The sequence below is a fragment of the Streptomyces sp. NPDC021096 genome (assembly GCF_040641275.1).
Taxonomy (GTDB): Bacteria; Actinomycetota; Actinomycetes; order Streptomycetales; family Streptomycetaceae; genus Streptomyces.
The window spans coordinates 725,250-780,774 of sequence record NZ_JBFADG010000001.1; the positions used below are offsets into that span (position 1 = coordinate 725,250).

The window sequence follows — 55,525 nt, forward strand, 5'->3', positions numbered from 1 at the left end:
ACCGGCCGGCACTCCTCGCCCGGCACGGTCTTCCTGCAGCTCGACGGGGTCGGCCACGACGTCCTGTGCGACGCGCTGCGCGAGCGGTGGGGCGCCCGCGGCCGCCGCAGGCCCCCGCTGATGCCGACCGTGGCCGCCTGGGCCGCCGACAGCCACCGCCTCACTCCCTGGCGCACCGACTGGTCCAGCCAGACCGGCGCCAGCCAGCTGGGCATCCTGCACGGCTCCAACGAGGACGTGCCCGCCTTCCGCTGGTACGAGAAGGAGACCGGCGAGGTGATGATCAGCAACCGCCCCGCCGGCGCCGCCGAGCTGCAGCGCCGCGCGGCCGCCCGCACCGGCCACGACGGGCTGCTCACCGCCGACGGCGCCAGCCGCGGCAACCTCTTCACCGGCGGCGCCGACCAGCTCGCGCTCGTCCTGTCGGTCGCCGCCCGGCGCGGCCGGCACAACCGCTCCCGGTCCGGGTACTTCGCCTACTTCTCCGACCCCGCCAACGCCACCCGCACCGCCGTCTCCTACGTGGCCGAGGTCCTGCGCGAGATGGGCCAGTCCACCCGCGCGAAGTTCCACCGCGAGACCCCGCGCCTGGGCCGGGGCGGGCTCTACCCCTTCATACGGGCCTTCGTGACCGTCGTCGAGCGCGACGTGATCGTCGCCGCCGTCATCGGCGACATCCTCTCCGGGCGCACCTCCGTCTACGCCGACCTCGTCGGCTACGACGAGGTCGCCCACCACTCCGGGCCGCGCGGCCGCGACACCCACCAGGTGCTGCGCGGGCTCGACCGTGCCGTCGCGCTGATCGCCAAGGTCACCGAGCACGCCCCGCGGCCGTACCGCATCGTGCTGCTCTCCGACCACGGCCAGAGCCCCGGGGAGACCTTCGCCGCCCGCTACGGGCTGACCCTCCAGGAAGTGGTGCGCACCGCGGCGGGCCGCCCGGCTCGGGGCAGGGATCCGGTCGTGCTGGCCTCGGGCAACCTCGGCCTGGTCTCCTTCCCGGACCTGCCGGGCCGGGCGAGCCGCGAGCACATCGAGCGCGACCACCCGGGGCTGCTGCGCACCCTCGCCGACCACCCGGGGGTCGGCTTCCTGCTCGTACGCTCGGCGGAGCGCGGCCCGGTCGTGCTCGGCGCCGGCGGCAGCGAGCACTACCTGGACAGCGGCGAGGGCGCCGAGCACAGCCCGCTGCGCGGGCTGGGGCCCGGCGCGGTGGCGGCCGTCCGGCGGACCGCCGGCTTCCCGCACGCGGCGGACATCATGGTCAATTCCGCCTACGACCCGGTCACGGGCGAGGTGCACGCCTTCGAGGAGCAGATCGGCTCGCACGGCGGGCTGGGCGGCGAGCAGAGCCGGGCCTTCCTGCTGTGGCCCGGGGAGCTGAGCGCGCCGGTGGGGGAGGGGGAGGAGCTGGTCGGCGCCGAGGCGGTGCACCGCGTGCTGCGGCGCTGGCTGTGCGAGGCGAGTGGGCGACCGCAAATACCGGCCGGGACGGTTGTGGGGGAGCAGATTCCGCATGAGGGCGCCCCGGTGGACGAATCACGGTCCACGGCACCCGTGACAGCACCTTTTGCGGTCGAGGGCCCGGCCGTGCGGGACAAAAAATTCTAATTTTGCGCGTCGAGGGTCCGCGGTCAATATGTGCTGTCGCACATACCTGTGCTCTTGCACGGGTGTGCGGTGTCGCCCCAGAATCGGCGACCTGCCCGCAGCACGAGAGGCGCACCTCCCATGCACGACTCCGACGGCGCACCCGCACGCCGTTTCGGCCTCCCCACCGCCATCACCCTGGTCATGGGGAACATCATCGGCGGCGGCATCTTCATGCTGCCCGCCTCGGTCGCCCCCTACGGCACGGTCAGCCTGGTGGCGTTCGGGGTCCTGACGATCGGCGCGATCGCGCTGGCCCTCGTCTTCGGCCGTCTCGCCGGACGCTTCCCGCGTACCGGTGGCCCGTATGTCTATGCACGCGAGGCGTTCGGTGACTTCGCCGGATTCCTGTCCGCCTGGTCCTACTGGACGATGACGTGGGTGAGCAACGCCGCCCTCGCCGTCGCCGGCGTGGGCTACCTCCATGTGCTCACCGGGGGCAAGGAGTCCAAGGGGCTGGACCTGGTCCTGGCCCTGGCGCTGCTGTGGCTGCCCGCGCTGGCGAACCTCGCCGGCACCCGCTGGGTGGGCGCGGTGCAGATGATCTCCACGGTGCTGAAGTTCCTGCCCATGCTCTTCGTGGCGGTCGTCGGCCTCTTCTTCTTCGACCCGGACAACCTGGGTCCCTTCACCACCGGCGGCGGCAACTGGACCGGCGGTCTGACCGCCTCCGCCGCGATCCTGCTCTACAGCTATGTCGGTGTGGAGTCGGCCGCGATCAGCGCCGGCGAGGTCCGTGACCCCGAGCGCAACGTCAGCCGCGCGAGCGTCATCGGCACCATCGGCGCGGCCGTGGTCTACCTGCTCGGCACGGTCTCCGTCTTCGGCACCGTCGCCCACGACAAGCTGGTGGACTCCACCGCCCCCTTCTCCGACGCCGTCAACGCGATGTTCGGCGGCACCTGGGGCGGCACGCTGATCGCGCTCGCCGCCGTGATCTCCATTACCGGAGCGCTCAACGGCTGGACGCTGATGAGCGCCCAGATGCCCTACGCGGCGGCCAAGGACGGGCTGTTCCCCGCCATGTTCGCGATCAAGCGGCGCGGCGTGCCGACGGCCGGTGTGATCGCCGCCGCCGTGCTCGCCTCGGTGCTGACGATCGTCAACTACACGGTCGGCGTGAGCGGGGTCTTCGAGATCCTGGTCCTGATCACCACGTTCTCCGCCACCGTCCCCTACCTGCTGGCCACCGCCGCACAGGTGTACTTCCTGCTCACGGGGGCGCGCGACAAGGTCCACCCCGGCCGCATGACGCGCGACATGATCCTGGCCCTCGGCGGCTTCGCCTTCTCCTTCTGGCTGGTGGCGGGCGCCGGGTACGCGGCGGTCTACCAGGGCGTGCTGTTCCTCTTCGCCGGCATCCTCGTCTACGTGTGGATGGCGGCCCGCCGCAAGGCGGGGGAGCCGGCCGAGGAGGCCGTCGCTCCCCAGGCCGTGAAGACGGAGGCCGCCGAGCCGGAGCTCGTCGGCTGAAGCAGTCGCTGAACGTGGCCCGGCGGACGTCCTCGGACGCCCGCCGGGCCACAGCCGTTTCCGGCGGCCTTCTGCGTCTCAGGCCGTGATGCCCCCGTCGAGTACGAGCTCGGTGCCGACCGCGTAACCGGCCTCGTCGGAGGCCAGGTACAGCACGGCCGCCGCGATCTCCTCGGGGGTACCCGCCCGCCCCGCCGGCACCTCCCGGCCCATGCGCTCGGCCTTGTCCTCGGCGGACTCGCCGGGACGGGAGGACATCTGGGTCTCGACGGGCCCGGGGCTCACGGCGTTGATCCGCACACCGTCCCCGATGTGGTCCAGGGCGGCGCCGCGCGTCAGGGCGGAGGCGGCGGCCTTGCTGGCGGCGTACGCGCTCAGGCTCGGCAGCCGCTTGTGGGCGCCGAGGTTGGACGAGATGTTCACGATGGCGCCGCCGCCGTTGGCCCGCATGTGACCGATCTCGTGCTTCATCGACAGCCACAGGCCGGTCAGGTTGGTGGCCATCAGCGTGTCCCAGTGGTCCTCGGGGATGTCCGCGAGCTTCGTCGGCGGTATGAACGTACCGACGTTGTTGACGGCGACGTCCAGCCCGCCGTAGCGCGCCACGGTCTGCCCGACCAGGGCCTCGACGTCCTCGGAACGGCTCACGTCGGCGGTGAGGGAGGTGGCCTCGCCGCCCTCGGCCTCGACGAGGGAGACGGTCTCCTCCAGCGGCTCCGGGCGCCGCCCCGCGACCACGACCCGGGCACCCTCGCGGGCGAAGGCGAGCGCGATGGCCCGGCCGATGCCGGTGCCGCCGCCGGTGACGAGGACGGTGCGGCCGGTGAAGCGTGCGGTCATGGTGACTACTCCTCAACGAAGAAGCTCTGTGAGAGCTGTACGAGAGCTATTCGAGAATGATCGGTCTTGAATGAGGGCGTGCGGGTGCCGCCCCGGGGGTGGGGCGGCGAGGGGTCGGTCAGTCCAGCAGGGCCAGCGCCTGGTCGGCGGCGTCGCGCAGCAGACCGGCCGAGGGGTTCACCTTGCCGATCACCCGCAGCCCCTGCAGGAGCACCAGCAGCATGCGGGCCAGCGCGACCGGGTCGCGGTCCGCGGGGAGTTCACCCTGGGCCGCGGCCCGCATGAGGGCCGAGGTCAGCGCCGTCTCCAGGGAGGACCAGCTCTGCTCGACCCGGCGTGCGGTGTCCGCGTCGTGCGCGCCGAGTTCCACGGCGGTGTTCGTCACGAAACACCCGCGCCGCAGGTCGTCGCAGGCGGCCTCCTCCGCGAAGCGGCGCACCAGCGCCCGCACCGCGGGCAGGGCGGGCCCCGGCTGCGACAGCTCCTCGACGATGGGCGGACCGTGCTGCTCGCCGTAGCGCTCGAGGGCCTTCAGGTAGAGCTCGCGCTTGCTGCCGAACGTGCCGTACAGGCTCGCCCGGGCGATGCCGAGGTGTGCCACGAGGTCCGCCATCGACGTCGCCTCGTAGCCGCGCTGCCAGAACAGCTCCAGGGCTGACTGCAGGGCGGCGTCCGGATCGAATTCCTTGGTCCTGGCCACGTCGATGATCTTAGGGGTATCTGGAACGTTCGGTCAATAAAGCGGTCTCGTAGCCTTGCGGTAGTCCGGAGAGGGGAGAGGGGACGCATGGCGCGGTACGAGGGGCAAGGACGGCTGGACCTCAGGGGCAGGGGCCTGGACCGGTGGCCGGCGCCGCCGGGCGGTCTGGACGGGGTGACCGAACTCCACCTGGACGGCAACGCCTTCACGGCCGTTCCGGAAGCGCTGCGCACCGCGGGCGACCTGCGGTTGCTGAGCCTGTACCGCAACCGGCTGGAGTCCGTACCGCCCTGGATCAGGAACCTGAGCGGCTTGCGGAGCCTCAACCTGGCGGCCAACAGGCTCACGACCCTGCCGGAGGAGATCACGGACCTACCGGGCCTGCACACGCTGGACCTGGGCCACAACGACCTCACGGCCGTACCCGAATCCCTGGACCGCCTCACGGGCCTCGACTGCTACCTCTACCTCAGCAACAACCGCCTCACGACGGTCCCGTCCACGCTGTGCCGCCTCACGCGCCTGCGCTACCTGAACATCACGGACAACCGCCTGACGGAACTCCCGCAGGATCTCGGCGCCCTGGCCGCCCTCCGTGAACTCCGCCTGTACAACAACCGCCTCCGCACCCTTCCGGAATCCCTGGGCCGCCTGGGCGAACTCCGCGAAGCGCACCTGATGGGCAACGCCCTCACGGCCTTGCCCGAATCCCTGGGCAGCCTGAAGGCCCTGCGCGAACTGCGCCTCATGGACAACGCCCTGCGACACCTCCCCCGCTCCACCGGCCACCTGAGGCGCCTACGCCTCCTGGACCTGCGCAACAACCACCTGACGGAACTCCCGGAATCCCTCTCGACCCTCCCCGAACTGACCCACCTCGACCTCCGCAACAACCACCTGACCGAACTCCCCGAGTCCCTGTCCCAACTCCCCTCCCTGGAGAAGCTGGACCTCCGGTGGAACCCGATCGCGAGCTGGCCCGTATGGCTGTCCGCGCTGGAGCACCGGGGCTGCGCGGTGCTGTGCTGAGGAAGGAGTCAGGCGGCTTCGCTGGGGCTGCCTCCGTAGTGCCATTCGATGAGTTCGGGGTGCCATTCGAGGAGCAGGATGGTGGCGTCGTCGCTGAGGGCGTTGCCGTGGTAGTCGAGGATCGCGTGGATGAGCAGCCGCAGGACCTCGGAGGGCTGCTGGCCGGCGGCGGAGGAGCGGATGATGAAGTCGGTGAAGCGGTCCAGGCCGAACGCCTCGCCGTCGTTGCCGCGGGCCTCGGTGACGCCGTCGGTGTACAGCAGCACCCGGTCACCGGGTTCCAGCGTGGTGGTGTGCACCTCGCGGCGGGTGGGTCCCAGCTGGAACGGCAGTCCCATCGGCGGCTGAGGGGGGCTCTCCAGGGCGTGTTCCAGTACGGCTTCATCGCGGATGAGCAGGGGAGGCGGGTGACCGCAGTTGCACCACCGCAGCACGCCGGTGTCCACGTCCAGCTGGCACACCACGCCCGTGCAGAACTGATCGGGAAGCCACTCGGCGAGCGTCCGGTCCACCACCTCGATCATGTTCGGCAGGTCGGCGCCGGAGCGGCGGCCGTTGCGGCAGCCGGCCATCACCACGGAGGTGGTCAGTCCCGAGGCGAGGTCGTGGCCCATCGCGTCGAAGATGCTGGCGTGCAGGATGTTCTTGCTCACCGAGTGGTCGAAGGCGTCCCCGCCGAGCTCGTAGGCGGGTTCCAGCACGGCGGTGGAGATCACGCCGGTGCGGCCGACACTGCGGGGCGGCAGGAAGGCACGCAGCATCTCGGTGGGCAGATCCATGCCCTGCGTGCGGATGCGGGCGACGAACCAGTCGCTGTAGGTGCGCTTGGAGGTGACCACCAGGGACAGGACCCGCGCCAGCATCCGGCACCGGCGCAGCCGCGTCCCGTCCAGCACCGCGGCCCGTATGCCCAGCACGCCGAGCCGCTCCGCGCCGTCCACCATCGGCAGCCACACCACCACGCCCTCACGGGACTCGTGGACCCGCAGTGACAGGGTGCGGTAGGCCCAGCCTGCCTCACTGGAGTCCACCGGCAGCCGTTCGGTCTGGTCTTCGAGGGGGATGAGCAGATGCTGCTGGAGGTCGACGAGATAGATCGCGGCGCTGTCCAGGCCGAGTGCCCGGGCACACCGGTTCACCAGTCCGGGCAGCCGGTAGGGGACGATCGCATTGGCCTCGGCGAGCAGCCGTTCCAGCATCTGCTCGTCCGCCCCGGTGGTGGCCGCCCGGTCGTCCCTTTCGGCCATCACACCACCTCCGCCACCTCAGTCTCGCATCGATCCGCCCGAGTCTCATTCCGGGCATTCCGGGCGGAAAGCGGCGGCGCTCGCCGGTGGACACCCGCCTTGCGAGGGGGGACGGCCCGCCGGACACTGGGCGATCTACCAACCCCCCACAAATCGGTCAAAAAATTGGTACCTATAGTATCGCGGGTGTCGCGAATAGACTGCAGAAGCAAAGCCGCCGCGTGGCGACAACCACGGACGATCCTGTGGGCCACGGCGGGTGTGGTGACCCTCGGGTTCCTCGTCACGCTGGAGATCGCCGCGCGTCGCTACGCCGGCGTGCCAGGGCCGCTGACCACCCAGGCGCGAGAGGTGATCTTCGCCCCCAAACCGGGGCCGCTGTACGGCGGTCTGGCGCTGATGATGGTGGTGCTCACCTGGCGGCAACGCTTCATCGCGGCCGGCGCGGCGATCGGCATCGACGTCGTCTTCGTGCTGGTGCGGTGGGCGGTCGACGCCAAGGTGGACGCCGACCACTTCTTCGGCAACGGCGCGTTGTGGGTGATGCTGGGCTGTGCGGTCATCGCCGTCACGCGCCGCACCGGCCAGGAACGCGTCCTGCTGCTGAAGGCCGTCGGCCTGGGCCTGCTGCTGGTGGCCGGCCGCAAGACGGGCGACACCTGGCTGCTCATCACGGCGAAGACCCGCCCGGAGGTGCTCGACCCGTACCTGGCGACCGCCGATCACGCGCTGGGCAACCCGTCGTGGGTGGCGGGCCAGATCCTCAAGGCCACCGGCCCGATCACCACCCATACGCTCGACCTGGTCTACGCCCAGCTCGCGGTGGCCGCGATCGCCGTCGCGCTGTACCAGCTGCGCAACGTGGCGGCCGAGCGCCGCTTCCCGAGCCACCACCTGGTGCGCACCTTCCTGGTGATCGGCCTCCTCGGACCGGCCGTCTACATGATCTTCCCGGTCGTCGGCCCGATCTTCGCCTACGGCCCGGGCACCTCCGGCACTGGCGGCGTGCAGTGGGCGGTGGCCAACCTGTGGCCCAACACGCCGCCGCCGATCAGCATCCCGCACCCGGTGCCGTACGACGCGATCACCCCTCGCAACTGCATGCCCAGCCTGCACACGGCGTGGGCCACCACGATCTTCATCCACTCCCGCAAGGGCCCAAGACTTCTGCGATACGCCGGCACGTTCTGGCTGGTCGCCACCCTCAGCGCAACGCTGGGCTTCGGCTACCACTACGGCGTGGACCTCGTCGCCGGCGTGGTGTTCGCGCTCACGGTCGAGGCAGCCATGCGCGCACTCGACCGCGGCTGGGACCGGTCCGCGACCCAGCTGATCGCCTACGGCGCAACGGTCTTCGCCGCACTCTTGGCGTGCTACCGCTACCTGCCGGTGGAGATGGCCACGCATCCGTGGGTGTTCGGACCGCTTCTCCTTCTGGCGATGAGCTCGGTGATCTACGGCTACGTACGGACCACCAAACTGTGGGAACGGGACCCGAAGAAGACCGCCCCGGTGCGGCAAGTGGAACCGCAACTCGAACTGGTCTGAGTCCCAGCGCCCCCGCCTCACCCCCTCCCATTACCTGTCCGGTAATCGCCCACCCACCCCCCGTCCCGGCACAGTGAGTGCAGCGCCTCCCGGACCCGCGCACTCGGGTCCGGGGAGCGCGGGGCCGGGTTGCCGGCCGGTTCTGTTGATGTTGGGTTGAGGGGAGATTGTCATGTCGCAGTCGCAGTACGAGAGCGCCGTTAACCGTTACTTCGAGGCCTGGAACGCCGTGGATGCCGAGGCGCGGGGCAAGGCTGTCGCCGCTGCTTGGAGTGAGGACGGGAGCTACACCGACCCGCTGGCCGATGTGCGGGGGCACGAGCAGGTCGGTGCTGTCATCGCCGCGGCGCGGGAGCAGTTTCCTGGGTTTGAGTTCCGGCTGAGCGGGGTCGTCGACGGGCACCACGACACGGCGCGCTTCTCGTGGGAGCTGGTGTCGGTGGCCGACGGGGCCGCGCCGGTCGCCGGGTCGGATGTGATCACGCTGGCCGAGGACGGCCGGATCCGGTCCGTCCTCGGCTTCCTCGACCGGGTGCCCGCTACGGCGTGAAGCCCTGCCTCAGGGCGGCGGCCGTCTCCGGATCGGCGGGGAGGAAGGTCTCCAGGGCCAGTTCGGAGACGGTCACGTCCATGGGGGTGTTGAAGGTCGCGATGGTGGACGTGAACGACAGGGTGCGGCCCGCGTGTTCGATCACCATCGGCAGGGCGAAGGGAAGTCCCGTTCCCTCGCCCGTCGACATCTCGATCTGGGCAGTGCCGCCTTCGGGCATCGGGTAGGCGCTGACCTCGTCGTAGAGGGCGCGCAGCGGGGTGGAGCGCATCAGGGCCAGCTGGCGCTCCATTTGGTGGAGCAGATGGCCGCGCCACTCGCGGAAGTTGAGGATGCGAGGGGCGAGGCCCTGCGGGTGCAGGGTGATCCGCATGGCGTTGAGCGGGGGAGTGCGCAGGTGGTCCGCTATGCCCTCCATCAGCATGGCGATGCCGCTGTTCGCGGCCAGCACCCGGTAGGTGCCGTCCACGACCAGCGCGGGGAACGGCTCGTAGCCCTTCAGCAGCCGCTCCAGCCCCTCCCGTAGCCCGTCCAGCGCCGGGTCGTCCAGGGGCCGCTCGGGGTAGTGCGGGGCGTAACCGGCCGCGATGAGCAGGGCGTTGCGCTCCCGGACGGGTACGTCGAGGTGGTCCGCGAGGCGCAGCACCATCTCCTGGCTCGGCCGGGAGCGGCCCGTTTCGATGAAGCTGATGTGCCGGGCGGAGGAGTCGGCGCGCAGCGCCAGTTCCAGCTGGCTGATCCGCCGCCGGTCCCGCCATTCGCGCAGCAGCGCGCCCACGCCCACGCCCGTGTCCGGGGCAACCGCAACAGTCGTCATGGTCCGACCGTAACCCGTGCGTTCGCGAGGGTTACCCCAGATCGAAGGCGTTGCGCAGCCCGAGCCGGTGACGCAGGTCGTCCTGCCGCCGGAACCCCTCGAGTTCGGGTGCCCGGTACAGGGGTGTGATCGTGCACCGCTCGGCGCGGGAGCCCGCCTCGTCCAGCAGGGCGTTGACCGCCGCGCGGGCCGAGGCGTTGGCGCCCTCCATGGTGGCCAGGTCGATGTCGACGGCCACGTAGTCGCCGGAGAGGAAGAGGTTGGGGATCGCGGTCCGGGCCTCGGGGCGGTTGTACCAGGTGCCGGTGGGGTGGATGAACAACTGCTCGTCGTTGCTGGCGTGCGTGCCGCCGAGTTCGACGGCCGGGTCCAGGAACCAGGAGTGCAGCTTCGCGTCGCTGAGCACCGTGCGCCCGGTGTCGTTGAGACCCGCCTTCATCTGCGCCCACACCTCGCGGGCGACCTCCTCGCGGGTGCACTGCTTGGCGGTCTTGCCGTAGAGGATGCCGGGCCGGTCCCATTCGGAGACGTCGACCGACAGGCAGTCCGCCACCGTGCCGTCGCCGTAGTCGCGCCGGAAGTCGCGTCCGGGCCAGTACTGGGCCTGGCCCACGGAGGTGATCGACCAGGGCGAGTCGATGTGGTTGATGTGGCCGTGAATGATCGGCGTGGGCTCGGTGAGATAGAACTGGATGCCCGTCATCCAGTCCGTCCGCAGCTTGTCGCAGCGCGCCAGCCGTGGGTCCGCAGCCCGGACCTGTGCGTTCCAGGTCGTACGGGCGTGCTCGACCGGCATCGCGGAGACGAAGTGGTCGGCGGTCACCGACTGCCGTGCCCCGCTGGCGTCCTGCAGCACGGCCTCGGTGATCCGTCCGCCGGCGAGCCGCAGGTCGCGTACGCCCCAGCCGGTGCGGAACTCCACGCCGAGCGACCGCAGATGGGTGATCCAGGGGTTGATCCACGCCTCGTTGGTGGGGGCGTTGAGGACCCGGTCCGGCTCGCCGTCGGCGCCCCGGCCCATCGCGTTGAACAGGAACGCCTCGATGCAGGTGGCGACGGTCTTGGTGCTGGCGACCTCGGCCTTGGTCGCGACGATGTTGCGGGTGATCCCGACGGCCAGCAGCTGCCGGTAGTTCGCCGACATCCGGGCGGCCTTGGTGTACTCGAACCACGGCACGCGCTCCCACTCCTGCGTCCGCCGCCGCTCGCTGCTGGTGAACCAGACCAGCAGCCGTCCCGCGAAGTAGGCGATCTCATGGGCGGGCAGCCGGGCGAAGGTCTCGAAGAAGGCCGTCAGCATGCGCAGGAACGCGTCCGGCGTGAGCACGGGCGGCGCCTTGCCGATGCTCGCGAACGGTATCCGGATGTCCTCGCGCCCGCCCGTGCGGGCCAGCATCACCTCGCTGGAGGCCACGAGGTTGTCGTGGCAGCCGTTCGCGTTGCCGGGGAAGGGGATGCGGCGCAGGGTGTCGGGCAGGTTCCGGTAGAAGCCGGGGATGAAGCGGAAGCCGTGCTCGCCGGGGAGCGGCCGGCGGCCGCCCTTCGCGCTGCCCGGTACGTCCATGCTGCGCGCCTTGCCGCCGAGGGCGGACTTGCGTTCGTACACCGTCACCTGGAAGCCGCGCTCGGCCAGTTCGTGCGCGGCCGTGAGCCCGGCGACGCCGCCGCCGAGCACCGCGACGGTGCGTCCGCCGGTGCGCCGGCGCGGCTGTGCGTGGGCCGTGCCGCCGAGTACGGCTGTGGCGCCGAGCGCCGTCGCCCCGCCGAGCGTCGCCGTCGCGGCGACGGCACCCGCGCCGCCCAGGAACCCTCTGCGTGTGCTGCCTGCGGGATCCACCATGGCCACAGCCCCTAACCGCCGGTAACTTGTCATGCCCGGCGCAGGAGCATAGGTGGGTCCTCCTCGACCCGGAAGGCGGGCGGGGTCTCCTCCGCGCCGTCGGCCGTACATTGGCGCGAAAGCGCTGCCGCCCCATGGGACGCTTGCATCACCGCCGACTCGCGGTGGGAACGAAGACGGGGCGAAGACGCGACGAAGGGATGCGCGATGGCAGTCGAACCGCTCTCGCAGAAGGACGTGGAGGAGCACCTCCAGGAACTGCCCGGCTGGACCACGGACGGCGACCGGATCACGCGCACGTACTCCTTCGGCGGCCACTTCCAGGCGGCGGCGATGGTGATCCACATCGCGCAGCTCCAGGAGGAGCTCAACCACCACTCCGACCTGACCCTGGGCTACAACACCGTCTCCCTCGCCGTGAACACGCACAGCGTCGGCGGCAAGGTCACCGGCCTGGACGTGGAGCTGGCCCGCCGCGTCGAGGCGATCGCGCCCGGGCACGGGGCGCGCTGACGCACGGCGGCCCCGGGACGGTACGTCCGTCCCGGGGCCGCAGGGGTGGCCGGCGGATCAGTTGAAGTCGAACTCGGCCGGGTCCGGGCCCAGCCGGGTGCCGTTGTCCAGGCCGGCGATCGCCGCGAGGTCGTCGGCGTCCAGCGCGAAGCCGAAGACGTCGATGTTCTCCCGGATACGGGAGGGGGTCACCGACTTCGGGATGGCCACGTTGCCCAGCTCCACGTGCCAGCGCAGTACGACCTGGGCGGCAGTCCTGCCGTGCTTGGCGGCGATGCGGGCGAGCGTCGGGTCCTCCAGCAGGCCCCGGCCCTGGCCCAGCGGGGACCACGCCTCCGTGACGATGCCGTGCCGCGCGTGGAGGGCGCGGAGCTCGGCCTGCGCGAAGTTGGGGTGCAGCTCGATCTGGTTGACCGCGGGGACGACCGAGGTCTCGGCGATGACCCGCTCGAGCTGCTCGGGCTGGAAGTTCGAGACGCCGATGGCCTTGGCGCGGCCGCTCGCGGCGATCTCCACGAAGGTGCGGTAGATCGTCAGGTAGTCGTCGCGCATGGCCCGGGGCCAGTGGATGAGGTACAGGTCGACGTAGTCGAGCCCGAGCTTGTCGAGCGAGGCGTCGAACTCCCGCAGGACGCTCTCGCGCGTCCAGGTTTCGGAGGCGCTGTTCCACAGCTTCGTGGTGACGAACAGTTCGTCACGGGCGATGTCCGAGGCGGTCAGCCCCTTGCCCGTGCCCCGCTCGTTCTCGTAGATCGCGGCCGTGTCGATGCTGCGGTACCCCGCTTCGAGGGCGGTCGCGACGGCGGTGGCGGCCTCGCCGTCCGGGACCTGCCACACGCCGAAGCCGATCTGCGGCATCTCGACGCCGTTGTTGAGGGTGATGGTGGGGACCTTGCTCACGAGCAATCGATCCTTACGTCCGTCGGGTAGCACTTACCCCATGGTCAACCGGCACGTTCCGGATCGCATTCCCGATACACCTATTTTTCTGGCGCCGGGGACTTACGGGCCAGGTCAGGTGGCGTAGAGCGCTTCGACTTCCATGGCATAGGCCTTCTCGATCGCCTTCCGCTTGAGCTTCAGCGTGGGCGTCAGCAGCCCTTGGTCCTCGGTGAACCGGTTCGCCAGGATGCGGAACGTGCGTATCGACTCGGCCTGTGAGACGAGTGTATTGGCGGCCACCACGGCCCGCCTGATCTCGGCCTCGAGCTCCGGGTCGTGCACCAGTTCGGACGGTGGCGGCAGGGGCTTGTCGCGCAGGGCCATCCAGTGCGCCACCGCCTCCTGGTCGAGCGTCACGAGGGCCGCGACATAAGGGCGGTCGTTGCCGACCACGAGGCACTGGGCGACCAGCGGATTGGCCCTGACCCGCTCCTCCAGCGCGTGCGGCGAGACGCTCTTGCCGCCGGAGGTCACCAGGATCTCCTTCTTCCGCCCGGTGATCGTCAGATAGCCCTCCTCGTCCAGCGCGCCCAGGTCACCGGTGGCCAGCCAGCCGTCGCGCAGGACGGCGTCCGTGGCGCGCCGGTCACCCAGATAGCCGGAGAACACCTGACCGCCGCTCAGCCAGATCTCTCCGTCGTCGGCTATGTGCACGCTCGTGCCGGGAACGGGCCGGCCCACGGTGCCGAAGCGGGTGCGCTCGGGCGGGTTGGCGACGGCGGCACCCGTGGTCTCGGTCAGCCCGTACCCCTCGAACACGGTGATGCCCGCGCCCGCGAAGAACAGCCCCAGGTCCCGCTCCATCGCCGAGCCGCCCGACATCGCGTACCGCACCCGACCGCCGAGCGCCTCGCGGATCCGGGCGTAGACCAGCTTGTCGAAGACCTGGTGCTGTACGCGCAGCGTGGTGCCGGGGCCCGGGCCCAGGCCGAAGGCCTTGTCCTCCAGCGCCTGCGCGTACCGCACCGCGACGTCGACGGCCTTCTCGAACGGCCTGCCCCTGCCCTCCAGCTCGGCCGTGCGCCGGGCCGAGGCGAACAAACCCTCGAACACATAGGGAACGGCGAGCACGAACGTCGGCCGGAACGACTGCAGCGCGGGCAGCAGCGCGGTCGCCGACAGCTGCGGCTGATGCCCCAGCTTGACCCGGCCGCGCACCGCCGCGACCTGCACCATCCGGCCGAAGACATGGGCGAGGGGGAGGAAGAGGAGGGTGGAGGCCTCATCACCGGGGCGGGAACGGAAGACCTGCTCGTAGCGGCGCAGGACGTTGTCGGCCTCGGCCATGAAGTTGGCGTGCGTGAGCACACAGCCCCGGGGGCGGCCCGTGGTGCCGGAGGTGTAGATGACGGTCGCCGGGGAATCCGGGGTGACGGCCATGCGGTGCCGGTGCACGACCTCGTCCGCGATGCGCGTCCCGGCGCCGGTGAGCTCGCCGAGCGCGCCCGCGTCCAGCTGCCAGAGGCGGACGAGGCGCGGCAGCCGGTCGATGACCGAACCGATGGTCATCGCGTGGTCCTCGTGCTCGACGACGCAGGCCGAGACGTCCGCGTCGTGCAGCATGCCGAAGACCTGCTCGGTGGAGGACGTCGGGTACAGCGGTACGGGCTGGGCGCCGATGCACCACAGCGCGAAGTCGAACAGCGTCCACTCGTACCGGGTGCGGGACATGACGGCGACCCGGTCGCCGAACCGGACCCCCTGGGCGATCAGGCCCTTGGCCAGCGCCAGGACCTCGTCCCGGAAGGCGCCCGCGGTCACCTCCCGCCACCGGCCGTCCTGCGTCGGGCGGCCCAGCGCGACTCTGTCGGGGTCGTCGGCGGCATGATCGAACACGACGTCCGCCAGTCCTCCGACGTGGGGCGCCGTCACCAGGGAAGGGACGGTGAACTCGCGCAACCTCTCGCTCCTCGCGACGCTCCGCACAGCGCCGTGACCGTACCCGATCCCGTCCCGCCCCGAACCCCTTCGACCGGCCTCGTCTCGTCTGATGGACGGGGTCCGACCGGATCTGCACCGAATCTCTTCGATACCTCTTCGAGGCGTGCACGCAGTTGTTCCCCACCGTTATCCGGGACCCTGAGACCCCTGGGGCGGCTGCGCCGGGCCCGGCGACTGCAACCGGTCCCCGGCGGCCAGGATCGCCTCCGCCAGCGCCCGCGCGCTGCCGCGCGCGGTGCCGCCCCGGACCGTCCGGGTGCCGTACAACAGCACCACGTCGACGTCGCCGAGCTCCGGCAGCCCGGCGCGGGCCGGAACGCGGACGAGCCCCGGCGGGATCATGCCCTGGGCGTGCGCCATCACGCCCAGCCCGGCACCCGCGGCGGCCACCAGACCGTTGAGACTGCCGCTCGTACAGGCCACCCACCAGGGGCGGCCGTGCCGTTCGAGCACCTCGAGGGCACGGGCCCGGGTGACGGCCGGCGGCGGGAAGACCACCAGCGGCAGCGGGCGGTGGGCGTCGAGGCGCAGCCCCTCGCCGCCGATCCACACGAGCCGGTCGCGCCAGACGAGCCGCCCGTGGGGCTCGTCCGGGCGGCCCTGGCCCGGATGGCGCTTGACGAGGACGAGGTCGAGCCGCCCGGCGGCGACCTGCTCCTGGAGGGGGCCGGAGAGGTCGACGGTCAGCTCGAGGTCCACCTCAGGGTGGTCGTGCCGGAAGGCCTGCAGGATCTCGGGGAGCCTGGTCAGGACGAAGTCCTCGGAGGCCCCGAAGCGCAGCCGCCCCCGCAGCCGCGTCCCCGCGAACCAGTGCGCCGCCCGCTCGTTGGCCTCCAGGATCGTACGGGCGAAGCCGAGCATCGCCTCGCCGTCCTCGGTGAGCGTCACGCTGTGGGTGTCGCGGACGAACAACAGCCGGCCGGCCGCCTCCTCCAGCCTGCGCACCTGCTGGCTGACGGTCGACTGCCGCACGCCCAGGCGATGGGCGGCCTGGGTGAAGCTCAGGGTCTGCGAGACGGTCACGAAGGTACGGAGCTGGGTGGGGTCGAACAGATCGGCCATGCCCCGAGCCTAGCCAGGCCCATCGCGATACGTGATAACAGTCAGCGCGGTGAACGGGGTTCCCGATGGCCCGTCCGGCGGACAACCTGAGGACATGCGCCCCCGCCCCCGCCGCCCCCGTCCTCGCCGTGCCCGCCTTCTCCGTGCCCGCCTTCCCCGCCGCCTCGTCGCGGCGCTCCCCGTCGACCCCTACATAGCCGCCCTGCTGGGCACGGTCCTGCTCGCCACCCTCCTGCCGCCGCGCGGCTCCGCCGCGACCGCCGCCGCGGACCACGCCTCCACAGGGGCCGTGGCGCTGCTCTTCTTCCTCTACGGCGCCCGCCTCTCCACCCGCGAGGCGCTCGACGGACTGCGTCACTGGCGGCTGCATCTGACGGTCCTCCTCTGTACGTTCGCGCTGTTCCCGCTGCTGGGCCTCGCCGCCCGCGGCCTCGTGCCCCACGTCCTGACGCCGCAGCTGTACACCGGGCTGCTGTTCCTGTGCCTGGTGCCCTCGACCGTCCAGTCGTCGATCGCCTTCACCTCCCTCGCCCGCGGCAACGTCGCGGCCGCGATCTGCGCGGGCTCCCTGTCCAGCGTCGTCGGCATCGTCCTCACCCCTCTGCTCGCCGCCCTCCTGCTGGGCGGCAGCACGGGCGGGGTCTCCCTGGACTCGCTGCTGTCGGTCGCCCTGCGCCTGCTGGTGCCGTTCGTGGCGGGGCAGCTGCTGCACCGCCGGCTCGGGTCCTATCTCATGCGCCACGGCAAGGCCCTGGGGTACGTCGACCGCGGCTCGATCCTGATCGTGGTCTACGGGGCGTTCGGCGCCGGCGTCGTCGGGGGCGTCTGGCACCAGGTGACGCCCTGGCGCCTGGCGGCCCTGCTGGCCGTGGAGGCCGTCCTGCTCGCGCTGATGCTCACGCTGACCAGCCGCGGCGCCCGCCGCCTGGGCTTCGACCGGGCGGACCGCGTCGCCATCACCTTCGCCGGGTCGAAGAAGAGCCTCTCCGGCGGGCTGCCGATGGCGACCGTGCTCTTCGGGGCGCACGCGAGCGTCGCCGTGCTGCCGCTGATGCTCTTCCACCAGCTGCAGTTGATGGTCTGCGCGGTGCTCGCCAAGCGCTACGCCCACCAGGCGCCGACCGCTGCCGCCCCCGGGGCCGCCGGCCCCCGCCCCTCAGTGGCGGGAAGCGACACCGGCACGGTCGCCGGGGTCGACGCGGTCCAGCGGCAGCCATAGCACCGGACCGTCGCTGCGGGCGGGCGGCGCGTTCGTCGCCCGCAGCGCCGCCAGCTCCCCGTCCGCCAACGCCCTCCCGTACACCCGTACCTCGTCCAGATCCCCCTTCAGAAACGCGCGTGCGTCCGGTCTCTGCGCCAGATGCACCCCGAACGTCGAGTTCCGGCTCACCGACCCCGGCACATCGGGCACGGTGGTGGAGGCGCCGTCCACGGTCAACGTCAGCCTCCCGCCCGTACGCCGCAGGGCCAGGTGATGCCACCGCCCGTCGTCGTACGCCCCCACTGACCGGACCGTCGCCGTCCGGGACGGCCCGGGCCCCTCGGCGAGCGCCGTCACCTGCCCGGCGATCCGCCCCTGCCGCGGCTCCCCGCGCAGCGCCACCTGCGGCGCCCCGCCGACGCCGCCCATCCACAGGAACGGCTGCTCGCCCCCGGCCCCCGAGGCGCCGTAACGGAACCACAGCGCCGCCGTGAAGTCCCGCGCGCCCAGCGGCAGCGAGGCCCGGTAGGGCAGGCGCACAGCGTCGTCCTTGCCGTCGAACCCGAGCCCGGAGCCGAACCGTCCCCCGACCGGCCGCGCGCCGCCAAGCACATACGCGCCCCGCCCGCCCGGCGCCCGGTCCGGCGTCGTCGGGTCCGGCCCCCGCCGCTCGCCCAGCCACTCCTCGGTGAACCGGGCGAAGCGGATCTCCTGCCGGGCGTCCGCCTTCCCGGCTTCGTAGAGCAGCCCCGTCGTGCCCGGCCCGACGACCGCCATGTCGGAGTAGCCGGACCAGTCGGTGGTGACCCGTCTGCCGCGCTCGGCGCTCTCCCAGGTGCGCCCCTGGTCGTAGGAGGAACGGATGGTCAGGGTGCGGCGGCGGTCGGGGTCGGCGGGCGCCGAGAACAGCCAGCGCCCGGGTCGCAGCGGGGCGACCGCCCCCTGCACCATGGGGGAGTACAGCTCGGGCAGCGCCCGGAACGGCGCGGTGAAGCTCGCTCCGCCGTCACGGCTGACGGCGTCGTCGCGGTTGCCGAGCTCCGTGCCGTCCTGCTCCCGTCCGTTGACGTAGACCGCGCCGTCGCTCCGCTCGGCGAGCGTCAGCTCCGAGGGCTTCTGCCGGTAGGTGCGGTCGGCCGTGACCTCGTGCGTGTCCACCGCGCCGAGCCGCCAGTGCGCCCCGCCGTCGTCGCTCAGCGCGAGCGCCGCGTGGTTGGCCGACGTACGGGTGCCGTCATGGCTCTCGGCGTTGAGGCCGATGACCAGGCGACCGCGGTGCGGCCCCCGGGCGAGCTGGATGCCGTGCCCCGGGCCCGTCGCGTACCAGGAGTTCCACCCGGCGGGCCGGATCTGCGCCGTCAGCTCCCTCGGGCGCGACCAGCTGCGGCCGTCGTCGTCGCTGTACTGCAGGTGCGGGGTGCGGTCGCAGGGCACGTCGCAGTTCCCGGCGTCGTCGCGGCCCTCGTTATAGGTGGTGGCCAGCACGATCCGGCCGGTGCGGCGGTCCACGACGGGCGCGGGGTTGCCGTGGGTGTCGCCGCGGCCGGGGTCCACGATCCGCAGCGGCTCCCAGCTGCGGCCGCCGTCGGTGGAGCGCTTGAGAACGAGATCGATGTCGGTGGCGTCACCGCAGTTGTCCTTTCTCCCCTCGGCGAAGGCGAGGAGCGTGCCCCGGGTGGTGGTGACGATCGCCGGGATGCGGTAGCAGGCGTAGCCGTGGCCCGGCTCCTGGCCGGCCTTGAACAGGACCTGTTCCTCGAACCCTGCGCCCGCTGGTTCCTCGAACCCTGCGCCCGCCGGAGTGACGGACCCCCCAGGCACGGCCGCCGCCTGGGGGAGGCAGAGCGCGAGCAGCGCACCGCAGAGAACGGCGGAGGCGGCAGCGGCCCGCCAGCTGATGCGGGGACCGGGCGGGGACGAGGAATGAGCCAGGGGTGCGCGCTGTCGGTAACCGGTGGGAGGATGCGCCGCCATGGCCCGACCCTTTCGCGTCAAGGCCGTCGCGGCGGCCCCACGTGTCCGGTGCGCCACCGTACGATGCGGGCGTTGCTCCCACAAGGACCGTCAGGCCAAAGGGCTCACACGGGTCGCAGGACCACCTTGCCCTGGTTGACGCGGGCTTCGATGATCTCGTGCGCCTTGGCCGCGTCCTCCAGCGGCAGCTCGGCGTGCACCCGCGGTCGCACCTGCCCGGAGGCGTACAGCTCCCACAGCTCCCCCCGCCACCGCGCCATCAGCTCCGGCCGGCCCCGGGCTATGAGCGCCATCTGGAAGCCGATGGCGGATTTCGCGCCCACCAGCAGGTCGTACGCCTCGATGGTCCCGCCGCCGGAGCTGTACGCCACCAGCCGGCCGCCCGGAGCGAGCGCCGCGATGGCGGGGGAGAGCAGCTCGCCCCCGACGGCGTCGAGCACGATGTCCACCGGATCGCCCCAGGACTCGTCCTCGTACGTCACCACCTCTTCGGCGCCCAGCGACCGGACGAAGTCGGCCTTGGCGGCCGAGCCGACCGCCGCCACCACGCGGCTCGCCCCGCGGGCCTTGGCGAGCTGGACGGCCAGATGGCCGGAGCCGCCGGCCGCGGCCGTCACCAGCACCGACTCGCCCTCGGCCGGCCGCGCGGCCTCGTACGCGCCGAGGGCGACCAGGCCGCACCGCACGAGCGCCACGGCGTCGGCCGCGTCCACGCCGGGAGGGACCGGGGAGGCCATGGCGGTGTGCAGGACGGCGTGGTCCGCGTACGCGTCGCCGAAGCACAGGCCCGTGACCCGCTCGCCGACCGCGAAGCCGGTCACCCCCGGGCCGACGGCGACGATCTCGCCGGCCACCTCGCCGCCGATGCTCGCGGGCAGCGGCAGCCCGCCCTCGCGGACCTTGCGGACGACCGGCAGCGTGACACCGATCGCCTCGGTCCGCAGCAGCAGTTCACCCGGGCCCGGGGCGGGGACCTCCGCCTCCTCGACGCGCAGGACCTCGGGGCCGCCGTACTCGTAATACCGGACGCGACGCATGGGCACACACCTCCACCAGAAACATTGGCATCTCCAATGTTGGGAGCCCCAACGTTGGTAGACCCTACGGTACCCCATATCGTTGGGAAGTCCAATGGTTTCCGGATACGCTCACCCCATGGCCCCCATGACCCCCGCGACCGGAGACGAGCCCTCCCTCGCCCGCATCCGCACCCTCCCCAGCTGGCTGCTCAACCGCGCCTCCGCCCGCGGCCGCCGCCTCGTCGCCGAGGCGCTGGCGCAGGACGGCATGCGCATGTCGCACCACGCCGTGCTCTCCGCCGTCGCCGACCTCGGTCCCGTCGCCCAGGCCGAGCTGGGCCGGACCACCGGCTTCGACCCCAAGGACATGGTCGGCATCCTCAACGACCTGCAGGCCCAGGAGCTCATCACCCGCGCCCCCGACCCCGCGGACCGCCGCAAGAACGCCATCGATCTCACCCCCGCCGGCCGCCGCAGGCTGGCCCGCCTCGCCAAGCTGGGGGACAAGGCGAACGAGACGCTCCTCGCGGCGCTCTCGCCCGCCGAGCGTGAACTCTTCCTCGCGCTCCTCACCCGCGTGGTCGAGGACGACGACTGAACTTCCCCCCAAAGCCGGGGCGGCGGCGCGCCGGATCTGGTGGGATGTCACCCGCAAGTGGGGCGAAGGTGAGGAGCCGGAGGCGTGGCGGCCGCCCACCGGCCCCCACTGGCCGTACACAGGGCGTGAGGGCGGAAACGGACAAGGGGCAGGCCATCAGGCGCGCGCAAACAGACGGACAGGTGCGGTAGCCGGACGGCCGAACGCGGTAAGCAGTACACGAGGCGCAGTACGGGCAGCCGCGAGGCGCAGTGCGGCAGTGCGTAAGCGCAGCACAGCAGTGCGCAAAGTGCAGTACGGCAGTACACAAGACAAGGACCAAAAAGAACAAGGCGAAACGGGGTGTCACGTGAATCTGCAGCAGCTGCACTACACCTCCACCGCCGCCGCGGGCCCGGACGGCTCGGGCTTCCGCTTCACCGCCGCGAGCCCCGAACTGCCCATCACCCTGCTGGGGGAGGCGGAGCAGCTGATCGGCTACGAGCCCCCCACCGACGCCCCCGACTGCCCCTCGCCCGAGGAACTCGCCGGGTTCCCCGTCGCGTTCAGCCACAACCGGCTCTCCGACGGCAGCCGCCTGCTGTGCCGGACCATCCGCACCGGCCCCGGCCGCGGCGGCCGCCACGGCAACTTCCACGCCCACGCCGTGCGGCTGCCCGAGGGCGGCGGGCTGCCCGGCGGCCTACTGCCCATCGAGGCGTGGGAGTCCCCGTCCTGGGCCGACCGGACCCCGGGCGACGGCGCGCCGGAGCCGCTGGCCGCGCTCACCCCCGCGCGGCGCATCGACAAGAAGGGGCTGCTCGACTTCGTCCAAGCCCGCGCGGACCGCCTCGAGCACTTCCTCGCGGACGTACGGACCCTCTTCCGCACCCCCGACGCCCCGCAGCTGCTCGTCATCGAGCGGGAGAGCGCCCAGACCGCGTTCTGGATCGCCATCGCCAGCGCCGTCCTGCCGCGTGAGCTCGCCGACCGGCTCACCTTCACCACCTATACCCGCCGCCCCATGCTCGCCCGGCAGCAGATCGTCGGCGCCTTCCCCGACGCCGACTTCGACTTCGTCTCCGCCGCCGCCCAGCGCCGCTACCGCGTCCACGACTGCACCGGCGGCACCTCCAGTCCCGCCCGTGCCGAACGCGACCTCTGGGCGGCCGTCGCGGCCCGGATCTGGCTCGCCGGCCGGCCCGCGCTGTTCGCCGAGGCGTCCCGCCGCGGCGGAGCCGGAGCGGTACGGGGCTCCGGGGACGAGGCGGAGCGCCTCGCCGCGCTCGCCGCCCGCGAAGGCATCGCCCTCGACTCGAACGGTCGTACGGCCGCGGCCCGCTGGGCCCGCGAACAGCTCTCCCACGACGGCCTCGACGACCCCGACGGGAGCCGGCTGCTCGCCACCCTCGCCGCCGGCGGCACGGACCGCACCCCCGAGGAGTGGACGGTGCTCGCGTCGCTCACCGACGAGCTCTCGACCACGACGTCCTCCCGCTCCTCCCTCGCCCCCCTCCGGCGAGACCTGCGCACGGAGCTGGACCGCGCGGCCGACACCCCCCAGACGCCGCTCGTCCGCTTCCTCACGCTCCTGCGCCTCGCCGAGGCGCTCAGAGTGGACCGCAGCGCCGTCATGCCCGTCCTCACCGCCCGCCTCACCGCCGCCCTCCTCGACGAGGCGTCCCCGGACCGCAAGGTCGTACGGGCCGCCCTCGACGCCCACCCCGCGCTGCGGACCGCGGTCCTCGACGCCCTCGACCGCACCGCGGCGACCGAGGACCCCCGCGCCCTCACCCACCTGCTCGCCTCCGAGCTCCCCGGCGCGGACCTCACCGGCCGCCCCCATCTGCGCATGGCCGCCGCCATGGCCGAGGACTCCGCGCCGTACGTCGACTACAGCTACGGCCACGGCTACGGCTACACCTGCAACTACGACGACGGTCAGGACGACGACCAGAGCTACGACGAGGACTACGGCCACGACGAGGACTACGGCCACGGTCACGAACAGGGCCACGCCCAGGACGCGGCCGCCCCCGACGGCACACCGGCCGCCGACACCCTCCACCACGAGCTCCACCACGAGCCGCTCCCGCCGCCCCACGACCAGGACCGGCCCGCGCTCCTGCACAAGCTCATCGACGCCGCCGACCCCGAGCACCAGGACGCCCCCTCCGTCCTGCGCACCGCCTACCGGCTCGTCTGGGGCGACGAGCCGCTGCGGACCGAAGAGGCCGTCGTCCTGCTCGACACGATCCCGGCGGCCTCGCACCAGGCGGCCGGCCTCGCCCGGCCGTTCGTGCGCGCCGCCCTCGACAGCGACCCCGGAGACCGGTCCGCCCCCGCCCTCGCGAAGGCCCTCCTCCAGAGCGTCCTGGTCAGCGGGGCCGACCTGACCCCACGGGACCGGGCAGCCCTGCTCCTCCTCGAACAGGCCGGCGACCTCGAGACCGGTGAGGCCCTGCCCGGTTACACGGCCCGCGTGGTCGGCCTGCGCCGCCAGGCCGCCCCGCTCGAAGCCGGCATCGAGCAACGCCTCAGCGACGCCCTCGCCGACCGGCTGCTCTGCATGGACCCGCCCCCGGCCCCCGGCGAACTGCCCGACCTCATCCACTCCGACGACCGGCACCTCCTGCGCGCGTATGCCCACCAGGCGCGCAGTGCCGCCGTGGTCAGCCTGCTGCGCCGCGAGCGCACGTACGTCGCCGTCTGCTTCGTCGCCTGGCACACCGCGCCCGACGTGAGCGAGCTGTGGGAGGAGATCCGCGCCGACCTGCTGGCCTCGGTGCTGCGGCCCGAGGTGCGCCGGATGTCCACCGAGGACGTGGAGGAGATCCGGCGGACCCTGCGGCAGGTCGGCGGTCCGTGGGCGGAGATCTTCCACGAGTGGGACCGGTTCGGGGTGCTCGGCAGGCTCGGCGGCCGCTGGCGCGGCCGGCCCGGCGGCTGCAAGCACGGCCGCCCGTGACCGCCCCGGCCCCCGTGCTCCCTCAGTCCAGCACGACGCGCTGTTCCCCGGCGTAGACGTTCATCGACGCACCGCGCAGGAAGCCGATCAGTGTCATGCCCGTCTCGGCGGCCAGGTCGACGGCGAGCGACGACGGCGCCGAGACGGCGGCGAGCACCGGGATCCCCGCCATGACCGCCTTCTGCGCCAGCTCGAACGACGCCCGGCCGGAGACCAGCAGCACGGCCCCCGACAGCGGCAGCAGCCCCTGCTGCAGGGCGCGGCCGACGAGCTTGTCGACCGCGTTGTGCCGGCCCACGTCCTCCCGTACGTCCAGGAGCTCGCCGTCCGGCGAGAACAGGGCCGCTCCGTGCAGGCCGCCGGTGCGGTCGAAGACGCGCTGGGCCTCGCGCAGCTTCTCGGGGAGCGTGGCGAGGAGTTCGGGCTTCAGCCGCAGGGTCGTCGGGCCGTCGGCGACGGGCCAGCGGGCGGTGGTGCGCACCGCGTCCAGGCTCGCCTTGCCGCACAGGCCGCAGGAGGAGGTGGTGTAGACGTTGCGCTCGAGGGTGATGTCGGGGACGGGCACGCCGGGCGCGAGGCGGACGTCGACGACGTTGTAGGTGTTCGAGCCGTCGTCGGTGGCGCCCGCGCAGTAGACGATGTTGGCCAGTTCGTCCGCGCTGCCCAGCACCCCCTCGCTGACCAGGAACCCGGCCGCCAGCGCGAAGTCGTCGCCGGGGGTGCGCATGGTGATGGCGAGCGGCTTGCCGTTCAGCCGGATCTCCAGCGGCTCCTCGGCCACGAGCGTGTCCGGGCGGGTGGCGACGGCCCCGTCGCGGATGCGGATGACGCGGCGTCGTTCGGTGACCCGTCCCATGTCGATCAGTCCCGGTGTCGGTGGGTTGGTGCGGTGGACGGTTCATTCTCGCGGGTGCGCGCGGGGCGCCCGGCGCCCGGCCGGGCGCCGGCACGTGACGTGGGCCTCATCGACGGCAGGCGCCTCACCTTCCGTACGCCCCCTGGCTACCGTTCGGTAGGAAGCGCCAATTCCCCGCCCCGACCGTGCACCGAGAGCGGAGATCACCGATGGCACCCACCTTCACCCTCAAACCCGGCACCGAGTGGGCCACGGCCTGGCAGCGCTGCCAGGCCGTGGCCCCCGAGGCCTTCCGGTTCGACCGCGTCCTCAACCTCTGGAACGGCGCCTGGCAGGCCGACGGCCGCCCGCTGCCCGCCACCACCCCGGTCGACGGCACCCCCATCGCCGGCCCGCCCCGCCTCGACGCGGCCACCGCCCACTTCGCCGTACGGGCCTCCTTGGACCAGCACCGGGCCTGGCGCGAGGTGCCGCTCGCCGACCGGAAGGCACAGGTCGGCGCGGCCCTCGACGCGATGGCCGAGCACCGCGACCTCCTCGCGCTGCTCCTCGTCTGGGAGATCGGCAAGCCGTGGCGGCTGGCCCGGGCGGACGTGGACCGGGCGATCGACGGCGTGCGGTGGTACGTGGCGGAGATCGACCGCATGATGGCGGGCCGTTCGCCGCTGCCCGGCCCCGTCAGCAACATCGCCAGCTGGAACTACCCGATGAGCGTGCTCGTCCACGCCATGCTCGTCCAGGCGCTGGCCGGCAACGCGGTCATCGCCAAGACGCCCACCGACGGCGGCGTGGCCTGCCTGACCCTGGCCTGTGCCCTGGCCACCCGCGAGGGGCTGCCCGTCACCCTGGTCAGCGGCAGCGGCGGCGAGCTGTCGGAAGCGCTCGTGCGTGCCCCGGAGATCGGGTGCGTGTCGTTCGTCGGCGGGCGGGACACCGGCGCGCGGGTGGCCACGGCGGTCGCGGACCTGGGCAAGCCCCACATCCTGGAACAGGAGGGCCTCAACACCTGGGGCGTCTGGAACTTCAGCGACTGGGACGCCTTCGCCCCGCAGATCCGCAAGACCTTCGACTACGCGAAGCAGCGCTGCACGGCCTACCCGCGCTTCGTCGTCCAGCGGTCGGCGTTCGCCGACTTCCTCGCCCACTACCTCCCGGCCGTGCGCCAGGTGACGCTGGGCCACCCGCTGGCGGTCCCCGACCCGGACGGTCCCCTGCCCGAGCTGGACTTCGGCCCCCTGATCAACGCGGCGAAGGCGAAGGAGCTCGGCGACCAGGTGGCCGAGGCCGTCGACCGGGGCGCCATCCCCCTGCACCGCGGCGACCTCGCCGCCGGCCGCTTCCTGCCGGGCCAGGACACCAGCGCGTACGTCCCGCCCGTCACCCTCCTCAACCCGCCCCCGTCCTCGCCGCTGCACCACGCCGAGCCCTTCGGCCCGGTCGACACCATCGTGCTCGTCGACACCGAGGCCGAGCTGCTCGCCGCCATGAACGCCAGCAACGGCGCCCTCGTCGCCACCCTCTCCTGCGACGACCCTGCGGTGTACGAGCGGCTGGCCCCGCAGATCCGCGCGTTCAAGGTCGGCCACGGCACGCCGCGCTCCCGCGGCGACCGCGAGGAGCTCTTCGGGGGCTTCGGGGCGTCGTGGCGGGGCGCGTTCGTCGGCGGGGAACTGCTGGTGAGGGCCGTGACACGGGGGACGGCGGCGGACGAGCGCGTGCCGGGCAACTTCCCGGACTACCACCTCATGCCGTAGCCGCCGCGGCTCAGCCGATGCCCTGCCGGTCCGGCCGCAGCGCGAAGTCCCGGTCGGCCGGCTCGCGCACCGTACGCTCCACGGCCTGCTCCAGGAGCGTGCGGTGCCGTTCGAGCGGCGCGCGCCGCTCGGCGGGCGCCAGCCGCGCCAGGTCCTCCAGGGCGGCCATCAGCCGCCGGGTCACCTGGGGGCTGCCGACGGCGCAGCCCCGGATCTCCGCGAAGCCGAGGTCGACGAGATCGGCCCACCCCGGTACGTCCTGCACGAGCCGGACCGCGCCCTTGCGGTCGCAGTGGTACAGGGCGCCCAGCGGCCGCCCGGAGACCGCCGCCAGGATCTGCACGATCCGGTCCAGGCACTGCACGGCCGTCGTCGGGTCGTTCACGGCCGCCGACAGGGCGCGCTGCGCGATGTCCGACAGCTGCCGCAGCCCGAACCCCAGGTCCTGGTGGAACGTCCGCTCCACCCCGACCGAGACGGTGTAGCGCAGGGCCCGTTGCGGGGGCGCCACCGCGCCCCCGTGCACCGCCAGTACGGGCGTGCCGGGGACGACGAAGTCCCCGATCCGCGGAATCAGCCGCAGCACGATTCCCTGCCGCCGGGCGGCCCGCACCAGGCGCGCGATGTGCACGTCCCGCAGCACCCCGGCCCGCCCCAGGTACCGCACTTCCGCCCCCGCCGCCGGCAGCCCCGGCCGCCCGGCGTCCGCCACCCCGTGCCGGTCCAGCACCCGGAACGACTCCCGCGTGATCCGGTCGATGACATGGCTGATCCGCATCAGCCGCAGCGTGGAGTTCACATAGGCGATGAACAGCCCCAGGCTCAGCAGCACCATCAGCACACACGTGATGCTGGAGAACACCGGCACCGTGGACACGGTCCGCGGGTCCTCGTTCCCCTCGTAGGAGGCCTGCACCAGCAGGGCGAAGAGGAACGTCGCCAGGAAGACGGCGAACGTGCACTTCGTGATCCGGCTGCGCACGTACAGCCGCACCACGCGGGGCGAGAACTGCCCGCTGGCCATCTGCAGGGCGACCAGCGAGATCGAGAACACCACGCCGATGAAGGTCAGCATCGCCGACCCCACCGTCGTGATGATCGTCTTCATGTCGTCCGCGATCGCGATCAGCGACTCGACCTCCCCGTACCGCCCCTCATCCCGCAGCTCCCGCACCACGAGGTTGTCCAGCTCCAGCACCCCCATCGCCAGCACCGCCGCCCCCACCAGACCGGCGGTCGGCGCGAACCAGAAGGTGTCCCGCAGGTGCTCCCGCAGCGGCGAAAGGGCCCGCGGCCTCCGACGGGCGGCACCCGCCGCGGGGGAGTGTCCCTCTTTGTGCATGTTTGAACCCTATGGCGCGGAAGAAATCCCTGGTGAAAGGCACTCCGAAACCTTGATAGAGTTATCCATGTCGCCGCGGGGAACACCCCGCGAAGACAGACACCTAGTCCGGGTGGCGGAATGGCAGACGCGCTAGCTTGAGGTGCTAGTGCCCTTTATCGGGCGTGGGGGTTCAAGTCCCCCCTCGGACACCACAGAGAAAACCCCAGCTCATCTGGGGTTTTTCTGTTTCCCGGGGCCCGGGGGGGCGGGCCTCGCGGTCACTTCTTCTTGGGGCAGTCCATCCAGCGGGTCTGATAGTCCATGCGCGGCCTCTTGTCCGCCCTCAGGACCGGGGTATGGGTCGTCAGGTCGATCTTCTTCACGGCCCTGCCGCGGCCGTCGGACCCGCCCTCCCAGTAGCTCATCTCCAGGTAGCCGGAGCTCCTCCGCAGCCACGGAGCGGACTGGAGGTACACCCTCTTTCCCTCGGGGATGCTGACGATGTTCTTCTTCTCGTCGGTTTTGCTGTCGGTCCACTCCGTCGTCTCACCGTGCCGCTGACTGTGTTCCTCGGCTTCCAGGCGGCCTACCTTGACGTCGCGGCCGAGGCTGATGTCCAGCACGCCCGCGATGGCCGCCGAGATCAGCCCCGAGACGTCCTTCTCGATCGACCGCTCCCGCCTCCTGAGCCTCTCCCTCTCCCGCGACTTCGCCTTCGACCTGGCCACGGACTCGTTGACCAGCAGCTCGACGCTCCACGCGGGTCCGGCGCAGGCGCCGTAGGTGTCCGACACGGCCCTTTGGCCGACATCCACGTACCTGGACCTGTGCGTGATGACGAAACGGCACGTCGCATACCTGCCGTACCCCAGACGGCGGTTCTCGGCCCGCGCCCATTGCCTGTTGTTCAGCAAGAGCCCGCGGTCGTAGCCGTCCTCCTTGCCCACGCAATCGGAGATCTCGCGGCGGTCGTGGGACGCGGGGGCGGCCGGCGTCTGGAGCAAGCCCACGAGGCCGGCCGAGGTGACGCCGGCGACAACGACATTCCACCGGATCCGAGGGCGCGCAGAACGCACGGTGAACCCCATTCTTCGAGAGGAATACGGAGAAACTTCTGGCCACTCGGGGAAACGACCGGCTGCGTTCCCGGCAACGGTGGCTCACTCTCCTAGCCGGTATCCCTCTCGGTGGCGGGAAACCGGAACCGCGTCGGTCCGCACGTCGTCGTGCACTTCATGATCGACATGACCGGCCTCACCCAAGAACAGCTCGCCGACGCCTGGCGGCACATCGACAAGACCTCGCCCGCGGACGAGGCGGACCCCCTCGTCATGGAGTGCGCGCGCAGGCTCGCCGCCGATCCGGGCGGGGAGCACGCCCGGGTGTGGGTGGCCGGGCTGGTCGCGATGTCCGGGTACCTCTCCTGGCGGCCCGGGCGGGCGGCCGAGGAGGCGGCGCTCGGGGCTCTGCACGCCGCGGCGAAGGAGCTGGGTGCGCGCCCCTGCTCCCATGACCTCCATCCGTACGAGAGGGAGACGGGGGCGCTGGAGGACGACATCCGGACCTGCGAGACCGGCCTGCTGGCCTGTGAGCTCCCCACCCAGGACAGCGACGCCGAGCGCGTGCTCTGCCCCGCCAACGTGGCCGGCTGGGCGCGCCTCGCCGCGGACGTCATCGCGCCGTTCACCGTGCGGCGCATACCCGTCGGAGCGCCGAAGTACCACCACAGCCGCATCAGCACCCTCTCGGGGATCGTGAACGACTACCCCTACTGCGACCCGTACGAGGAGCTCATCTTCGAGGCCGAGGAGCATCTCGTCCGCCCCACCCGCGGTGAACTGGCCGGCTTCCTCGTCACGATGAACGCCACCTGCTGGTACGCGGCCTCCGAGCGGGTCACCGATCGTGCCGTACTGGACGCGATGATCGCGGGGATCGAGGCGGCCGTTCCCCTCCTGGACGACCGTCCTTGTCCGCACGCCGCCGGCGACCACCCCGACACCGACGACCCCGACTGGGTGAACCAGGTCGGCTATCTGCTGCGCAGCCCCGGTGGCCGGGCCGAGATCTCCGAGTCCCACGGGTGGAGCGAGGAGGACGAGACGGAGCATGAGGACGTGCCGCTGGACGCATGGGTGTGTCCGGAGTTCCTGTGCGACCTGGCCGACGAGACGCTCGGCACGCTCAAGGACGGTCTGCGCGACTTCGAGCCCGCGGACGGCGCGGATCCGGGAGAAAGGTAAGGACCTGCCCCATTGAGTCCGCTCTTGCCGTGCCACACGATGAGGGCAGGGGCGGCGGTGTCGTCCGCCGCCGGGCAGGGGGGAGACGCCAGTGAACGACTACCGCGATGTCGTGGTCATCGGAGCCGGGCCCACGGGGCTGGCCCTGGCCATCGGGTTGCGTCAGTACGGGGTGGACGTCGCCGTGGTGGAGAAGGCGGACCGGGGGAAGCGGGAGGCCCGGGCGGGGATCGTGTGGCAGCGGGCGCTGGAGGTCCTGGGCGACCTCGGGTGTGCCGAGAAGATGATCGAGCAGGGGTTGCGGCTGCGTCGGGTGGAGATTCACGCCGGGGGGCGGCGGGTCGGGGGGATGACCTTCGGCTGCGGGGGGACGGAGTTTCCCCATCCGCTGTCGATCGAGCAGGACGCCGTGGAGCGGCTGCTCGGCGAGCGGCTCGCGGCGGTGGGCGGCGAGGTGGAGTGGTCCACGGAGGCCGTGGCGGTGCGGACGGGCCCGGACGGGGCCGAGGTCGATCTGCGGAGCGCGGACGGAAGCCCGCGGACCGTGCGGTGCGCTTGGGTCGTCGGGTGCGAGGGGGCGCGCAGCGTGGTGCGCAAGGGGCTCGGCATCCCGTTCGAGGGCGCGCGGCGGCCCAACCTGCAGTGCCTGCAGATGAACGCCGTGGCGCAGTGGAAGTACCCCTACGCTCCCGACCTCACCTACTTCTTCCTCGAACGCGGCATCTCGCTCGGGGTGTCCCCCCGCCCCGGCGGCGGGCACCGGTTCTTCTGCTTCCGCACCGACCCGGACCCCTCGGTCGAGCAGCCGCCGGGGGTGGAGGAGATGCGGGACCTGGTCGCCGACGCCGCGCACGACCCCGACGTCCATCTGGTGCCCACCGAACCCGGCTGGACCAACCGGGCCCGCTTCCAGGACCGGGTCGCCGGCTCGCTGCGCGACGGCCGGGCGCTGCTGGCCGGCGACAGCGCGCATCTGTGGGCACCCATCGGCGGGCACGGGCTCAACACCGGGCTGCGCGGCGCGCACAACCTCGCCTGGAAGCTCGCGACGGCCCTGAACGGCTGGGCCGCCGACCCGTACGCCCTGCTCGACACCTATGCCACCGAACAGCGGCTCACGGCGCAGAAGGTGATGGGGGAGATGCGGCACAACGTCCTGGAGCTGCCGCCCACCGCGGCGACGCTCCTGGGCATGCGTGTGATCGGGTCGCGGCTGACGCGCAGCCGGTGGTTCGCGCGGAGAATACGCACCATGCTCAGCGACCTGTCGATGCATCACCGGGAGAGCGCCCTGTCGCGGGGGGAGGCGGCGGGGGAGCGGCTGCCGGACGGGCCCGTCACCGTGGAGGGGCGCCGTTGCCGGCTGCACGAGCTGCTCTCCTACGACCGCTGGACGCTGCTGGTCGCCCCCGGCGCGCGGGCGCGCGGCGTGGACGAGGGCCGGCTGCGCGCGGTGACCGGTGCCTGTGCGCTGCCCGTCGAGGTCTTCCGGCCGCTGCTGGACCCAGGGGAGGGGGAGCGGCGCCTGCCCGGCCGGGCGCTGGTGCTGGTGCGCCCCGACCGGCACATCGCGCTGAGCACCGACAGTGTCGAGGAGCTGGAAACGTACATACACCAGTGGTTCGTACGAAAGGGCTAATGTCAGAGAATAGGCCCCATTGATACCCAACCCCTTCATCCCGGACCATGAAGAGCGTCGAAGAGGGATGAAGGGGCGGGCGGCCGCGACGGCCGAGCCACCCGCCGTTGCGCACGGGGGAGACCTGGATGAGTGACTTCTGCCGGGACGTCGTGGTCGTCGGGGCCGGGCCCACGGGTCTCGCGCTGGCCATCGCGCTGCGCCAGTACGGCCTGGACGTGGTCGTCCTCGAGAAGGAGCCGAGCACCAAGCGGGAGGTGCGGGCCAGCGTCATCTGGCAGCGGGCCCTGGAGGTCCTGCGCGACCTCGGCTGCGCGGACCGGTTCCTGGACCAGGGGCTGAGCCTGCGCCAGGCCGAGGTGTACGTCCAGGGGCGCCGCGTCGGCGGCCACGAGACCCAGGTCACCGGCACGGCCTTCCCCCAGCCCCTGGCCATCGAGCAGATCGCCATCGAGCGGCTGCTGGTGGAGCGGCTGAAGGAGCTGGAGGCCGAAGTGCGCTGGGACGCGGAGGCGGTGGCGCTCCGGCTGGGCGTCGACGGCGCCGAGGTCGACGTGCGCGGGCCCGGTGACCGGCTGCAGACCATCGGCTGCCGCTGGGTCGTGGGCTGCGAGGGCGCCCACAGCCTCGTGCGCAAGACGATGGACGTGCCGTTCGAGGGCGAACGCCGGGTCGACCTGCAGGCCGTACAGATCAACGCCAAGCCCGACTGGAAGTTCCCGACCGCCCCCGACACCACCTACTTCTTCCTCGAGCACCGCGTGTGCCTCATCGCCTCCCCGCGCCCGGGCGGCGGCTACCGCTTCTTCAGCTTCCTCGACGACCCCGACCCCCAGCGCGTGGCGCCGCCGGACGTCGACGAGATGCGCGACCTCGTCGCCAGGGCCACACACGACCCCGCCACCGCTCTGATGCCCACGGTCCCACCCTGGTACAACCGGGCCCGCTTCCACGACCGGGTCGCCGGCTCCCTGCGCAAGGGGCCGGCCATGCTCGCCGGGGACAGCGCCCACATGTGGGCCCCGATCGGGGGGCGCGGGCTCAACACCGGGCTCCGGGGCGCGCACAACCTCGGGTGGAAGCTCGCCGCCGTGCACCACGGCTGGGCCACCGACTCCCTGCTCGACACCTACTCCCACGAACAGCGCGGCATCGCACAGGAAGTGATCCGGCAGATGCGCCGCAATGTGATGGAGCTGCCGCCCTCCGTCCTCACCCTGGCCGCGATGCGCTTCCTGGGGCCGGCGGTGCTCTCCAGCGACCGCATCCACCGGCGCGGCCGCGCCGTCCTCAGCGAGCTCCCCCGCCACCACCGCGCGAGCGAGCTGTCCACCGACGGGGCCGGGCGCGGCGGCCGGGGCGCCCTGTGCGCCGGCGACCGGCTGCCGGACGTGACCATCACCCACGGCGGCCGGGAGCGCCGGCTGCACGACCTGCTCTCCTACGACCGCTGGACCCTGCTGGAGATCCCGGACCGCAGGCCGGCGCCCGACGCCGCCGAGGAGCTGCGCCGGGCCGTCGGCCGCTTCCCCGTCCCCGCCGAGGTGTTCCGCGTCCAGCCGCCCCAGGGCGGCGGCAAAGCACCGCTGCGGCGCGGCTCGTTGCTCCTCGTCCGGCCCGACGGCCACATCGGCCTGCGGGCGCGGGCCGGTGACCACCAGGCGCTGGACGCCTATCTGGACCGCTGGTTCGTCCGCAAGAGCTAGGCGGCGGTTTCGTTTCCGGGCGGGACCGCCTAGCGGTTCTCGCACAGGGCCGTCGTCACGACCTTGTCCATCTGCGCGCTGGGGATGTTGGTCGCGAGGTGGGCGTTGGTCACCACGGACACATGGCGGCCGTCCGCGGTGACCATCGTCTGGGTGTAGTAGCCGGGCACCATGCCGTTGTGACCCCAGGCCGACCCGCCGCAGGGCAGGTCGCGCCTGAGCAGCCCGAGCCCGTAACCGATTCCCTCGAAGTCGGCGCCCGCGGTCTTCTCCATCTCGGCCAGGGCGGCCGGAGAAACGATCTTGCCGCCGATCAGCGCCTGGTAGAACTTCGTGAGGTCTTCCTCCGTCGAGATCATCGCTCCGGCGCTGCTGAAGACGGACGGGTCGTAGTCGAGGACCCGGGACCAGAAGTAGAACCCGCCGATCCGCACCCCGTGGTACCCGTGTACGGCCGGGGTGGGCAGCAAGTGATCGCCGGGGGCCGGGAAGACGGTCCGCGTCAGGCCGAGCGGCGTGACGATCCGGTCCGTGACGGCCCTGTGCACCGGCATCCCGGTGGTCTTCTCGACGAGCATGCCGAGGATCAGATAGTTGGTGTTGGAGTACAGGAAAGCGGTGCCGGGCGCGGAGGCCGGGGGGCGCTTGAGCCCTTCCCGGACCAGCGCCTCCAGGGAGTACGTGCCGTCCGGATTCCTGGCGGGCGGCGTGGAGAACGGCTCGTAGACCGCGACCCCGCTGGTGTGGTGGAGCAGGTGCCGCACCGTGATGGCGTTGCCGTCGTAGCCGTTGCCGGCGACGACGCCGGGCAGGTACTTCCCGATCGGCGCGTCCAGTGAGACCTTGCCCTCGTCGACGAGCTGCAGGACCGTGGCCGCGGTGAAGGTCTTGGTCTGGCTGCCGATGCGGTAGTGCTCGTTCGGCTGGATCGGGGCGTTGGTGTTGATGGTGCCGGTACCGACGGACAGGCTCCAGGTGTTCGTGGCGTCACCCGCGTGGACACCGGCGCCCGGGCCCGCGGCCGCCTGGAACGTCTTCAGGGCCGCCAGCGTGCCGGCGTGGGGATCGGCGGCTACGGGCGCGGCCTGCGCTGCCGGAGGGAGCGCGACCAGCATCGCGCACGCCGCGCCGAGTGCGGCCGTCAGTCCTGCCCGGCCAAACTTCCCTGCCATGACTCCTCCTTGAGATCTTCAAGCGAGCCGAACGATCGGCAAGGTAGTCATGGCGCGCGGGACCGGTCACCCGCAACGTTCCAGATTGACGGCCGGCCGCCCCCGCACCGGGGACGGCCGGCCCGCAGGGGTCCGCTAGCCCCGCGTCCGTACCGTCAGCCGTGACGGACCGTGGAAGACCAAGTCGTCCGCCCACCGCACCGGTTCCTCCGACAGGGCGAGCCGGGGCAGGCCCCGCAGCAGCTCGCCCAGCCCGATCTCCGCCTCGGCGCGCGCCAGCGGGGCGCCGACGCAGTAGTGGACGCCCATGCCGAAGCCGGTGTGCCGGCGGGCGTCACGGCGGACGTCCAGGCGGTCGGGGGCGTCGAAGTGGGCCGGGTCGCGGTTGGCCGAGCCCAGCACCAGCGTGACCTTGGCACCTTTCGGGACGCGCCGCCCGCCCACCTCGTCGTCCTCGCGGGCCCACCGGCTGATCATCTGCACCGGCGAGTCGTACCGTACGAGCTCCTCCACCGCCTCCCGCATCAGCTCCGGCCGCGAGCGCACCAGGGCGAGCTCGTCGGGGTGGGCGAACAGCGCCAGCAGGCCCTTGGCGATCAGGTTCGTGGTCGTCTCGTGGCCCGCCGTGAGGAGGTGGATGCACGTGCCGACCAGCACGTCGTCCCCGAGCGGCAGTTGCTCCTCCGCGTGCAGCATGGCCGCGATCAGATCCGCCGCGTTCGGACTGCGCCCCGCCCTGCGGCGGGCCAGCTCGGCACGGAAGTACGCCTCCAGCTCCCGCGCGGCGGCGTCCGCGACCCGGAACGCGTCGGCCCGCCGGGCCACGCGCGAGCTGGTGGCCTGCTGCAGGTCCACGGCCTGCGCCCGGAACCAGGGGCGGTCCTCGCGGGGCACGCCCAGCAGCTCGCTGATGACCAGGATGGGCAGGGGCGCGGCGAAGCCGTCGACCAGGTCGGCGGTGGGCGACCGGGCCAGATCCGCGACCAGATCGGCCGCCAGCTGCCGCACGCGCGGGCGCAGCCCCTCCACGATCCGCGGCGTGAAGGCCTTCGCGACCAGCGCGCGGACCCGCGTGTGCCGCGGAGGGTCCATGAAGACCATCCAGTTGGCGGTGGTCCGCCGCAGGTGGGGGCACTCCTCGGGCAGCCGGGCGGGCGGCGCGCCGCGCCCGTAGCCCCGGCTGGTCAGCACCCGCGCCACGTCGTCGTGGCGGAAGAGGTACCAGGAGTCGTCGGACAGATGGACCGGGTCGCCCTCCCGGTAGCGCCGGTAGAGCGGGTACGGGTCCTCGAGGTCGACGTCCGCCGTCCGGAAAGGGGCCAGGCCCGTCGGGTTTCCGTCATCCATCACGCGCCTCGCATCCTGTCCGCCCACGGCCCGGGGTCCGCGGGCAGCCGGGCGCCGCACCAGGCGACGTGCCCGTCCGGGCGCACGAGTACGTACGGGCTGCCGTAGAGCTCCGCCACCGGGCGGTGCTCCTCCAGCCGGACCGTCTCCAGGGGGACGCGCCGCCGCGCGAAGGCGTCCTGCACCGCCTTCTCCGCCGCCTCCGTGCCGTGCGCCTCGGTGAAGCACAGCAACACGAAGGCGCGGCCGAAGAGATCGAGTGTCGAGGCGCCCTCGCCCAGCCACGCGTGCGGCGCCCGCGCCCCCGGCACGGCCCGCGTGCGCCAGTCGCCCTCGCCCCCGCCCGCGATCAGCGGCGAGGCGTAGCGGAACCCGAAGTGCACGTCGGGGGAGTCGAATTCGTGGCGCACACCGCCCCGCTCCATCCCGGCCGACAGCTCCGCCCTGGCCCTGGCGCCCTCGGCCGAGTCCAGGAGGATCTCCTGCGGCAGGTCCCGGCGCATGGTGCGCATGAGATGGACGTTGGCCTCCTCCAGGCTGCCCTCGGCCACCGGGCGGCGCTCGGTGGCGTACGCGTCGAGCAGCCCCCGGCCGGCCCAGCCGGCCAGTTCGCCGGCGAGCTTCCAGCCGAGGTCGGCGGCGTCGGCGATGCCGGTGTTCATGCCGAACCCCCCGGACGGCGACAGAGTATGGGCGGCGTCGCCCGCGAGCAGCACGTGGCCGTCGCGGAAGCGCTCGGCGACGCGATGGGTCAGGTACCAGACGTTCTCGGAGAGGATCTGCACGGGCGTCTCGGGGGCTATGGCCGCACGCACCATGGCCAGGGCGTCCCCGTCCACGGCGGGCTCCCCCTCCCGTACCCCCACCGTCAGCCGGTACAGCCCCTGGCCGTCCATGGACCGCAGCGGGAAGCGCAGTGCCGGCGGCCGGGTGAGGAAGTGCACCAGGGCGTTGCGGTCGCCCAGTTGGCCGCGCAGGCGGGGGGCGCGGAAGAGGATGTTGCGGAAGACGCGGGTGGCGTGGCGGCGCGGCGCCTCGATGCCGGCCGCCTTGCGCACGGGCGAGGCGGCGCCGTCGCAGGCCACCAGATAGCGGGCCCGGACCGTCAGACGGGCCCCGCCGTCCGTCAGGTCCGTCAGCGTGGCGCTGACCCCCTCGGCGTCCTGGGTGAAGCCGTCCAGCCGGCACCGCAGGCGCAGCGGGCCGTCCGGGTGGACCCCCACCTCCCGCATGAGCAGGGGCGCCAGCCAGTGCTGCGGGCACGGGTGCTCCGGCTCGGGGGTGTGGGCGAGCTCCGGGCGGCCGTCGGTCGTGCCGAAGTCCAGGCGGTGGATCTCGTGGCCGCCGACCGCCGTGACCCAGGCGATGTCCAGCGGGTGGTCGCCGGGCCAGCCGGCGGTACGGATCCGGCCGGCGACGCCCCAGCGGCGGAAGAGCTCCATCGAACGCGGGCCGACGGTGCCGACCTTGGGGTGGGCGACCGTGCCGTCGGAGGCCTCCACCTCGATGAAGTCGACGCCCCGGTAGGCCAGGTCCAGGGCCAGCGCCATGCCGACGGGGCCCGCGCCCACGATCAGCACATCGGTGTCGTAGTTCCTCATGGCTGTTCCCCACTCCGGCGGAAGAAGTCGGCGTAGAAGGCCATCATGTCGGCGACCTGGGTGGGCACCGGCCCGCACTTTCCGGCCGTGGCCGCCACGTGGTCGAAGCGCAGCGCGAGCGAGCGCCGCGCCACGTCGGGCCGGGGGCCGAACGACGGCGGGGCGTCCAGCTCGAAGGTGGGGCCGGCCGTGCGGCCGCGCCGGCCCGACTCCATCGTGACGAGCAGCTCCGCCAGCGGGCGCATCACGCCGGTCATCACGTCGATGGAGGCGTTCATCAGCTTCGAGCGGCGCAGGCTGCCGTCGGGGCTCTCCCCGAAGTGCTGCACCATCAGCTGCAGCATCAGGTGGTACGAGCGGTTGAACAGCCGTGCCACCGTGCGCGCCTCGGGGTCGGTGATCTGGTCCTTGGCCGCGTCGCCGGCCCCCAGGGTGGGGTTGCGCAGCACCGGGTAGGCGGGGCTCCAGGGCACCAGCCGGCCGTGCGGCCCGGCGACGCGCTCGGTGGTCAGCACCTCGCCGATGCGCAGGAAGCTGTGGAAGTGGGAGGTGTCCGAGGGCGCGTCGGAGCCCAGGACGCCGCCCTCGCCCTGTTCGCTGATGAAGTCCACGGCGAACAGCGCGCTGGAGAGGTCGTCGACCTCCAATTGGTAGTCCGGGTGGACGGTGTTGACCGACTCGCGCATGAACACGTGGTGCTCTCCGCCGCCGCGCCCCTTCTCCACCAGGAACAGGTCCGGGACGCGCTGCAGTCCTTCGCGGATGCCCGCGTAGAGCTCGCTCACCGAGCCCCAGGAGAAGCCCAGCGGCCGGACCGCCTCCAGGCGGGTGCCGCCCTCCCGCCGGACCTCGGGCGTCAGGCCCGCCGGTTGCTCGATGGCGATGTACCGCTGCACGCTGCCGACGCTCAGCCCCTCCAGGGCGAAGTCCAGCGGCACCGGCAGCTCGCTGTTGATCGTCGCGAAGTCGATGGACGGGACGTGGAACGGCTCGCCCATCGCCATGATGATGTTGTTGACCAGCAGGAAGTGGATCATCTCCTCGCGGGCCACGTTCAGCAGGACGCCGCGGATCCCGTCGTCCAGCGTCGCCCCGCCCTGCCCGCAGGCCAGTTCCAGCTGCTCGGCCGTCCACTGCCCCCGCCGTACGTACTCCCGGCCCGCGCCGTGGGTGGGCACCGAGAACGCCGCGTACAGGTACTGCAGCATCACGGCGAGCTCCAGGGTGGCCGCCTGCCTCAGCACCGTCCACAGCTCGCCGCGGGTGGCGATGGCCGGGCCCCGGCCGAGCACGGCGGGCACGGTCAGGGGCGGGCGCACCCGGGCCTGCTGATTGCGCAGATACGCCAGCAGCAGGCGGGCCTTGGGGTCGGAGAGGTCGCGCGTGGGCGGCATGTAGTACGTCTTCGCCTTGTTGCGCGGGTCGCACATCTGCCACACCAGCTCCGCGTACGTCTCGACCTTGCAGCGGTCGGCGAGGCTGAAGACCTCCGAGCGCATGAAGGAGGAGACGTGCTCGTAGTAGGCGAAGATCTCCCGGTGCAGCAGCTCGAAGTCGACGCTGTCACGGGGGATGTCGTCCAGGTGCCAGTCGTCGGGCAGGACGCGGACGGCCAGGGAGCCGGCGCCCGCCCAGTAGCCGAGCGCGTCCTCGTCGTCGTACGCCGCCCAGGCCGAGCCCGGCCCGCCGGGGCCGGCGGGTGCCGGCCGGTCGGCGGGGCCGGTGGAGAGCAGGACCCGGCAGGTGCCGGCCCGTTCGCCGCGCAGGGTGAGCAGGCCGTGCCCGTGGTCGTCGGTCTCCACGACGCAGTCCTCGGCGTACGCCCCGTCGCCGCCGCGCATCCCCAGCACGACGGCGTCGCCGCACCGCGCCCCGGGGCCGCCCGCGACGGCGTCGGCCGGCAGGGCGCGGGGGTTGAAGTACTGCCGTACGCGCACTCCGGCGCTCGCCGGGCGGCCGCGCACGTAGGACCGCAGCGGCACCTCCACCGGGTGGTCGCTGTCGCGGCCGCGGTGGTGCACCACCACCAGGGCCTCGTCGCTCTGGACGTTGACCTCCCGCTCGGTGAGCAGCGTCGTCCGCCGCCCGTCGTCTGCCGTGCCGGTCAGACACAGGGCCTCGTCGGCGGCCGCCTCCCAGCCGGGTTCGGCGGCCACGGTGACCAGGCCCGCGGTGCTCTCGTCGTCCCCGGTGTACGCGGCGGCCGGTACGCGCGCCACGAGCCGGTCCGTGGCGGCCGTCCGCAGTTCGAGGTCGCCGGCGTCCAGGGGCGGGCCGAGCCGGTGCAGCGGGCCGGGGCCCGCCTGTGCGGCGCGGCCGGTGACCGGCACCGCGGTGATCATGTCGAGCCCGGCCCGCCCGTGCGCCAGGTGGACCGTGAGGTGGTGCAGCGGGCCGCCCGCCCCCGCGCGGGGGGCGAGCAGCCGGCCGGCCGGGTACGTGCGCAGCTCGTGCGCGTACCAGGGGGCGATCGTCCCGCGCACCCGCCAGTGGCCGGGTGCGTCGGGGACGAGGGGGGAGGCCATGTTGTCCAGCGCGAACCGTACGACCAGGCCGTCGGCCTCCTCGACGGCCTCGCGCAGGGCGCCGACGGCGGGGGAGAGCCCGGCGTCCGGCAGCCACCGCGGCCCGTGCCCGCCGCCGTCGGGGCCGTCCGGGGCGTCCCGGTCGGTGACCACGAACTGGTGCACGGCGCTGTAGCGCAGCTGCGGTGCCAGGATGTGCTCGCCCACGTCCAGGATGTGCCCGAAGTCCACCCAGCGCGGCGGCTGGAGGCCGCCGACCGGGCCCGTGAGCATATAGCCGTCGTCGTGCGAGCGCCCCAGGCGGCCGAAGCCGAACCGGCCGATCATCAGGGCCGTGGTCCACCGGGAGGCGGGGTCGAGGTCGAAGACCCGGGCGCGGTTGACGGTGGTGCGCAGGTAGTCGTTGTAGTGGCCCCAGACGTCGACGCCGCGGCCGACGACCGGGTCGGCGGTGTCCGGCGGCCCGTCGGCGAGCTCCGCCGACACGATCCGGGCGTCGATCAGGAAGTGGCCGTTGCCGTCGAAGTTCCAGCCCTTGGCGAGGCTGAACTCCCCGTCGGGGCAGGGCCGCCCCGAGGCGTCGAAGCGGGGACCGCGCCGCTGCAGATAGGCGTGGTACTCGGCGGCGGGCCGGTCGGTGGGGAACGGCCCGTCGTCGGTCAGGGCGCGGTTGGCGGCCAGGTCGACCAGCCCGCTGCGCGGGCCGGTCGGCAGCTTCGTGACGGCGGTGCCGGCGAAGTGCAGCCTCGGGAGGTCGAAGACGCTCATCACAGCGCTCCCGCGGTGTTGGGCCGTCCGGTGACGGACGCGCGGCGGTGGGCCGGCCGGAAGCGCTCGACGTCCTCGACGGCCCACAGGGCGGACTCGATCGCTCCCTCGATCCAGGCGGGCGCCGTGGAGCAGTGCTCGCCCGCGAAGAACAGCCGGCCCACCGGGCGGGCGGCCCGGATGCGCTCCTCCTCGCACTCGGCGGCGTTCTTTCCCCAGCGCGTGGCGCAGCCGCCCCCGCTCCAGGGGTAGTCCCCCCAGGCCATGCTCACGGCGTCCAGCACCATGCCGGGGGTGGTCAGTTCGGGATGGACGACGCTGAGCTCCTCCAGGACCACGCGGTGGCGGCGGCGGGCCGACATCCGGCCCAGCCGGGCCGCCTCGTCGCCGATGGTGTAGCTGGCCAGCAGGGTCGCCCCCCGGCCCGGATCGCCGTCGGCGGGCGGGTAGTACGTCTGCCGGATGCGCCCGCCGGTGAACGAGGCGCCGCCCTGGATGCCGCCGTGCCGCCAGAACGGCTCCCGGCAGTGGAAGGCCACCTTGGTGGCCGGGCAGTAGACCACGTCCCGCAGGGCGGCCAGCTTGTCCTCGTCCAGGCCGCTGAGGCGCATGCGGCGCATGACGGGGAAGGGGACGGTGCTGACGACGAAGTCCGAGCGGTGGACGATCGTGCGGGAGCCGGCCCGGACGTGGACCAGGACGTGGTCGCCGCGCACGTCGATCCCCGTCACCCGGCGGCCCGTCGAGATGTGGCCGCGGATCCGCGCGGCCAGCCGGTCCGTCAGCTGGTCCATACCGCCGTCCAGGCGCAGCAGGTCGGGGCTGGTCTCGGCGAGGATGTCGTCGAGGAAGCTGTTGAGCCTGCCGCTGCAGCCGGCGCGGATGCCCGGGTGGGCGGAGAACAGCGAGTGGAGGTCGACCCGGTCGCGGTCCGGCCCGCGCAGGTGTCCGCTCAGATCGACACGCGCCACCAGGTCGAGCAACTGGCGGCGCAGGTCCTCGCGGAGCGCCTCGCGCAGGTCCGGCGGAGCGATGGCGTCGACGATGGCCGTCAGCCACGCCCCGAAGACGATGGTGCCGCGGTCGTACCGGTGGCCGGGCACATGACGCTCCAGCTCACGCCGGAAGTTCTCGCGCAGCGGCCCGGCCGCGTCCCGGATGCGAATGAAGCCCGCGGCCGTCTGGAGGAATGCGTTCTCCTCCGACATCAGGGTGGTGAAGGCGCGGAGTTTGCCCTCGAGGCCCATCCGCCGAATGTATTCCAGGGTGTTGTGGTGGTGGGTCGGAATGCGCATGGCGCCCAGTTCGACGGACGGTGCGCCCGGGGCGTCACCGAACCGGTGGGTGTGGATACGCCCGCCGATACGTGTGTTGCCCTCGAGGATCTCGACGCGATAGCCGAGCCGCTCCAGCTCGTACGCCGTCACGAGGCCGGAAATTCCGGCACCTATGACGGTGACCCTACGGCTGTCCTGTTCGAATTTATCGAGCGCGTGCACATGCCAAACTCCTGAACTGCCGGACATTGAAGCTTCCCCCCGTAAACGTGCATGTATTCCCCGTTTGAGCCTACATAGCGTTTTCCTATACGTAGGCCCTACACAATGGTATTTCAGGTCACCCTCATTCCCGCAGCCGATTTCCCGATGGGCGTCGACAAACGCGTAGACGGCATACGCATAAAAGCGGTCCGGGATCATCCGGATATGTCGTGGGACAATGCGCCGGGTAAAGTCGGGTGCGCCTGACGGGCGCCGCATATCGCGCGGCAGTCATCCGAACCGCCTACTCGTACTCCACCGGTAGTACGAGAAAGCCCGTACCCAAGTACGACGACGAAGGGCCCCGCGGCAGGCATGGTTGAGGGCATGGAGCACGAGGGGACCGAGCACAGAGCCGGGCGGGAACACGGGGGCGGAGCCGACTGCAGAGGCGGCTCGTGAGCGCGCTCGTGGTCTCGGTGCTGCTGTGTCTGGTGTCCGCCGTCTGCTACGCCGGGGCGGCCATCGTGCAGGAGCGCGTCGCCGCCACGGGCGGCGACGGCGCGTACGCCCCGCTGCGCCGGGCAAGGTGGTGGGCCGCGGTCGCGCTGACCGGTCTGGGCGCCGCCCTGCATGTGGTGGCGCTGGCGTACGGGCCGCTGAGCCTGGTGCAGCCGCTGGGCGCGCTCACCATCGTCTTCGCGCTGCCGATGGCCGCGCTGTTCGTCCACCGGCCCGTCGGGGCGGTGGGCTGGCGCGGCGCCTTCCTCGCGACGGCGGGTCTGGCGGGGCTGCTGAGCCTGACAGGGCCACCGAGCGCCGAGTCCATCGACGGCGCCCAACGCCCGGTGCTCGCCGCCGCGGTGCTGGCCGCGGTGGTCCTCCTTGCGCTCACCGCGCGCTGGACGCGCCGGCCCGTCGTACGCGGCGTGGTCCTGGCGACGGCGGCCGGTGCCGCCTTCGGCATGGGCTCGGTCTTCACCAAGGCCGTGGCCGAGGACTGGACCTCTCATGACGCGGACTTCGCCGGCCTGCTGCCGAGCTTCGGCGTCATCGCGCTGCTCGCCTCGGCCGGGATGCTGCTGTCACAGGCCTCCTACCGGGGCGCCGGCCTGGCCGCCCCGCTGGCGACCGTCACCGTCGTCAATCCGGTGGTGGCGGCCGTCGTCGGCATCGTGGGACTCGGCGAGGCCTTCCGCTACGGCGTGACCGGCGGTCTGCTGGCGGGTGCGGCGGGTGCGGTGGCCGCCGCCGGGGTGGTGACACTGACGCTGCAGAATGCGACCAGGGCGGCGGACGCGGGGGCCGATGCGCCCATCACCCCTGGTTCCGATGCGGTAGACGCCCCCACGGCCGATGGCGTAGGAGGGCCCCGGGTGCCCGGCGCCCGGCAGCCCGGGCGGTGTCTGGTTTCCACCCGTTCGGGCCCGAAGTCCCGCTGAGGGGCGGCCCACAGCGGTCAGGACCGCTCCGTCGCGACGCGGCATGGCGCCCGCGGGGCGGCACGCGTCACCATGGTGATCCGGCCGTCCCCCTCCCCAGGAGCCACCGTGGACTTCGACGTCGTCGTGGAGATCCCGCAAGGCAGCCGCAACAAATACGAGATGGACCATGACTCGGGACGCATCCGCCTCGACCGCATGCTGTTCACCTCGACCCGCTACCCGGCCGATTACGGCTACATCGACGGAACGCTCGGCGCCGACGGAGAGCCGCTGGACGCGCTCGTCCTGGCCGGTGACCCCACCTTCCCCGGCATCGTCATCCGCTGCCGTGCCATCGGGATGTTCCGGATGCGGGACGAACAGGGCGAGGACGACAAGGTGTTGTGCGTCCCCTCCGCCGACCCCCGCCACGAGCACCTCAGGGACCTCAGGCACCTGCCCGAGTTCGACCGGCTGGAGATCCAGCACTTCTTCGAGGTCTACAAGGCCCTCGAACCGGGCAAGTCCGTCGTCGCCGCCTGCTGGGCCGGCCGCGACGCCGCCGTCACGGAGATCGTCGCCTCCCGGGTGCGCGCCGAGCGGGCGGGGGAGAGCGCCTTGTGGTGACGCGGTAGCGGCACCGTGATGCGGTAGACAGGGGCCATGGCCACGACCGACCGGCGGGCCGGACCCGCCCCCGGCGCCACGGACACCCCGTCCCCGCACCGCCGCGACACCCGCCTCGCGGCCGTCGCCCTCGCCTACGCGGCCCTCCAACTGTGCTACGCGGTGGCCCACATGCACCTCGGCTGGGACGAGAGCGTCTACCTCTCCCAGGTGGACCCGCGCCACCCCGCCGCCTACTTCAGCGCGCCCCGCTCGCGCGGCATCACCCTCCTCGTCGCGCCCGTCATCGCCGTCACCTCCTCCACCACCGCCCTGCGCGTGACGCTGGCGCTGCTCTCCTCCGCCGCCCTGTACGCCGCGTTCGCGGTGTGGCAGCCGCTGCTCGGCCGGGCCCGCGTCGCCCTCGCCGGGCTGCTGTTCGCCGGACTGTGGATCACCGTCCTCAGCGGCCCCGAGGTCATGCCCAACCTCTGGGTCGCACTGGCCTCCGTCGCCGCGGTGGGCTGGTTCCTCAGGGCCCGCCACGACGGCCCCGGCCGCCGCAGGGCCCTCGTGGCCCTGGCCGCCTCGCTCGCCGCCGTCGCGCTCCTGCGCGCCCCCGACGCCGGCTGGCTCGCCCTGCCCCTGCTCGCCGTCTGCGCGGGCGTACGACAGTGGCGGCGCCCCGCCACCGTGGCCGCCGTCGCCGGCGGGCTCGCGGCGGGCGGTGCCCAGTGGGTGGCCGAGGCGTACGCGCGCTTCGGCGGCATCGGCCGGCGGCTGTCGGTCTCCAGCGGCACCGAAGGCGGCATGGGCGAGCACCCGGGCGCCGGGCTGCGCGCCGCCTACCGGGCCCTCAACGGACCCCAGCTGTGCCGCCCTTGCCACATCGCGGGCCCCTCCCTCACCCACGCCCTGTGGTGGCTGCTGCTGCCCGCCCTCACCGCGGCGGCGTGCGCCCTCGCGCTGACCGGCCGCCGCCGCGCGCGGGGCGCCGCCGTCACCCTCCTGCCGGCGGCCTGCGCCCTGGCCCTCGCCGCGCCCTATCTGCTGCTGCTCGACTACTCCGCGCCGCGCTTCCTGCTCCCCGCCTACGCGCTGCTCGCCCTGCCCGTGGCCGACCTGGCCCTCCATGCGGCGGGTACGGCCCGGAGAGGCCGCGCCCGGCTCGCCGTGTCCGTACTGCTGTGCGCCGTGCTGGCCGCCCATCTCGCCGTGCAGGACCGGGAACTGCGGGTCAACACCGCCGACGCCCGTGACACCGCCGTGCGTTACCACCGCGCCGCCCAGGAGCTGGGCCGGCTCGGGCTGACGGCCCCGTGCCTGGTCACGGGGCCCCGCGCACAGCCCGTGGCCTACGCGGCGGGCTGTGCGTCCGCCCAGATCACCGGCAACAACCGCTCGCACTCCGCCGCCGACATCGTCCGCAGGGCCTCCCGTATCCCGACGGCACTTCTGTTCGACACCAAGGACCCCTACCTGCCGTCCTACGCGCGCGATTGGCGCCCCCACCGCCTGCCGGGCACCGACTGGCTCGCCTACCTCCCCTAGCGGCCGGGCACCGTCAGGCCTGGCGCAGCAGCGCGGCCAGGTCGCTGTCCACGTCGAGCTGGCCGCCCTCGCCGCCCGCGGGCACCAGGGCGTACGACCGCGCCAGGAAGGAGCGCAGCTCGGGGGTGTCGATCTGCACCATGGCCACCCCTTCCTGCGCGTGGAACTCCAGCACCGTGCGGTGCGGCCCGCAGGGCCACACCCGTACGTCGCCGCCGCCCGCCGAGCGCAGCAGCCCACGGGCCAGCAGGTCGCGGGCGAAGGCCCATTCGACCTCCGCGCCGTCCAGCGAGGCCGCCGCGGGGAAGGCGATGCGTACGGCGAACGGGTCGGTGCGCTCGTACCGGAGGTGTGCGGGGACCGTCCGGGACGGCGGGGCCGACGCGATGATCCGTGCCTGGACAGGCTGTTCGATGACAGTGGACAACGCCAGCTCCCTTGCGATTGTTTTCCGGGTGGTGCGCTTCCGTGCCGCGTGCGACGTCCGCTCTACGACCGACTTCTCTTCTCCGGTGGGTGAGACGGTCGATCGATCGCGGTAGTGCACATGAATCCAGCGTGAGCTGCGTCACTTGCCTTGAAAAAGAAGACATTTGCCTTCTAGGTCTACGAACTCAAAGGAATACCCCAAGCATGGGCGGAACCATGCCGTCCGTCTGTGATTTCGGATGCTCAGGGATCAGGACCGCGTGTGGGGGTCGTGCGGTTTCACTGACGGACAGGAAGAACCGCCAGTACCTCCCAGCCGCCCCCGGCGACCGGCCCCGCCGTCAGCGAACCGCCGATGGCGTCCGCCCGTTCGGCGATGCCCACGAGGCCGAGCCCGCCGCCGTCCTGAGGGGCGCGCGGGCCGGACGTGTGCGCGGGGTCGCCGTCGTCGCGCACGGACACGAACAGCCGTTCCCCCGACCGTCGTAGCGTCACCTCCACGGCGGACGCGTCCGGACTGTGCCGGTCCGCGTTGGCCAGGCCCTCGCCCACGATGCGGTGCACGGAGGCGGCGAGCTCGGGCGCGAGCCCCGCGTCGAAACCGGGCTCGACGCTCAGGGTGACCCGCGCGCCCGGGTGGCCCTCGCGGAAGCCGTCGACCAGCTCGGCGGTGCGCTCCAGACCGGGCAGCGGACCGCGCCGGGCCTGGTCCTGCTGCAGCACCTTCAGCAGCCGCCGGGCCGAGGTCATCGCCTCGTCGCCCGCCTCCTGGATGTCGCGCAGCGACGCCGCGACGCGCTCGTCCCGCGCGAGCGAGCCGGTGGCCTTGGCCAGCAGCGTCATCGCCGCCACGTGATGGGCGACGAAGTCGTGCAGCTCGCCCGCCAGCTCCAGACGCTCGGCCTCGCGCGCGGCGGCCACCGCCCGGGCGCGCTCGACGTCGCGGTGGCGCAGGCACAGGCCCGCCGCCGTCACCACCGCCACCACCAGGGCGTACGCGACGACGGTGGCGCTCAGCGCCTCCGCGTCCCGCACCGGAGCGGCGAGCACCCCCACGGCCAGCCCCGTCCCCAGCGGCACCGCCGTCCGCACCGGGGTGCGCCAGGCGACCACGCCCAGCAGCACGAGCAGGGCGGCGCTCTCGGTGATCCCCCAGGCCGGCACGTGCTGCCCGGCCACCAGCAGATAGCCGGTCGCCGCCCAGGACACCGCCACAGCCGCCGCCGCCCGCGCGGCCAGCTGCGCCCACGGCAGGACGCAGGCCGCCACCAGGAGTCCTGCGACCCAGACCACCAGGTGCGCGTGATGGCCGCCCGGAGAAGAGGAGTAGGCCGCCCCCCGGCTCAGCACCCGGCCCTCGATCATCCACAGCCCGCCCAGGACCGCCAGCAGCCAGCCGCGGCCGCGCAGCGCCTGCCGCGGGGCGCGCAGCACGGCCGGCGCGGTGCGCGGGGACGGCAGGGACGGCAAGGGGAGCTGGGCCATGGGCCCACGCTAGGCGGCAGGACCGGCCGTCCGGATCGTCCGTACGGCCACACACCATGGCCGAAAGGATGAATCTTCGACGTTCCCGCATTCCATGGACGGCCCCGCCGGGCTCCGCTAGCTTCCGGCCTCATGAGACGCATGGGGAACAAGGGGAAGACAGGCACGGCACTGCGCATCCTGCTCGCGGGGGCGTCCGTAGCGGCGCTCGCCCTGGCCGGGACGGCGCCGGCGCACGCCGGGCAGCGGCCCGCGCCCCGCCTGTCCTGGGAGGCGAAGGACAGCGGCACCGACGCCCGCTTCCGGGGGCTCGCGGCGGTCGGCCGCTCCACGGCGTGGGTGGCGGGCACCAAGGGCACGGTGCTGCTCACCCGGGACGGCGGCCGCCGCTGGCGCGACGTCTCCCCGCCCGGCGCGGGCGAGCTGGAGTTCCGGGACGTGGCGGCCTTCGACGCGCGGCACGCGGTCGTCCTGGCCATCGGCGAGGGCGAGGCCTCGCGGATCTACCGCACGGACGACGGCGGCGCCAGCTGGACGCAGGCGTTCCGCAACACCGACCCGAAGGCCTTCTACGACTGCGTGACCTTCTTCGACCGGCGCAACGGCATAGCGCTGGGCGACCCGGTCGACGGAAAGTTCCGGGTCCTGGCCACCGGGGACGGCGGCCGCAGCTGGCGGGTGCTGCCCTCCGACGGCATGCCGTCGGCCCTGCCCGGCGAGGCGGCGTTCGCCGCGAGCGGCCAGTGCGTGGTGAGCTCCGGCCGCCGGGACGCGTGGATCGCCACCGGCGGCGGCGCCGCCTCCCGCGTGCTGCACTCCGCCGACCGGGGCCGCACCTGGACCGTCACCCAGGCGCCCGTACCGGCCGGGGACCCGGCGCGCGGCGTCTTCGCCCTCGCCTTCCGCGACCGGACCCACGGCCTGGCCGTCGGCGGCGACTACCGCGCCGGCAAGCCCTCCGATCGGGCGGCCGCCGTCACCGCGGACGGCGGCGCCACCTGGAGCCCGGCCGGCCGCCCGCCCGCCGCCTACCGCTCCGGCGTCGCCTGGCTGCCGCACGGCCGCGCCACGGCCCTCGCCGTCGGCCCGACCGGCAGCGAGGTCACCACGGACGGCGGCCGCACCTGGACCGGCTTCGACTCCGGCTCGTACGACACGGTCGACTGCGCGCCCGACGGCGGCTGCTGGGCGGCGGGGGAGAAGGGACGGACGGCCCGGCTCCGGGTGCGCTCAGGAGGGTAGTTCCTGGCGGTACTGCTCCAGCGCCGACGCGGTCTTCGTCGGAATGAACTCGGTGACGGTGTACTCGCACACCCCCGCCACCGTGAAGGGGTCGCTCCGGGTGATCTCCTCGATCTTCGCCCGGTCGTCGCCGAGGGCCAGGATGATCCCGCCGTCGCGCGGCACCTTCCGGCCGGAGGCGATGAAGACGCCGGACGCGTAGTGCGCGTCCAGCCAGGCGACGTGCTCTTGGAGGGCGGCGTCGATCCGCTCGATCGGCGCGATGTAGGTCAGCTCCAGTACGAACATGATCGACAGGCTACGCCGCCGGCCGGCGGGGGTGCCCGCCGACCGGCGCGACGCGCCCGTCGCCTACCGTGGGGCCATCATGAGCGACGCATACGACCTGCCGCCCGACTGGCCCACGACGGAGATGGAAGCGAGGGCCGTCCAGGACGAGTTGCGGGGCCGGGTGGTCCTGGACGAGCCTGGCCCGCCGCCCGGCGGACCCCTGGTCGTGGCCGGCGTGGACGTCGCCTACGACGACGGGCGCGACCTCGTCGCGGCGGCCGCCGTGGCGCTCGACGCGCTCACCCTCGAGGTCGTCGGCGAGGCCACCGCGACCGGCCGCGTCTCCTTCCCCTACGTCCCCGGCCTGCTCGCCTTCCGCGAGATCCCCGCCGTGCTCGCCGCCCTGGACCGCCTGCCCGTCACCCCCGGCCTGGTCGTCTGCGACGGCTACGGGCTCGCCCACCCGCGTCGCTTCGGCCTGGCCTCCCATCTCGGCGTGCTCACCGGCCTGCCCACGATCGGCGTCGCCAAGAACCCCTTCACCTTCCGCCACGAACCGCCCGGCCCGCACCGCGGCGACGCCTCCCCGCTGCTGGACGGCGAGGAGGAGGTCGGCCGCGCCCTGCGCACCCAACAGGGCGTCAAACCGGTCTTCGTCTCGGTCGGCCACCGCGTGAGCCTGGACCACGCGTGCGCCCACACCCTGCGCCTGTCCCCGCGCTACCGCATCCCGGAGACCACGCGCGCCGCCGACTCGCTGTGCCGGCGCGCCCTGCTCGCCGGCGGATAGCCCGTACGCCCCGACGGGATTGCGCGCGCCCCGCGCGGGCAGCTTTCCCGGGAGCCGTCGCCGGCCCCGGGGAGGGGCCGGGCGCACCCGACGGCGCGGCAGGGACAGGGGAAGGCGGGCGCACGATGCACGACGAGGCGGGCCTTAAAGCACGGGCGGGCGGCACCACCGCCTGGATCAGCCCCTCCACCGGGAAGGCCGTGGGGACGTTCCCGCCGCGCCGCGGCGTCGGGGACCCGGCCGACGGCCCGGGGCGGTCGTGACCGTGCCGCTGCCCGTGCCCCTGACCGGTGTGGTGCCCCCGCTGTGCACTCCGCTCACCCCCGCCGGGGACGTCGACGCCCGCTCGCTCGCCGCCCACGTCGAACGCCTGCTCGCCGCCGGCGTCGACGCCGTCTTCGCCCTCGGGACCAGTGGCGAGAGCGCCCATCTGAGCGACGCCCAGCGCCGGGACGCCCTGCGCGCCACCGTCGACGCCGTCGCCGGGCGGGTGCCCGTCCTGGCCGGTGTCATCGACATGACCACCGCCCGCGTCCTGGAACACGCCCGCGCCGCCGCCGGGCTCGGCGCGGACGCGCTCGTCGCCACCGCCCCCTTCTACGCCGGCACCCACCCGGCCGAGACCGCCGCCCACTACCGCCGGGTGCGGGACGCCGTCGACCTGCCGCTCGTCGCCTACGACATCCCCTCCGCCGTCCACACCAAGCTCGCCGCGCCGACGTTGCTCGAACTCGCCGCGGACGGGACGCTGGCCGGGCTCAAGGACAGCAGCGGCGACCTCGGCGCCCTGCGCCGCCTGCTCCTCGCCCTGCGCGGGCACGGCCTCGACCGCACCTTCGCCGTCCTGACCGGCTCCGAACTGACCGTCGACGCGGCCCTGCTGGCCGGGGCGCACGGCGTGGTGCCCGGCCTGGGCAACGTGGACCCGGCCGGCTACGTACGGCTGTACGAGCACGCCCGCGCCGGGCGCTGGGCCGAGGCGGCCGCCGAACAGGACCGGCTCGCGGCGCTGTTCGCGCTGGTGGACGCGGGCGACCCGGCCGAGATGAGCGGCAGCGCGGCCGCCCTGGGCGGCTTCAAGGCGGCGCTGCACCTGCTGGGCGTCATCGACTGCCCGGCGACGGCGGCACCGCTGCGGCCGCTGCCGGCGGAGGCGGTGGCGGCGGTACGGCGACTGCTGGTGGAGGCCGGGTTGCTGTGACCGGGGCTCCGCCCCGGACCCCGGGCCGCGCTGCGCGCGGTGGCCTCAAACGCCGGCCGGGCTGGATTTCCCCGAGCCGCATATCGTGTCCCCATGTCCCGAAAAACCGTGCGTGAATTCGCCCTCTCCCTCCCCGGCGCCGTCGAAGAGTTCCCCTGGGGCGAGGACGCGGTGGTCAAGGTCAACAAGAAGATCTTCGTCTTCCTCGGCGACGAGCAGAACACCGATTCCCCCGCCATCTCCGTCAAGCTCAAGGACGAGGAGGCCCACGGCCACGCCCTGGCCGTACCCGGAGCCGTCCCCACCTCCTACGGCCTGGGCCGGCACGGCTGGGTGACGATCCCTCTGACCGGCGGCGGCGCCCCCGCCGAGCTGCTCTGCGACTGGGTCGAGGAGAGCTACCGCACCATCGCCCCCAAGCGGCTCGTCGCCGAACTCGACGCCGGCTGACGGCGTACGGGGCCCGCCAGGGGGCTTGTGGACGGTGGAACACGTTCTTAACATCACGAGTGTTACAGCGGTTATGTCATAAGAGACCGGACGTGGGGGCCGCATGGCAGGCGCAGGGAACGGTCCGCTCACCAGAGTGCGCGTGGTCGAGCTCGCGGGGATCGGGCCCGGCCCGTTCGCCGCGATGCTGCTCGCCGACCTCGGCGCCGACGTGGTCCGCGTCGACCGCCCCGGCGGCCAGGGGCTGCACATCGACCCGGCGTACGACGTCACCAACCGCAACAAGCGCTCGGTCCTGGTCGACCTCAAGGCGCCGGACGGCCCGCGCACCGTGCTCGACCTCGCCGAGCGGGCCGACGTCCTGATCGAGGGCTACCGCCCCGGCGTCGCCGAGCGCCTGGGCGTCGGCCCCCGCGAGGCCCTCGCCCGCAACCCCGCCCTGGTCTACGGGCGCATGACCGGCTGGGGGCAGGACGGGCCCCTCGCCCGCACCGCCGGGCACGACATCGGCTACATCGCCCTCACCGGCGCCCTCGGCATGACCGGCCCCGCCGACGGCCCGCCCGTCGCCCCGGCCAACCTCCTGGGCGACTACGCCGGCGGCTCCCTCTACCTCGTCATCGGCGTCCTCGCCGCCCTCCAGCACGCCCGCGCCCACGGCGCCGGCCAGGTCGTCGACGCCGCCATCGTCGACGGCACCGCCCACCTCACCGCCATGCTGCACGGCATGATGGCGGCCGGCGGCTGGCAGGACCGGCGCGCGGCCAACCTCCTCGACGGCGGCGCGCCCTTCTACGGCACCTACGAGACCTCCGACGGCGGCCACATGGCGGTCGGCGCGCTGGAGCCCCGGTTCTGGGCCGAGTTCACCCGCCTCCTGGGGATCGAGGAGGCCGCGCCCGACCGTGCGGACCCCGCCCGCTGGGACGAGCTGCGCACCGTCATCGCCGAGCGCTTCCGCGGCCGTACCCGCGCCGAGTGGACCGAGGTGTTCGAGGGGTCGGACGCGTGCGTGGCGCCCGTGCTGTCGCTGCGCGAGGCCCCCGGGCACCCGCACCTGGCCGCGCGCGGCACCTTCGCCGACCACGACGGCGTCACCCAGCCCGCCCCCGCCCCGCGCTTCTCCGCCACCCCCACCTCCCTGCGCCGCCCGCCCGCACGGCCCGGCGCGGACACCGCCGAGGTGGCGCGCGACTGGGGCGTCCCCGGACTTCAGCAGCCCGCGCCCCGGAAAGGCAGCGAGAATTCATGAAGCGTCAGATCTTCACCCCCGACCACGAGGCCTTCCGCGCGACGGTCCGCACCTTCCTGGACAAGGAGGTGATCCCGCACCACGAGCGCTGGGAGGAGGAGGGCATCGTCTCCCGCGACGCCTGGCTCGCGGCCGGCCGGCAGGGCCTGCTCGGGCTCGCCGTGCCCGAGGAGTACGGCGGCGGGGGCAACACCGACTTCCGCTACAGCGCCGTGCTCACCGAGGAGTTCATCCGCGCCGGGGCCTCCGGCCTGGCGATCGGGCTGCACAACGACATCGTCGGCCCGTATCTGACCACGCTCGCCACCGAGGAGCAGAAGCGCCGCTGGCTGCCCGGCTTCTGCACGGGCGAGACCATCACGGCCATCGCCATGACCGAGCCCGGGGCGGGCTCCGACCTCCAGGGCATCCGTACCGTCGCCGAGGACCGCGGCGACCACTGGCTGCTGAACGGCTCCAAGACCTTTATCTCCAACGGCATCCTCGCCGACCTGGTGGTCGTCGTGGCCAGGACGACGCCGGAGGGCGGCGCCAAGGGGCTGAGCCTGCTGGTGGTCGAGCGGGGCACGCCGGGCTTCGAGCGGGGCCGCAACCTCGACAAGATCGGGCAGAAGGCCCAGGACACCGCCGAGCTGTTCTTCGACGACGTCCGCGTCCCCAAGGAGAACCTGCTCGGCGAGCGCGACGGGGCGTTCGTGCACCTGATGACCAACCTCCCGCAGGAGCGGCTGAGCATCGCCGTCGCCGCGATCGCCGGGGCCGAGCACCTGCTGGAGACGACCACCCGCTACGTCAAGGAGCGCGAGGCGTTCGGCCGGCCGCTGGCCAAGCTCCAGCACATCCGCTTCGAGATCGCCGAGATGGCCACCGAGTGCGCCGTCACCCGCGCCTTCCTCGACCGCTGCGTCACCGACCACGACCGTGGCGAGCTCGACGCGGTGCACGCCTCCATGGCCAAGTGGTGGGCGACCGAGCTGCAGAAGCGCGTCGCCGACCGCTGTCTGCAACTGCACGGGGGATATGGCTATATGACCGAATACCGGGTCGCCAAGGCCTTCACCGACGGCCGGATCCAGACGATCTACGGTGGCACGACGGAGATCATGAAGGAGATCATCGGCCGCTCCCTGCTCTCCTGACCCGCTTCCCCCCCCGGACCTCTTGAAAGGCTTACGACCTTGAGCACCGAAGCGTACGTATACGACGCGATCCGCACCCCGCGCGGCCGCGGCAAGGCCAACGGCGCCCTGCACGGCACCAAGCCCATCGACCTCGTCGTCGGCCTGATCCACGAACTGCGGCGCCGCTTCCCGGACCTGGACCCGGCCGCGATCGACGACATCGTGCTCGGCGTCGTCAGCCCCGTCGGCGACCAGGGCTCCGACATCGCCCGCATCGCCGCCATCGCCGCCGGGCTCCCCGACACGGTGGCGGGCGTCCAGGAGAACCGCTTCTGTGCCTCGGGCCTGGAGGCCGTCAACCTCGCCGCGGCCAAGGTCCGCTCCGGCTGGGAGGACCTCGTCCTCGCCGGCGGCGTGGAGTCGATGTCCCGGGTGCCCATGGCCTCCGACGGGGGCGCCTGGTTCGCGGACCCGATGACCAACTTCGACGTCAACTTCGCACCCCAGGGCATCGGCGCCGACCTGATCGCCACGCTGGAGGGCATCTCCCGGCTCGGCGTCGACACCTTCGCCGCCCGCTCCCAGGAACTGGCCGCCGCGGCGTGGAAGGAGGGCCGCTTCGACCGCTCCGTCGTGCCGGTGCGCGACCGCAACGGCCTGGTCGTCCTCGACCGCGACGAGCACATCCGCCCCGGCACCACCGCCGAGACCCTCGCCGCCCTCAAGCCGTCCTTCGCGGCCATCGGCGAGCAGGGCGGCTTCGACGCCGTGGCGCTGCAGCAGTACCACTGGGTGGAGAAGATCGACCACGTCCACCACGCCGGGAACTCCTCCGGCATCGTCGACGGCGCCGCGCTCGTCGCCATCGGCAACCGCGAGGTCGGCGAGCGCCACGGGATGCGGCCCCGGGCCCGCATCGTCGCCGGCGCCGTCTCCGGCTCCGACCCCACGATCATGCTCACCGGCCCGGCCCCCGCCACGCGCAAGGCGCTCGCCAAGGCCCGGCTGACCATCGACGACATCGACCTCATCGAGGTCAACGAGGCCTTCGCGGCCGTGGTGCTGCGCTTCGCCAAGGACATGGGGATCGGGCTGGAGCGCATCAACGTCAACGGCGGTGCCATCGCGATGGGGCACCCGCTGGGCGCGACCGGGGCGATGCTGCTCGGGACGGTCGTCGACGAGCTGGAGCGGCGGGGCGGACGGTACGGGCTGATCACGCTGTGCGTGGGAGGTGGGATGGGGGTCGCGACGATCGTCGAGCGCCTCTAGCGCGGCTCCGGGGGCATTCCCCTACCGCCCCTTCCCTCCCCCAGCTACCGCGGGGAGGCGCCCCCATGGGGGGGGGGGGGGCGGGCGCGCCCCCGGGGCGGCGGGCGCGGGGGGGGGGGGAGGGA

45 protein-coding genes and 1 tRNA gene (1 of these 46 running past the window's edge) are annotated in these 55,525 nt (G+C 72.9%); 25 read left to right on the forward strand and 21 right to left on the reverse strand.

The window, feature by feature from the left end:
- Positions 1–1,611 carry the 3' portion of a hypothetical protein gene (locus AB0G59_RS03355; RefSeq protein WP_360907435.1) on the forward strand. Its footprint begins 495 nt before the window's first position, so only the last 1,611 of its 2,106 coding nucleotides appear in the window; its start codon lies beyond the left edge, outside the window; it ends in the stop codon at positions 1,609–1,611.
- A gap of 120 nt (positions 1,612–1,731) precedes the next feature.
- Complete coding sequence (locus AB0G59_RS03360; protein WP_360907437.1) at positions 1,732–3,123, forward strand: amino acid permease; 1,392 nt, start codon at positions 1,732–1,734, stop codon at positions 3,121–3,123.
- A gap of 78 nt (positions 3,124–3,201) precedes the next feature.
- On the opposite strand, the gene AB0G59_RS03365 is transcribed toward AB0G59_RS03360, so the two are convergent.
- Both AB0G59_RS03365 and AB0G59_RS03370 read right to left on the reverse strand, forming a co-directional pair.
- Positions 3,202–3,963, reverse strand: a complete 762-nt coding sequence (locus AB0G59_RS03365; protein WP_360907439.1) for a glucose 1-dehydrogenase — start codon at positions 3,961–3,963, stop codon at positions 3,202–3,204.
- A gap of 118 nt (positions 3,964–4,081) precedes the next feature.
- Positions 4,082–4,663 carry a TetR family transcriptional regulator gene (locus AB0G59_RS03370; protein ID WP_360907441.1) on the reverse strand — a complete coding sequence of 194 codons (582 nt, stop codon included), beginning with the start codon at positions 4,661–4,663 and terminating at the stop codon, positions 4,082–4,084.
- An 87-nt stretch (positions 4,664–4,750) separates the two neighbouring features.
- On the opposite strand from AB0G59_RS03370, the gene AB0G59_RS03375 reads away from it, so the two are divergent.
- Entirely contained in the window at positions 4,751–5,692 is a 942-nt protein-coding gene (locus AB0G59_RS03375) for a leucine-rich repeat domain-containing protein (RefSeq protein ID WP_360907443.1), read from the forward strand.
- Positions 5,693–5,700: 8 nt separating this feature from the next.
- On the opposite strand, the gene AB0G59_RS03380 is transcribed toward AB0G59_RS03375, so the two are convergent.
- The gene (locus tag AB0G59_RS03380; RefSeq protein WP_360907445.1) at positions 5,701–6,939 is read right to left on the reverse strand and encodes a PP2C family protein-serine/threonine phosphatase; all 1,239 of its coding nucleotides are present in this window, start codon (positions 6,937–6,939) and stop codon (positions 5,701–5,703) included.
- Positions 6,940–7,179: 240 nt separating this feature from the next.
- Here AB0G59_RS03380 and AB0G59_RS03385 point away from each other — a divergent pair, with 240 nt between their 5' ends.
- Together AB0G59_RS03385 and AB0G59_RS03390 are read left to right on the forward strand one after the other, a co-directional pair.
- On the forward strand, positions 7,180–8,487 hold the full coding sequence (locus AB0G59_RS03385) for a phosphatase PAP2 family protein (RefSeq protein WP_360907590.1): 1,308 nt from the start codon (positions 7,180–7,182) through the stop codon (positions 8,485–8,487).
- Between the two features lie 172 nt (positions 8,488–8,659).
- Positions 8,660–9,037 (forward strand): nuclear transport factor 2 family protein, encoded by a 378-nt coding sequence (locus AB0G59_RS03390; protein ID WP_360907447.1) that lies wholly within the window; start codon positions 8,660–8,662, stop codon positions 9,035–9,037.
- On the opposite strand, the gene AB0G59_RS03395 is transcribed toward AB0G59_RS03390, so the two are convergent.
- Both AB0G59_RS03395 and AB0G59_RS03400 read right to left on the reverse strand, forming a co-directional pair.
- Positions 9,027–9,854, reverse strand: coding sequence for a helix-turn-helix transcriptional regulator (locus AB0G59_RS03395; RefSeq protein WP_360907449.1), 828 nt, complete (start codon positions 9,852–9,854; stop codon positions 9,027–9,029). The two genes, AB0G59_RS03390 and AB0G59_RS03395, sit on opposite strands and share 11 nt — an antisense overlap.
- Positions 9,855–9,885: 31 nt before the next feature.
- Positions 9,886–11,694, reverse strand: a complete 1,809-nt coding sequence (locus tag AB0G59_RS03400) for an FAD-dependent oxidoreductase (protein WP_360907451.1) — start codon at positions 11,692–11,694, stop codon at positions 9,886–9,888.
- A gap of 207 nt (positions 11,695–11,901) precedes the next feature.
- Here AB0G59_RS03400 and AB0G59_RS03405 point away from each other — a divergent pair, with 207 nt between their 5' ends.
- A complete protein-coding gene (locus AB0G59_RS03405; RefSeq protein WP_360907452.1) occupies positions 11,902–12,207 on the forward strand; it encodes a 4a-hydroxytetrahydrobiopterin dehydratase in 306 nt (101 codons plus the stop codon).
- A gap of 57 nt (positions 12,208–12,264) precedes the next feature.
- Here the strand turns inward: AB0G59_RS03405 and AB0G59_RS03410 are convergent, their stop codons facing one another.
- From AB0G59_RS03410 to AB0G59_RS03420, 3 genes are all read right to left on the reverse strand, one after another.
- Positions 12,265–13,107: an aldo/keto reductase gene (locus tag AB0G59_RS03410; protein ID WP_360907453.1), complete on the reverse strand. Its 843-nt coding sequence runs from the start codon at positions 13,105–13,107 to the stop codon at positions 12,265–12,267.
- Positions 13,108–13,221: 114 nt separating this feature from the next.
- Positions 13,222–15,048 carry an AMP-dependent synthetase/ligase gene (locus tag AB0G59_RS03415; protein ID WP_360907455.1) on the reverse strand — a complete coding sequence of 609 codons (1,827 nt, stop codon included), beginning with the start codon at positions 15,046–15,048 and terminating at the stop codon, positions 13,222–13,224.
- A gap of 168 nt (positions 15,049–15,216) precedes the next feature.
- A complete protein-coding gene (locus tag AB0G59_RS03420) occupies positions 15,217–16,143 on the reverse strand; it encodes a LysR family transcriptional regulator (RefSeq protein ID WP_360907592.1) in 927 nt (308 codons plus the stop codon).
- A 103-nt stretch (positions 16,144–16,246) separates the two neighbouring features.
- Here AB0G59_RS03420 and AB0G59_RS03425 point away from each other — a divergent pair, with 103 nt between their 5' ends.
- Positions 16,247–17,371: a bile acid:sodium symporter family protein gene (locus AB0G59_RS03425; RefSeq protein ID WP_360907457.1), complete on the forward strand. Its 1,125-nt coding sequence runs from the start codon at positions 16,247–16,249 to the stop codon at positions 17,369–17,371.
- Here AB0G59_RS03425 and AB0G59_RS03430 read toward each other — a convergent pair.
- Both AB0G59_RS03430 and AB0G59_RS03435 read right to left on the reverse strand, forming a co-directional pair.
- A complete protein-coding gene (locus AB0G59_RS03430; protein ID WP_360907459.1) occupies positions 17,309–19,327 on the reverse strand; it encodes a sialidase family protein in 2,019 nt (672 codons plus the stop codon). The two genes, AB0G59_RS03425 and AB0G59_RS03430, sit on opposite strands and share 63 nt — an antisense overlap.
- A 104-nt stretch (positions 19,328–19,431) precedes the next feature.
- The gene (locus AB0G59_RS03435) at positions 19,432–20,364 is read right to left on the reverse strand and encodes a zinc-binding dehydrogenase (protein WP_360907461.1); all 933 of its coding nucleotides are present in this window, start codon (positions 20,362–20,364) and stop codon (positions 19,432–19,434) included.
- Between the two features lie 118 nt (positions 20,365–20,482).
- Between AB0G59_RS03435 and AB0G59_RS03440 the strand changes: the two genes are divergently transcribed.
- Together AB0G59_RS03440 and AB0G59_RS03445 are read left to right on the forward strand one after the other, a co-directional pair.
- On the forward strand, positions 20,483–20,944 hold the full coding sequence (locus AB0G59_RS03440; RefSeq protein WP_360907462.1) for a MarR family winged helix-turn-helix transcriptional regulator: 462 nt from the start codon (positions 20,483–20,485) through the stop codon (positions 20,942–20,944).
- 349 nt (positions 20,945–21,293) lie between these two features.
- Complete coding sequence (locus tag AB0G59_RS03445; RefSeq protein WP_360907464.1) at positions 21,294–23,891, forward strand: GTPase-associated protein 1-related protein; 2,598 nt, start codon at positions 21,294–21,296, stop codon at positions 23,889–23,891.
- 22 nt (positions 23,892–23,913) lie between these two features.
- Here the strand turns inward: AB0G59_RS03445 and fdhD are convergent, their stop codons facing one another.
- On the reverse strand, positions 23,914–24,747 hold the full coding sequence (gene fdhD, locus AB0G59_RS03450) for a formate dehydrogenase accessory sulfurtransferase FdhD (RefSeq protein WP_360907466.1): 834 nt from the start codon (positions 24,745–24,747) through the stop codon (positions 23,914–23,916).
- 209 nt (positions 24,748–24,956) lie between these two features.
- Between fdhD and AB0G59_RS03455 the strand changes: the two genes are divergently transcribed.
- Positions 24,957–26,501, forward strand: a complete 1,545-nt coding sequence (locus AB0G59_RS03455) for an aldehyde dehydrogenase family protein (RefSeq protein ID WP_360907468.1) — start codon at positions 24,957–24,959, stop codon at positions 26,499–26,501.
- A gap of 10 nt (positions 26,502–26,511) precedes the next feature.
- Here AB0G59_RS03455 and AB0G59_RS03460 read toward each other — a convergent pair whose 3' ends face one another.
- Positions 26,512–27,843: a DUF2254 domain-containing protein gene (locus AB0G59_RS03460; protein ID WP_360907470.1), complete on the reverse strand. Its 1,332-nt coding sequence runs from the start codon at positions 27,841–27,843 to the stop codon at positions 26,512–26,514.
- A 106-nt stretch (positions 27,844–27,949) separates the two neighbouring features.
- On the opposite strand from AB0G59_RS03460, the gene AB0G59_RS03465 reads away from it, so the two are divergent.
- A tRNA-Leu gene (locus AB0G59_RS03465) sits at positions 27,950–28,037 on the forward strand.
- Between the two features lie 66 nt (positions 28,038–28,103).
- Here AB0G59_RS03465 and AB0G59_RS03470 read toward each other — a convergent pair.
- On the reverse strand, positions 28,104–28,913 hold the full coding sequence (locus tag AB0G59_RS03470) for a hypothetical protein (protein WP_360907472.1): 810 nt from the start codon (positions 28,911–28,913) through the stop codon (positions 28,104–28,106).
- Positions 28,914–29,012: 99 nt separating this feature from the next.
- On the opposite strand from AB0G59_RS03470, the gene AB0G59_RS03475 reads away from it, so the two are divergent.
- From AB0G59_RS03475 to AB0G59_RS03485, 3 genes are all read left to right on the forward strand, one after another.
- Positions 29,013–30,068 carry a hypothetical protein gene (locus AB0G59_RS03475; RefSeq protein WP_360907474.1) on the forward strand — a complete coding sequence of 352 codons (1,056 nt, stop codon included), beginning with the start codon at positions 29,013–29,015 and terminating at the stop codon, positions 30,066–30,068.
- A 91-nt stretch (positions 30,069–30,159) separates the two neighbouring features.
- Positions 30,160–31,707, forward strand: a complete 1,548-nt coding sequence (locus AB0G59_RS03480) for an FAD-dependent monooxygenase (protein WP_360907476.1) — start codon at positions 30,160–30,162, stop codon at positions 31,705–31,707.
- A 128-nt stretch (positions 31,708–31,835) separates the two neighbouring features.
- The gene (locus AB0G59_RS03485) at positions 31,836–33,413 is read left to right on the forward strand and encodes an FAD-dependent oxidoreductase (RefSeq protein ID WP_360907478.1); all 1,578 of its coding nucleotides are present in this window, start codon (positions 31,836–31,838) and stop codon (positions 33,411–33,413) included.
- 29 nt (positions 33,414–33,442) lie between these two features.
- Here the strand turns inward: AB0G59_RS03485 and AB0G59_RS03490 are convergent, their stop codons facing one another.
- The 5 genes from AB0G59_RS03490 to AB0G59_RS03510 all read right to left on the reverse strand — a co-directional run bounded on the left by AB0G59_RS03490 (position 33,443) and on the right by AB0G59_RS03510 (position 42,325).
- Positions 33,443–34,585, reverse strand: a complete 1,143-nt coding sequence (locus AB0G59_RS03490; RefSeq protein WP_360907480.1) for a serine hydrolase domain-containing protein — start codon at positions 34,583–34,585, stop codon at positions 33,443–33,445.
- Between the two features lie 135 nt (positions 34,586–34,720).
- Entirely contained in the window at positions 34,721–35,932 is a 1,212-nt protein-coding gene (locus tag AB0G59_RS03495; RefSeq protein ID WP_360907482.1) for a cytochrome P450, read from the reverse strand.
- Entirely contained in the window at positions 35,932–37,533 is a 1,602-nt protein-coding gene (locus tag AB0G59_RS03500; RefSeq protein WP_360907485.1) for an FAD-dependent monooxygenase, read from the reverse strand. Before AB0G59_RS03500 ends, AB0G59_RS03495 begins: the two co-directional genes overlap by 1 nt.
- Positions 37,530–40,826, reverse strand: coding sequence for a ferritin-like domain-containing protein (locus AB0G59_RS03505; protein ID WP_360907487.1), 3,297 nt, complete (start codon positions 40,824–40,826; stop codon positions 37,530–37,532). The genes AB0G59_RS03500 and AB0G59_RS03505 overlap by 4 nt, the downstream gene beginning before the upstream one ends.
- The gene (locus AB0G59_RS03510; RefSeq protein WP_360907489.1) at positions 40,826–42,325 is read right to left on the reverse strand and encodes an NAD(P)/FAD-dependent oxidoreductase; all 1,500 of its coding nucleotides are present in this window, start codon (positions 42,323–42,325) and stop codon (positions 40,826–40,828) included. Before AB0G59_RS03510 ends, AB0G59_RS03505 begins: the two co-directional genes overlap by 1 nt.
- Before the next feature lie 440 nt (positions 42,326–42,765).
- Between AB0G59_RS03510 and AB0G59_RS03515 the strand changes: the two genes are divergently transcribed.
- The 3 genes from AB0G59_RS03515 (at position 42,766) to AB0G59_RS03525 (ending at position 45,888) form a co-directional block, all read left to right on the forward strand.
- Positions 42,766–43,749 carry a DMT family transporter gene (locus AB0G59_RS03515; protein WP_360907491.1) on the forward strand — a complete coding sequence of 328 codons (984 nt, stop codon included), beginning with the start codon at positions 42,766–42,768 and terminating at the stop codon, positions 43,747–43,749.
- A gap of 108 nt (positions 43,750–43,857) precedes the next feature.
- Complete coding sequence (locus AB0G59_RS03520; RefSeq protein ID WP_360907493.1) at positions 43,858–44,358, forward strand: inorganic diphosphatase; 501 nt, start codon at positions 43,858–43,860, stop codon at positions 44,356–44,358.
- 36 nt (positions 44,359–44,394) lie between these two features.
- Positions 44,395–45,888, forward strand: coding sequence for a hypothetical protein (locus AB0G59_RS03525; protein WP_360907496.1), 1,494 nt, complete (start codon positions 44,395–44,397; stop codon positions 45,886–45,888).
- A 13-nt stretch (positions 45,889–45,901) separates the two neighbouring features.
- On the opposite strand, the gene AB0G59_RS03530 is transcribed toward AB0G59_RS03525, so the two are convergent.
- Together AB0G59_RS03530 and AB0G59_RS03535 are read right to left on the reverse strand one after the other, a co-directional pair.
- A complete protein-coding gene (locus AB0G59_RS03530; protein WP_071965439.1) occupies positions 45,902–46,315 on the reverse strand; it encodes an SsgA family sporulation/cell division regulator in 414 nt (137 codons plus the stop codon).
- A 281-nt stretch (positions 46,316–46,596) separates the two neighbouring features.
- Positions 46,597–47,802: a histidine kinase gene (locus AB0G59_RS03535; RefSeq protein WP_360907498.1), complete on the reverse strand. Its 1,206-nt coding sequence runs from the start codon at positions 47,800–47,802 to the stop codon at positions 46,597–46,599.
- Positions 47,803–47,943: 141 nt separating this feature from the next.
- Between AB0G59_RS03535 and AB0G59_RS03540 the strand changes: the two genes are divergently transcribed.
- Positions 47,944–49,044, forward strand: a complete 1,101-nt coding sequence (locus tag AB0G59_RS03540; protein WP_360907500.1) for an oxidoreductase — start codon at positions 47,944–47,946, stop codon at positions 49,042–49,044.
- On the opposite strand, the gene AB0G59_RS03545 is transcribed toward AB0G59_RS03540, so the two are convergent.
- Positions 49,033–49,332, reverse strand: coding sequence for a YciI family protein (locus AB0G59_RS03545; protein ID WP_360907502.1), 300 nt, complete (start codon positions 49,330–49,332; stop codon positions 49,033–49,035). The genes AB0G59_RS03540 and AB0G59_RS03545 overlap by 12 nt on opposite strands.
- 79 nt (positions 49,333–49,411) lie before the next feature.
- Between AB0G59_RS03545 and AB0G59_RS03550 the strand changes: the two genes are divergently transcribed.
- The 7 genes from AB0G59_RS03550 to AB0G59_RS03580 all read left to right on the forward strand — a co-directional run bounded on the left by AB0G59_RS03550 (position 49,412) and on the right by AB0G59_RS03580 (position 55,400).
- Positions 49,412–50,104 (forward strand): endonuclease V, encoded by a 693-nt coding sequence (locus AB0G59_RS03550; protein ID WP_360907595.1) that lies wholly within the window; start codon positions 49,412–49,414, stop codon positions 50,102–50,104.
- A 125-nt stretch (positions 50,105–50,229) separates the two neighbouring features.
- Positions 50,230–50,367 carry a hypothetical protein gene (locus AB0G59_RS03555; RefSeq protein WP_360907504.1) on the forward strand — a complete coding sequence of 46 codons (138 nt, stop codon included), beginning with the start codon at positions 50,230–50,232 and terminating at the stop codon, positions 50,365–50,367.
- Between the two features lie 2 nt (positions 50,368–50,369).
- Entirely contained in the window at positions 50,370–51,305 is a 936-nt protein-coding gene (locus AB0G59_RS03560) for a dihydrodipicolinate synthase family protein (protein WP_360907597.1), read from the forward strand.
- A gap of 93 nt (positions 51,306–51,398) precedes the next feature.
- On the forward strand, positions 51,399–51,755 hold the full coding sequence (locus AB0G59_RS03565; protein ID WP_360907506.1) for an MmcQ/YjbR family DNA-binding protein: 357 nt from the start codon (positions 51,399–51,401) through the stop codon (positions 51,753–51,755).
- A 103-nt stretch (positions 51,756–51,858) separates the two neighbouring features.
- Entirely contained in the window at positions 51,859–53,007 is a 1,149-nt protein-coding gene (locus AB0G59_RS03570) for a CaiB/BaiF CoA-transferase family protein (RefSeq protein WP_360907508.1), read from the forward strand.
- The gene (locus AB0G59_RS03575; RefSeq protein WP_360907510.1) at positions 53,004–54,146 is read left to right on the forward strand and encodes an acyl-CoA dehydrogenase family protein; all 1,143 of its coding nucleotides are present in this window, start codon (positions 53,004–53,006) and stop codon (positions 54,144–54,146) included. Before AB0G59_RS03570 ends, AB0G59_RS03575 begins: the two co-directional genes overlap by 4 nt.
- A 39-nt stretch (positions 54,147–54,185) precedes the next feature.
- Positions 54,186–55,400, forward strand: a complete 1,215-nt coding sequence (locus AB0G59_RS03580) for an acetyl-CoA C-acetyltransferase (protein WP_360907512.1) — start codon at positions 54,186–54,188, stop codon at positions 55,398–55,400.
- Positions 55,401–55,525: the final 125 nt, after the last annotated feature.

Coding starts and splice junctions, on each gene's coding strand:
- AB0G59_RS03430 (WP_360907459.1), bottom strand. CDS start 19,327: ATGGCGGCGCATCCTCCCACCGGTTACCGACAGCGCGCACCCCTGGCT.
- AB0G59_RS03500 (WP_360907485.1), bottom strand. CDS start 37,533: ATGAGGAACTACGACACCGATGTGCTGATCGTGGGCGCGGGCCCCGTC.
- AB0G59_RS03460 (WP_360907470.1), bottom strand. CDS start 27,843: ATGCACAAAGAGGGACACTCCCCCGCGGCGGGTGCCGCCCGTCGGAGG.
- AB0G59_RS03455 (WP_360907468.1), top strand. CDS start 24,957: ATGGCACCCACCTTCACCCTCAAACCCGGCACCGAGTGGGCCACGGCC.
- AB0G59_RS03545 (WP_360907502.1), bottom strand. CDS start 49,332: ATGTTCGTACTGGAGCTGACCTACATCGCGCCGATCGAGCGGATCGAC.
- AB0G59_RS03425 (WP_360907457.1), top strand. CDS start 16,247: ATGCGCCCCCGCCCCCGCCGCCCCCGTCCTCGCCGTGCCCGCCTTCTC.
- AB0G59_RS03380 (WP_360907445.1), bottom strand. CDS start 6,939: ATGGCCGAAAGGGACGACCGGGCGGCCACCACCGGGGCGGACGAGCAG.
- AB0G59_RS03485 (WP_360907478.1), top strand. CDS start 31,836: ATGAGTGACTTCTGCCGGGACGTCGTGGTCGTCGGGGCCGGGCCCACG.
- AB0G59_RS03490 (WP_360907480.1), bottom strand. CDS start 34,585: ATGGCAGGGAAGTTTGGCCGGGCAGGACTGACGGCCGCACTCGGCGCG.
- AB0G59_RS03505 (WP_360907487.1), bottom strand. CDS start 40,826: ATGAGCGTCTTCGACCTCCCGAGGCTGCACTTCGCCGGCACCGCCGTC.
- AB0G59_RS03435 (WP_360907461.1), bottom strand. CDS start 20,364: ATGCGTCGCGTCCGGTATTACGAGTACGGCGGCCCCGAGGTCCTGCGC.
- AB0G59_RS03470 (WP_360907472.1), bottom strand. CDS start 28,913: ATGGGGTTCACCGTGCGTTCTGCGCGCCCTCGGATCCGGTGGAATGTC.
- AB0G59_RS03360 (WP_360907437.1), top strand. CDS start 1,732: ATGCACGACTCCGACGGCGCACCCGCACGCCGTTTCGGCCTCCCCACC.
- AB0G59_RS03440 (WP_360907462.1), top strand. CDS start 20,483: ATGGCCCCCATGACCCCCGCGACCGGAGACGAGCCCTCCCTCGCCCGC.
- AB0G59_RS03375 (WP_360907443.1), top strand. CDS start 4,751: ATGGCGCGGTACGAGGGGCAAGGACGGCTGGACCTCAGGGGCAGGGGC.
- fdhD (WP_360907466.1), bottom strand. CDS start 24,747: ATGGGACGGGTCACCGAACGACGCCGCGTCATCCGCATCCGCGACGGG.
- AB0G59_RS03535 (WP_360907498.1), bottom strand. CDS start 47,802: ATGGCCCAGCTCCCCTTGCCGTCCCTGCCGTCCCCGCGCACCGCGCCG.
- AB0G59_RS03405 (WP_360907452.1), top strand. CDS start 11,902: ATGGCAGTCGAACCGCTCTCGCAGAAGGACGTGGAGGAGCACCTCCAG.
- AB0G59_RS03550 (WP_360907595.1), top strand. CDS start 49,412: ATGAGCGACGCATACGACCTGCCGCCCGACTGGCCCACGACGGAGATG.
- AB0G59_RS03555 (WP_360907504.1), top strand. CDS start 50,230: ATGCACGACGAGGCGGGCCTTAAAGCACGGGCGGGCGGCACCACCGCC.
- AB0G59_RS03540 (WP_360907500.1), top strand. CDS start 47,944: ATGGGGAACAAGGGGAAGACAGGCACGGCACTGCGCATCCTGCTCGCG.
- AB0G59_RS03570 (WP_360907508.1), top strand. CDS start 51,859: ATGGCAGGCGCAGGGAACGGTCCGCTCACCAGAGTGCGCGTGGTCGAG.
- AB0G59_RS03390 (WP_360907447.1), top strand. CDS start 8,660: ATGTCGCAGTCGCAGTACGAGAGCGCCGTTAACCGTTACTTCGAGGCC.
- AB0G59_RS03365 (WP_360907439.1), bottom strand. CDS start 3,963: ATGACCGCACGCTTCACCGGCCGCACCGTCCTCGTCACCGGCGGCGGC.
- AB0G59_RS03395 (WP_360907449.1), bottom strand. CDS start 9,854: ATGACGACTGTTGCGGTTGCCCCGGACACGGGCGTGGGCGTGGGCGCG.
- AB0G59_RS03400 (WP_360907451.1), bottom strand. CDS start 11,694: ATGGTGGATCCCGCAGGCAGCACACGCAGAGGGTTCCTGGGCGGCGCG.
- AB0G59_RS03525 (WP_360907496.1), top strand. CDS start 44,395: ATGGCCACGACCGACCGGCGGGCCGGACCCGCCCCCGGCGCCACGGAC.
- AB0G59_RS03565 (WP_360907506.1), top strand. CDS start 51,399: ATGTCCCGAAAAACCGTGCGTGAATTCGCCCTCTCCCTCCCCGGCGCC.
- AB0G59_RS03495 (WP_360907482.1), bottom strand. CDS start 35,932: ATGGATGACGGAAACCCGACGGGCCTGGCCCCTTTCCGGACGGCGGAC.
- AB0G59_RS03575 (WP_360907510.1), top strand. CDS start 53,004: ATGAAGCGTCAGATCTTCACCCCCGACCACGAGGCCTTCCGCGCGACG.